56 protein-coding genes (1 of these 56 running past the window's edge) are annotated in these 57,671 nt (G+C 47.5%); 47 read left to right on the top strand and 9 right to left on the bottom strand.

Annotated features, from left to right (window positions below):
• The 6 genes from ABMB67_RS03715 to ABMB67_RS03690 all read left to right on the top strand — a co-directional run.
• A protein-coding gene (locus ABMB67_RS03715) for a DNA polymerase IV (protein WP_354571162.1) crosses the window boundary here: on the top strand, positions 1–863 show its 3' portion. It extends 328 nt beyond the left edge of the window; the window shows 863 of its 1,191 coding nt (coding positions 329–1,191); its start codon lies beyond the left edge, outside the window; its stop codon occupies positions 861–863.
• Between the two features lie 66 nt (positions 864–929).
• Positions 930–3,764 carry a hypothetical protein gene (locus ABMB67_RS03710; RefSeq protein WP_354571161.1) on the top strand — a complete coding sequence of 945 codons (2,835 nt, stop codon included), beginning with the start codon at positions 930–932 and terminating at the stop codon, positions 3,762–3,764.
• Positions 3,761–4,057: an EscU/YscU/HrcU family type III secretion system export apparatus switch protein gene (locus ABMB67_RS03705; protein WP_354571160.1), complete on the top strand. Its 297-nt coding sequence runs from the start codon at positions 3,761–3,763 to the stop codon at positions 4,055–4,057. Before ABMB67_RS03710 ends, ABMB67_RS03705 begins: the two co-directional genes overlap by 4 nt.
• 118 nt (positions 4,058–4,175) lie before the next feature.
• On the top strand, positions 4,176–4,595 hold the full coding sequence (gene fliS, locus ABMB67_RS03700) for a flagellar export chaperone FliS (protein WP_354571159.1): 420 nt from the start codon (positions 4,176–4,178) through the stop codon (positions 4,593–4,595).
• 21 nt (positions 4,596–4,616) lie between these two features.
• A complete protein-coding gene (locus tag ABMB67_RS03695) occupies positions 4,617–6,350 on the top strand; it encodes a flagellin N-terminal helical domain-containing protein (protein ID WP_354571158.1) in 1,734 nt (577 codons plus the stop codon).
• Positions 6,351–6,550: 200 nt separating this feature from the next.
• Positions 6,551–6,988, top strand: coding sequence for a YaaR family protein (locus ABMB67_RS03690; RefSeq protein WP_251223690.1), 438 nt, complete (start codon positions 6,551–6,553; stop codon positions 6,986–6,988).
• Positions 6,989–7,112: 124 nt separating this feature from the next.
• Here ABMB67_RS03690 and ABMB67_RS03685 read toward each other — a convergent pair whose 3' ends face one another.
• Genes ABMB67_RS03685 through ABMB67_RS03675 form a run of 3 tightly spaced genes read right to left on the bottom strand, consistent with a single transcriptional unit; the run spans position 7,113 to position 9,056 of the window.
• Entirely contained in the window at positions 7,113–7,820 is a 708-nt protein-coding gene (locus ABMB67_RS03685; protein ID WP_354571157.1) for a hypothetical protein, read from the bottom strand.
• Complete coding sequence (locus tag ABMB67_RS03680; RefSeq protein WP_354571156.1) at positions 7,817–8,692, bottom strand: ABC transporter ATP-binding protein; 876 nt, start codon at positions 8,690–8,692, stop codon at positions 7,817–7,819. Before ABMB67_RS03680 ends, ABMB67_RS03685 begins: the two co-directional genes overlap by 4 nt.
• The gene (locus tag ABMB67_RS03675) at positions 8,685–9,056 is read right to left on the bottom strand and encodes a GntR family transcriptional regulator (RefSeq protein WP_354571155.1); all 372 of its coding nucleotides are present in this window, start codon (positions 9,054–9,056) and stop codon (positions 8,685–8,687) included. Before ABMB67_RS03675 ends, ABMB67_RS03680 begins: the two co-directional genes overlap by 8 nt.
• Before the next feature lie 374 nt (positions 9,057–9,430).
• Between ABMB67_RS03675 and ABMB67_RS03670 the strand changes: the two genes are divergently transcribed.
• The 19 genes from ABMB67_RS03670 (at position 9,431) to ABMB67_RS03580 (ending at position 25,122) form a co-directional block, all read left to right on the top strand.
• The gene (locus tag ABMB67_RS03670) at positions 9,431–10,099 is read left to right on the top strand and encodes a GntR family transcriptional regulator (protein ID WP_354571154.1); all 669 of its coding nucleotides are present in this window, start codon (positions 9,431–9,433) and stop codon (positions 10,097–10,099) included.
• 13 nt (positions 10,100–10,112) lie between these two features.
• Positions 10,113–10,802, top strand: a complete 690-nt coding sequence (locus tag ABMB67_RS03665) for a DUF2848 family protein (RefSeq protein WP_354571153.1) — start codon at positions 10,113–10,115, stop codon at positions 10,800–10,802.
• Positions 10,799–11,590, top strand: coding sequence for a carbon-nitrogen family hydrolase (locus tag ABMB67_RS03660; protein WP_354571152.1), 792 nt, complete (start codon positions 10,799–10,801; stop codon positions 11,588–11,590). The genes ABMB67_RS03665 and ABMB67_RS03660 overlap by 4 nt, the downstream gene beginning before the upstream one ends.
• A gap of 18 nt (positions 11,591–11,608) precedes the next feature.
• On the top strand, positions 11,609–12,670 hold the full coding sequence (locus ABMB67_RS03655; protein ID WP_354571151.1) for a DctP family TRAP transporter solute-binding subunit: 1,062 nt from the start codon (positions 11,609–11,611) through the stop codon (positions 12,668–12,670).
• Positions 12,671–12,808: 138 nt separating this feature from the next.
• Entirely contained in the window at positions 12,809–13,264 is a 456-nt protein-coding gene (locus ABMB67_RS03650; protein WP_354571150.1) for a TRAP transporter small permease, read from the top strand.
• Complete coding sequence (locus tag ABMB67_RS03645) at positions 13,261–14,547, top strand: TRAP transporter large permease (protein ID WP_354571149.1); 1,287 nt, start codon at positions 13,261–13,263, stop codon at positions 14,545–14,547. The genes ABMB67_RS03650 and ABMB67_RS03645 overlap by 4 nt, the downstream gene beginning before the upstream one ends.
• A gap of 12 nt (positions 14,548–14,559) precedes the next feature.
• Positions 14,560–15,660: an Ldh family oxidoreductase gene (locus tag ABMB67_RS03640; RefSeq protein WP_354571148.1), complete on the top strand. Its 1,101-nt coding sequence runs from the start codon at positions 14,560–14,562 to the stop codon at positions 15,658–15,660.
• Positions 15,661–15,725: 65 nt separating this feature from the next.
• Positions 15,726–16,508, top strand: coding sequence for a putative hydro-lyase (locus tag ABMB67_RS03635; protein ID WP_354571147.1), 783 nt, complete (start codon positions 15,726–15,728; stop codon positions 16,506–16,508).
• 195 nt (positions 16,509–16,703) lie between these two features.
• Entirely contained in the window at positions 16,704–17,336 is a 633-nt protein-coding gene (locus ABMB67_RS03630; protein WP_354571146.1) for a pentapeptide repeat-containing protein, read from the top strand.
• Positions 17,337–17,420: 84 nt separating this feature from the next.
• Complete coding sequence (locus ABMB67_RS03625; RefSeq protein ID WP_354571145.1) at positions 17,421–17,606, top strand: hypothetical protein; 186 nt, start codon at positions 17,421–17,423, stop codon at positions 17,604–17,606.
• A gap of 197 nt (positions 17,607–17,803) precedes the next feature.
• Positions 17,804–18,079, top strand: coding sequence for a hypothetical protein (locus ABMB67_RS03620; RefSeq protein ID WP_354571144.1), 276 nt, complete (start codon positions 17,804–17,806; stop codon positions 18,077–18,079).
• A 150-nt stretch (positions 18,080–18,229) separates the two neighbouring features.
• Entirely contained in the window at positions 18,230–19,012 is a 783-nt protein-coding gene (locus ABMB67_RS03615) for a DUF4097 family beta strand repeat-containing protein (protein WP_354571143.1), read from the top strand.
• 192 nt (positions 19,013–19,204) lie between these two features.
• Entirely contained in the window at positions 19,205–19,348 is a 144-nt protein-coding gene (locus ABMB67_RS03610; protein ID WP_251223684.1) for a YezD family protein, read from the top strand.
• A gap of 106 nt (positions 19,349–19,454) precedes the next feature.
• The gene (locus ABMB67_RS03605; RefSeq protein WP_251223683.1) at positions 19,455–20,165 is read left to right on the top strand and encodes a phosphoadenylyl-sulfate reductase; all 711 of its coding nucleotides are present in this window, start codon (positions 19,455–19,457) and stop codon (positions 20,163–20,165) included.
• Positions 20,166–20,363: 198 nt separating this feature from the next.
• The gene (sat, locus tag ABMB67_RS03600; RefSeq protein WP_251223682.1) at positions 20,364–21,503 is read left to right on the top strand and encodes a sulfate adenylyltransferase; all 1,140 of its coding nucleotides are present in this window, start codon (positions 20,364–20,366) and stop codon (positions 21,501–21,503) included.
• A 74-nt stretch (positions 21,504–21,577) separates the two neighbouring features.
• Complete coding sequence (cysP, locus tag ABMB67_RS03595) at positions 21,578–22,654, top strand: sulfate permease (protein WP_251223681.1); 1,077 nt, start codon at positions 21,578–21,580, stop codon at positions 22,652–22,654.
• A 29-nt stretch (positions 22,655–22,683) separates the two neighbouring features.
• Complete coding sequence (gene cysC / locus ABMB67_RS03590; RefSeq protein WP_251223680.1) at positions 22,684–23,289, top strand: adenylyl-sulfate kinase; 606 nt, start codon at positions 22,684–22,686, stop codon at positions 23,287–23,289.
• A gap of 13 nt (positions 23,290–23,302) precedes the next feature.
• The gene (locus ABMB67_RS03585; protein ID WP_251223679.1) at positions 23,303–24,925 is read left to right on the top strand and encodes a nitrite/sulfite reductase; all 1,623 of its coding nucleotides are present in this window, start codon (positions 23,303–23,305) and stop codon (positions 24,923–24,925) included.
• Complete coding sequence (locus tag ABMB67_RS03580) at positions 24,925–25,122, top strand: DUF3906 family protein (RefSeq protein WP_251223678.1); 198 nt, start codon at positions 24,925–24,927, stop codon at positions 25,120–25,122. The genes ABMB67_RS03585 and ABMB67_RS03580 overlap by 1 nt, the downstream gene beginning before the upstream one ends.
• Positions 25,123–25,631: 509 nt before the next feature.
• Here ABMB67_RS03580 and ABMB67_RS03575 read toward each other — a convergent pair.
• The 4 genes from ABMB67_RS03575 to ABMB67_RS03560 all read right to left on the bottom strand — a co-directional run bounded on the left by ABMB67_RS03575 (position 25,632) and on the right by ABMB67_RS03560 (position 29,352).
• Positions 25,632–27,461: a S8 family peptidase gene (locus tag ABMB67_RS03575; protein WP_354571142.1), complete on the bottom strand. Its 1,830-nt coding sequence runs from the start codon at positions 27,459–27,461 to the stop codon at positions 25,632–25,634.
• A 26-nt stretch (positions 27,462–27,487) separates the two neighbouring features.
• A complete protein-coding gene (locus tag ABMB67_RS03570; protein WP_251223676.1) occupies positions 27,488–28,060 on the bottom strand; it encodes a GNAT family N-acetyltransferase in 573 nt (190 codons plus the stop codon).
• A 4-nt stretch (positions 28,061–28,064) separates the two neighbouring features.
• A complete protein-coding gene (locus ABMB67_RS03565; RefSeq protein ID WP_251223675.1) occupies positions 28,065–28,877 on the bottom strand; it encodes a divergent polysaccharide deacetylase family protein in 813 nt (270 codons plus the stop codon).
• 172 nt (positions 28,878–29,049) lie between these two features.
• The gene (locus tag ABMB67_RS03560) at positions 29,050–29,352 is read right to left on the bottom strand and encodes a MerR family transcriptional regulator (RefSeq protein ID WP_251223674.1); all 303 of its coding nucleotides are present in this window, start codon (positions 29,350–29,352) and stop codon (positions 29,050–29,052) included.
• A 224-nt stretch (positions 29,353–29,576) separates the two neighbouring features.
• Between ABMB67_RS03560 and cobA the strand changes: the two genes are divergently transcribed.
• The 19 genes from cobA to ABMB67_RS03465 all read left to right on the top strand — a co-directional run bounded on the left by cobA (position 29,577) and on the right by ABMB67_RS03465 (position 52,143).
• A complete protein-coding gene (gene cobA / locus ABMB67_RS03555) occupies positions 29,577–31,049 on the top strand; it encodes a uroporphyrinogen-III C-methyltransferase (RefSeq protein ID WP_354571141.1) in 1,473 nt (490 codons plus the stop codon).
• A gap of 1 nt (position 31,050) precedes the next feature.
• Positions 31,051–31,863, top strand: a complete 813-nt coding sequence (locus tag ABMB67_RS03550; RefSeq protein ID WP_354571140.1) for a sirohydrochlorin chelatase — start codon at positions 31,051–31,053, stop codon at positions 31,861–31,863.
• Positions 31,860–32,486: a precorrin-2 dehydrogenase/sirohydrochlorin ferrochelatase family protein gene (locus ABMB67_RS03545; protein WP_354571139.1), complete on the top strand. Its 627-nt coding sequence runs from the start codon at positions 31,860–31,862 to the stop codon at positions 32,484–32,486. The genes ABMB67_RS03550 and ABMB67_RS03545 overlap by 4 nt, the downstream gene beginning before the upstream one ends.
• A gap of 15 nt (positions 32,487–32,501) precedes the next feature.
• Positions 32,502–33,521: a nicotinate-nucleotide--dimethylbenzimidazole phosphoribosyltransferase gene (cobT, locus tag ABMB67_RS03540; RefSeq protein WP_354571138.1), complete on the top strand. Its 1,020-nt coding sequence runs from the start codon at positions 32,502–32,504 to the stop codon at positions 33,519–33,521.
• Between the two features lie 314 nt (positions 33,522–33,835).
• Entirely contained in the window at positions 33,836–35,161 is a 1,326-nt protein-coding gene (locus tag ABMB67_RS03535; RefSeq protein WP_354571137.1) for an FAD-binding oxidoreductase, read from the top strand.
• A 1-nt stretch (position 35,162) separates the two neighbouring features.
• Positions 35,163–36,527, top strand: a complete 1,365-nt coding sequence (locus tag ABMB67_RS03530; protein ID WP_354571136.1) for a (Fe-S)-binding protein — start codon at positions 35,163–35,165, stop codon at positions 36,525–36,527.
• Positions 36,520–37,968, top strand: a complete 1,449-nt coding sequence (locus ABMB67_RS03525; protein WP_354571135.1) for an FAD-linked oxidase C-terminal domain-containing protein — start codon at positions 36,520–36,522, stop codon at positions 37,966–37,968. The genes ABMB67_RS03530 and ABMB67_RS03525 overlap by 8 nt, the downstream gene beginning before the upstream one ends.
• A gap of 118 nt (positions 37,969–38,086) precedes the next feature.
• Positions 38,087–38,839 carry an IclR family transcriptional regulator gene (locus tag ABMB67_RS03520; protein WP_354571134.1) on the top strand — a complete coding sequence of 251 codons (753 nt, stop codon included), beginning with the start codon at positions 38,087–38,089 and terminating at the stop codon, positions 38,837–38,839.
• A gap of 286 nt (positions 38,840–39,125) precedes the next feature.
• A complete protein-coding gene (locus ABMB67_RS03515; RefSeq protein ID WP_354571133.1) occupies positions 39,126–41,312 on the top strand; it encodes a malate synthase G in 2,187 nt (728 codons plus the stop codon).
• Positions 41,313–41,611: 299 nt separating this feature from the next.
• Positions 41,612–42,295, top strand: coding sequence for a GntR family transcriptional regulator (locus ABMB67_RS03510; protein ID WP_354571132.1), 684 nt, complete (start codon positions 41,612–41,614; stop codon positions 42,293–42,295).
• A 45-nt stretch (positions 42,296–42,340) separates the two neighbouring features.
• Positions 42,341–43,642 (top strand): nickel pincer cofactor-dependent isomerase, group 22, encoded by a 1,302-nt coding sequence (locus ABMB67_RS03505; protein ID WP_354571131.1) that lies wholly within the window; start codon positions 42,341–42,343, stop codon positions 43,640–43,642.
• 17 nt (positions 43,643–43,659) lie between these two features.
• On the top strand, positions 43,660–44,607 hold the full coding sequence (locus tag ABMB67_RS03500) for a D-2-hydroxyacid dehydrogenase (protein WP_354571130.1): 948 nt from the start codon (positions 43,660–43,662) through the stop codon (positions 44,605–44,607).
• Positions 44,608–44,631: 24 nt separating this feature from the next.
• Positions 44,632–45,858, top strand: coding sequence for a mandelate racemase/muconate lactonizing enzyme family protein (locus tag ABMB67_RS03495; protein WP_251223661.1), 1,227 nt, complete (start codon positions 44,632–44,634; stop codon positions 45,856–45,858).
• 236 nt (positions 45,859–46,094) lie between these two features.
• Positions 46,095–46,589, top strand: coding sequence for a TRAP transporter small permease (locus ABMB67_RS03490; protein ID WP_251223660.1), 495 nt, complete (start codon positions 46,095–46,097; stop codon positions 46,587–46,589).
• 1 nt (position 46,590) lies between these two features.
• Positions 46,591–47,862: a TRAP transporter large permease gene (locus ABMB67_RS03485; RefSeq protein ID WP_354571129.1), complete on the top strand. Its 1,272-nt coding sequence runs from the start codon at positions 46,591–46,593 to the stop codon at positions 47,860–47,862.
• 96 nt (positions 47,863–47,958) lie between these two features.
• Positions 47,959–49,020 (top strand): TRAP transporter substrate-binding protein, encoded by a 1,062-nt coding sequence (locus ABMB67_RS03480; protein WP_354571128.1) that lies wholly within the window; start codon positions 47,959–47,961, stop codon positions 49,018–49,020.
• Positions 49,021–49,109: 89 nt separating this feature from the next.
• On the top strand, positions 49,110–49,997 hold the full coding sequence (locus ABMB67_RS03475; RefSeq protein ID WP_354571127.1) for an NAD(P)-dependent oxidoreductase: 888 nt from the start codon (positions 49,110–49,112) through the stop codon (positions 49,995–49,997).
• 30 nt (positions 49,998–50,027) lie between these two features.
• Positions 50,028–51,008, top strand: coding sequence for an NAD-dependent epimerase/dehydratase family protein (locus ABMB67_RS03470; RefSeq protein WP_251223656.1), 981 nt, complete (start codon positions 50,028–50,030; stop codon positions 51,006–51,008).
• Entirely contained in the window at positions 50,992–52,143 is a 1,152-nt protein-coding gene (locus ABMB67_RS03465) for an amidohydrolase family protein (protein ID WP_354571126.1), read from the top strand. The genes ABMB67_RS03470 and ABMB67_RS03465 overlap by 17 nt, the downstream gene beginning before the upstream one ends.
• A gap of 215 nt (positions 52,144–52,358) precedes the next feature.
• Here ABMB67_RS03465 and folE2 read toward each other — a convergent pair whose 3' ends face one another.
• Positions 52,359–53,243 (bottom strand): GTP cyclohydrolase FolE2, encoded by an 885-nt coding sequence (gene folE2 / locus ABMB67_RS03460; protein ID WP_251223654.1) that lies wholly within the window; start codon positions 53,241–53,243, stop codon positions 52,359–52,361.
• A gap of 179 nt (positions 53,244–53,422) precedes the next feature.
• On the opposite strand from folE2, the gene ABMB67_RS03455 reads away from it, so the two are divergent.
• Together ABMB67_RS03455 and ABMB67_RS03450 are read left to right on the top strand one after the other, a co-directional pair.
• Positions 53,423–53,710 carry a hypothetical protein gene (locus tag ABMB67_RS03455; protein ID WP_251223653.1) on the top strand — a complete coding sequence of 96 codons (288 nt, stop codon included), beginning with the start codon at positions 53,423–53,425 and terminating at the stop codon, positions 53,708–53,710.
• 201 nt (positions 53,711–53,911) lie between these two features.
• Positions 53,912–55,282, top strand: a complete 1,371-nt coding sequence (locus tag ABMB67_RS03450; protein WP_354571125.1) for an aspartate kinase — start codon at positions 53,912–53,914, stop codon at positions 55,280–55,282.
• A gap of 263 nt (positions 55,283–55,545) precedes the next feature.
• Here the strand turns inward: ABMB67_RS03450 and ABMB67_RS03445 are convergent, their stop codons facing one another.
• Positions 55,546–56,361 (bottom strand): ion transporter, encoded by an 816-nt coding sequence (locus ABMB67_RS03445; protein WP_251223651.1) that lies wholly within the window; start codon positions 56,359–56,361, stop codon positions 55,546–55,548.
• Positions 56,362–56,551: 190 nt separating this feature from the next.
• Here ABMB67_RS03445 and ABMB67_RS03440 point away from each other — a divergent pair, with 190 nt between their 5' ends.
• Complete coding sequence (locus ABMB67_RS03440) at positions 56,552–57,517, top strand: ABC transporter substrate-binding protein (protein WP_251223650.1); 966 nt, start codon at positions 56,552–56,554, stop codon at positions 57,515–57,517.
• The last annotated feature ends 154 nt before the right edge of the window (positions 57,518–57,671 follow it).

The following is a 57,671-nucleotide window of genomic DNA, read 5'->3' as shown; positions in this document are numbered from 1 at the left end:
ATTTGGATCTTACCCATTATTTAGGGCAGATTCACCCCGTGAAGCTCGCCGGGCAAATTCAGGCAAGAATTGCAGAAGAGCTTGATTTGCCATGCAGCATCGGAATCGCTCCAAACAAATTTCTGGCGAAAATGGCGAGTGATATGAAAAAGCCGAACGGCATTACCGTCCTGAGAAAACGAGACATTCCAAAGAAGCTCTGGCCGCTTTCTATTAGTGAGATGCACGGTATTGGCAAACGGACAATTGAGAAATGGCGGCGCCTGGGAATTTTAACAATCGGTGATTTGGCCAAGGCTGATCCATTGCTGGTAAAGCAGAAATTTGGCGAGCGCGGTCTCGTTTTGCTTGACCGGTCGAACGGACACGACGACAGACCGGTCGATCCCAATGCCTATGAGGAATTTAAATCGGTCGGACATTCAACTACGTTACGCGCTGATACACGAAACGAGCAAATCATTTTTCAAACACTTGCTGAGCTGGCGGCCAAGGTTCAAAAACGATTGAAGCAAAAAGGAGTGATGGCGCGGGGCGTTCAGCTGACGATCCGTTATCACGACTGGAAAATGGTGACCCGCAGCCAGAAAGTGCTCAATCCGATAAGAGAGCAAGCTGACATTCTTCAGCAGGCATCATCTTTGTTTAAAAAAGCATGGACGCAGGAGCCGGTCCGTTTGCTCGGAATAAGCACCTATGATTTAATCGAGCAGCAATACGCGTATAAGCAGCTGGATCTCTTTTCTTATGAAAAAGACCAGAAAGAGGAGCAGCTGCTCGAAACGATCAACGACATCAAAGCCAAGTTTGGCGATCATGCTGTGCAAAAAGGCTGGCATCAAAATAGAGGCACGCAAAAGTAAACAATCACCTGAAAAATACCGATAAGAAAGTAAGGACTTTTTTTACAAGCCAGGAGTGTGAACCGTATGCAAATTCAACAACACACCCAAGCCATCAGCCAGACACCGGACCGGCCGGTTCAGCTTAGAGAAGGCGATGTGTATCGGGCAACAATCAAGGAACGGAAAGGAAAGGACGAGGCTGTGCTCTCGATCAGAGGACGAGAGGTTGTCGCAAGATTTGAAGGAGGTGTTCCTGCCGGAGAACGGACGACGATTCAAGTAGTCGATCCTGCCAGTGAGGTCATTCAGGTGAAAGCGCTTGGTAACAGTGACAGGAAGCTTCCCGCAACTGAACAGGGAAGTTCAGCTCGCCAGCAAGAGTTGACTCAAACTTTGCGACAGCTCGGCGTCAGCCAGCCTACTTCCGAGCTGAGACAGGCTGCCGCGATGCTGATGGACAAGGGCGTCCCGCTTTCAAAGGAAGCCGTTGCCGATTTGCAGCGTTTTCTCCAGGAAGGAAAGCAGGAGCAGCGGCTGCAAACGGTCCAGGCGCTGGCCAATAAGCGGCTGGACGTGACGTCCTCTCATTTGAACGCGGTTCATGAAGCCCTTCACGGCCGCCCGCTCAATCATGTGCTGACCGACTTAGCAAGAGAGCTGGACCCGGACTTCAAGGCCCAGCCGGTTCAAAGGGAGCAGCTTGATCGCCAGCAGCCAACGGTTCGCGAGGTCAGACAAGAAGTGCAGCGGATGACGACGGTTGACCGGGCAGCGGCCCATATCGAACGCCAATTGATGCCCTCTGTAACAGGCGGGCAGGCAAGGGTTCTTTCAGATGCAATCGAAAATGCCCGTACCGACGCCGCCCGCGGCCAGGAAAGAGAAGGAATCGCGCGGCTGGTGCGAGCGCTGGAGCAGGTCGATCGTCCATCAGCACCGTCGCCATCCGAGCGCCCGGTGCAGGCAGAACGCCCACAGCCTTCCGCGCCAACTCCGGCGCGACCAGCGGAAGTAGAGCAGGTGCGCCAGGCGGTGGAGCGGGCGCCGAGTGTCGAGCGGGCTGCTGAACGATTGCAGGAGTTCGCCCAGAAAACGCCGTTGGATCGGGAAGGACAGCGAACTGTGGAGCGAGCAGTTGCCGAAGCGAAGCATCTCGACCGGATTGCGGCGGACCGGATTTTGCAAACATTACAACAGTCCGGTCAAGCGAATTCACAGCAAAATCAAATTAAGCTGATTCAGGAGATGCGCACAGCTCTTGCCAGAGAAGGTGTCACGGAATCATTCCGGGATCAGGCGCAGGCGTTGCTGAAGCAAGCTGGAATGCGCCCGGAAACGGCCGAACAGCTGCAACGCGCCGTGCTGCAATCAGAGCAGCTTCAAACAGTGGCAAAAGAGCGTCTTCTTGCTTCTTTGGCTAGAATCGAGCAAGCCCTGCCGGCGCTTAGCGGCACTCAGCCACAGCAACAGCCAATGGCGCTTCAGGAAGCTATTCGGCAGGCGGAAACGACGTTGCAACGGGAGCCTTCGTTAGCGCGGACGATTCAGCAAGTGCAAGTGCTGCTCAGTGAGCAGGCGCTGCCGGCGGAGCTGAACCGTCAAGTAAACAATAGCTTGGAGACGGCGCGCGCCTTTGAAGAGCAGGGACGGGAATTGAAGGCGAGACAGGAGCTTGCGTCGCTGATCGAGCAGGTGAAGGCGAGCAGCCCACGGTCGGAGGCTGCGCAGCAGAGAGCTGAAAGCAACACCTATGTGCAAAATGAACAGTTTCAAACGAGCGTCGAAATGGCGAGCAAATCCATTGCCGTGACGACGATTACCGAGAAGCTGGCGCAAATGACAGCGGAATTCAAAACACTCCAGCGCGATGTTAGCCGACAGCTTGACGTCGTTTCGCGGCAAATCGAGCAATTCCGCAGTCAGGCCCAGCAGCAGGCGAAGCCATTGCTGGAAACGACGATCAAAAAGCTCGATCATGCGATTTTGCGCAGTGAGATGATGCAGTTTGCTGATATGAAGACAGAGCGCCAGCTTATGCAGGCCAGCAGCCAGCTTCATGAGGCGAAAAAACTGCTTGCCAAAGGGCAGCACCAGGAAGCGAACCGGATCGTGAAAGAAGTGACGCAGCTTGTCGAACGGCTCAATTTCAAACCATCTGACACAAAGGTGAAGCATTATACAGCCGCCAGCGAGCAGGCATTACGTGACGCACAGCTTCCTGGAAAAAACATGCCGCAACAGCTTGGGGAAATCGCCCGCGGACCGATGCAGGAAGGCTCGCCGCGCGCGATGTTCGAGATGATTCGCAGCCTTGGCTTGAACCGTGACAGCGAGCTTGCCCAGCAGCTTGTCGCCGGCCGCGACCAACAGCTGCCGGATGAACAGCAGCGCAATTTAAAGACAACGTTGCTTCAGCTGGCGCGCGGGGAAGAAGAGGGTGCGCGCGTTCAGCAGCTCGCCAATCAGGCGTTGAACAATTTGACCGGCCAGCAGCTGTTAAGCCGCTCCGACCAGCAAGGCAATTTGCAGAGTATGTTTTTTCAGCTTCCGCTTTTGCTGGAGGAAAAGGTGCAGAACTTACAAGTGTTTGTCAACTCGCGCAATGAGGGCGAGCAGGTTGATTGGGAGAACTGCAGCCTTTACTTTCTGATGGAAACGCCGAAAATGGGTGAAATCGGCATTGTCGTGTCCGCTACAGAGCGCCAATTATCGGTCACATTAAAAAACGATCAATCCGACTTTCAGAGAAAGATGGAGCCGCTTGTCGCCGCGGCAGTCGAAAAGCTGTCAGAGATTGGCTATTCGATCAATGGAATAAAATATGCGCAGCTGTCAACGGCGGAACGGACGGAGAAAGAGAATACGGAAACACGCCAGCAGCCGGTATTTACCGAGAAAGGATTTGATTTTAAAATATGATCGTTTCAAGGCATTTTAACCAAAAACAACGCAGACAGCTCAATGGCCCAACTGCCGCGGTGATTCGGTATGATGAAGAAACCGACGCGCCGAAGGTCGTCGCTCACGGCAAAGGCCAGGTCGCCAATCACATTATCGAGCTGGCCAAACAAAATAACATTCACATGCAGGAAGATCCAGGGCTTGTCGAAAACCTGCTTGATATGGACTTGGGTGACAATATCCCACCCCAGCTCTATTCGGTGATGGCAGAGATTTTGCTGTTGATTGAGGAGATGGAGAAGAGTTATTAACTGATACGGTGTAACAAAACTGGCGGGCATAAACTTTTTTAAGGCAATCTATTAAACAATTGGTGCGAGATTCCGATAATAAAAGTAGAAGCAAACAGATGGAGGTGAAGCCTTAACGATGTTCCTTACAAATGAAGCACTTCATCAAAAAACACCGCAAGAAATTACAGCTCTTCTTTATGAAGCATTGCTGCTTAATCTAGAAGATGCAGTTACATATATCGAGGAGAAAAACTATATCGACGCCAATGAAAAACTGCAAAAAGCAAGCGACATCGTCCATCGCCTTGGAGCTGGGATAAACTATGAAGCCGGCATTATCGCCGATCAGCTTGAGCAGCTTTATAATTACATAGCAGATAAGCTTGTGGAAGCCAATTTTAAAAAAGATAAAGCACTTATTAACGATATCATCGCCGTACTTAAGCCAATTATGGAATCGTGGAATCAAGCGATGAAATCGAATCGCGATGTCCAGTCAAAAGATGTAAAACAAAAAGTGAATGTTTATGAAAATTATTCAATGTATGACAATTAAGAAGGAAAGGGCGTTATTTTCATGAAAATTAATAATAATATTCAAGCATTAAATGCATACCGGAACTTAAATAAAAACCAGTTCCAAACATCGAAAAATTTGGAGAAGCTTTCTTCAGGGATGCGAATCAACCGCGCCGCTGATGACGCGGCCGGACTGGCGATTTCTGAAAAAATGCGTTCGCAAATTCGTGGCTTGAAAATGGCTGAACGAAACTCAATGGACGGTATTTCGTTAATGCAAACCGCAGAAGGTGCGCTTCAGGAAGTCCATGCTATCCTGCAACGGATGCGTGAGCTCGCTGTCCAAGGTGCCAATGATACAAATACCGAATATGATCGCCAGCAAATTCAAAAAGAAGTCGAGCAGCTCAAGCTTGAAGTCGACAGCATCTCTGAAAAAACAGAATTTAACACTCGTAAATTGCTGAACGGCTCCAGTGCCGTGTTGGCTTCGATCAGTGATGATGCGGATAATTTGGCTAATGTCATTGGCTCTCCTAAAGTGATTGACCCTCGATTGGATACGGGAGTTTACCACGTTAAAGTGGAAGACACTGAAGAAATTGTAAAGCTGAACCAAGTAGGAGCTGGAATTGCTAATAGTGATGATATTGCGTTGTCTGATGATACAAGTAAGTTTTATCCGCAAGCGTTTGGTGAATACACGATTAATGTTAGAAGTTTTCTAGCAAATGACCCTGGTGATGGAAACACACAATACAGCGCGACGATCCAAGTTATTGGTCCGGATGGCTTACCAATAGAAGAGCGATCTGTCCCGGTTAAGGATGATGGTGAAGTTTTCTCAATCGGTGGATTAGACATTAATACGGAAAATATCCGCGAAGCAGGGACAATCAAAGTAGCGATTGAACAACAGGCCACATTCTCTGTTTACCGCGGTGACGCGCCATTAGACGAAAATAAAATTGCCGCAGAGAAAACATTAACGACGAGAAACGGCATTATTACCCACGGAGGTATTGAGTTTTCGTTTAATAACAGTATGAGTGAAGTTCCTGTAACGATCGTAACGCCGGGAACGGCAATTTCAGAAGCAGATGAGGATAATGAAGGTGTAGGCGATATTGCTGTTACAGGAGGGGCAACCTTTACTGGTACATCAGGAACTTGGACTGTTGAATATGATGGGGTTAATAATGTATATATGCTGGACAAAGATGATGGTAATGGAGCCGAGCCGCTTGAATTAAATGATAACAACATAGCAATTGTAGATGGTCTGGAGCTAGATTTCTCAGATATCGAGGATCCAGAAGATGAAGATAGCTGGACGATTGACGTAACAGCAGCAGTCACAGAGGAAGTTGACAGCGTGACCCAATTCTCCATTACCAACAACGCCCTCGCTTTCCAAATCGGGCCGAACACAAATCAAAATGTCATGATTGATGTTCCACGTCTTGACGTGGTGACGCTTGGAATTGAGGAGGTTGACGTGACATCGCAGCAAGGGGCGAATGAAGCGATCTTTATCCTTGATAATGCGATTAATGTTCTTTCCGATATCCGTGCCAAGCTCGGTGCGACGCAAAACCGGATGGAGCATACGATCAATAACTTACAGGTGACGCATGAGAACTTAACGGCTTCTGAGTCACGGATTCGCGATGCGGATATGGCGCTTGAGATGACGGAGTTTACGCGTAACAATATTTTGAACCAGTCGGCGACGGCGATGCTCGCTCAGGCGAACCAGTTGCCTCAAGGCGTTCTTCAGCTGCTGCAATAAGCTAAACAGCGGTTTTGAAAAAGGAATTTTATATGAAAGGAGCTGTTCCACTTCGATTTTGGGACAGCTCCTTTTTCAAAGGGAAGAGCGACGACCCGGCTCCTGCAAGTTTTTTAAAAGAACCAAGTTCCATAAGAAAAAGGGCGTTTGGTATGGTACACTGAAAAGACGAGATTATCGAGTAAAGAGGTGCGCGTAATATGGACGTACAACGAGTTGGCAAAACCGGCATACAACGGACAGGAACAAAAAATACCGGACCCGAAGCAAAGGTGTCCTTCAGTGAAGTGATCGGAAAGCAGCGCGATGAGAAAGCGTATGAACGCCTCTCGAAGCTGATGGAAAAAATCGATGATCAAGGAAGGGTGCTGGCAGAATCAAGAACGGTCGGCGAGCTGCGCAAATATAAACAGCTGGTGAAAGATTTTATGGAAGACGCTGTTTCGTTAGGGCTGAGTCTTGAAGAGCGGCGGGGCTTTAACAGACGGGGACGGACGAAGATTTATAAAATTGTGCAGGAAGTTGACCGGAAGCTTCTCGATTTGACAGATGCTGTGCTTGAAAAGCAGAAAAAAGGGCTTGATATTTTGAATATGGTCGGCGAAATCAAAGGCTTGCTTGTTAATATTTATGCCTAGCAGATCATTGCTTGTTGACCAAGCACAATAAAAGCTGTACCCGATTATTAGGGTGCAGCTTTTTATCGTATCGAGCTGATCATTTCTTTTCATTTTTTCGTTATTCCATCAAACAAAAGGTTCTTCAAATGTAGCTTTTGATAATCAATCGTTCACCTTTTTCAAGAGGTGCATTTTTCATGAATAAATAGGATGAAAGAAGAAAAACAATCGATAATCCAGACAAGATGGTTACAAACTGTAGGTGATTCATGAAAATGACTTCTGATAACCAGCTTATATCACCAAAAACAACGAGGACCATACTCATAATTAAAAGTAACGTTCCTAGGGCAAGTGATAATATAGTGCCATAATTAAACCAAATTGTTTTTGCGATCATTCCTACACTAAATAAAAAGAAAATCCAAGAAAAATCGACCCATAGATATACAAGCCAATTGGGGCTATTTACTAGCTCTGCCAAATGAAAAAGGTTTGCAGCACTACTGATACGCTCTATAATATTTGCGCTTATATAATAGAACAAATTAAGCAGTGCTACACTAGTTACACTATAGATGAAGACGGAAAAATATAGAGCCAAAACGAACTGCTTTCTAGTTCCGCCTAAAGAAAGAATAAAATGATACCCTTTAAAATGAACAAAAGGATATAATAGAGAGACAATAAAAAATGGACCGAATAAGACAAATGACTCAGATACTGCTGCATCTATAAACCCTAAAAAGGTAAAGAAAACAAAGAGCACAAAAGTAATGGCAGCATTTATATAAAATGTCATGCTCATTTCTCTCATCATTAATCGGAATGGTCCGGTAAAAGTATTCATATTTTCTCCACCTCTGTTTTTGTTGTATAATTCACAAGATAATCCTGTAATGGTGCCTTTTCTGCCGTAACACCAGCTTCTTTAGCTCTTGATTTCCACTCATCCGTAAACACGTCATCAATCATTACATTGATTTGTTTTCCAAGTTTTCTTTTTTCTAAAATAGTATGGCCTTCGATTAAAGGTTCTATCGCCTTTGCTAATCCGGATAAATGAACACCATACATTTTTAATTCTTCAGTATCTTCATAACGCACAATTGTCTGTTGATTGATGATCGCAATTTTTTCACATAATGCTTCAATTTCATCAATATGGTGTGAAGATAAAATAATTAAACGAGGATGTTCCTCATACGTATTTAGGAGCGCATCTTTAAACTGCTTTCTCATATAAGCATCAAGCCCATTCGTTGGCTCATCCATAATCGTTATCGGAGATTTGCTAGAAAGACCAATGACAATTTGTACCATTGTTTGCATTCCTTTAGAGAACGTCTTGATTTTCTTTTTTCTCGGGAGTTCAAATAAAGCAACTAGATGTTCTGCTAACTCTTCATCCCAGTTTTTGTTAAATAATACTCCGTATCGTAACGCACCCTCAACATTCCAAAGATCGGAGAAAGGGTGGTTTTCTTGCATATACGTTACACTGTTCATCGTTTCATGATTGTTATACGGTCTAATTCCGTTCACATTGATAGAACCAGCCTCTATATTTTCCATGCCGGATAAAAGCTTCATAAGCGTCGTCTTTCCAGATCCATTTCTCCCCCAAAGCCCTATGATGATTGGCTTCGTTTCTGAAAAATTTACATTCTTTAGGGCTGGGATATTTCCATATGAAAACGAGACATTTTCGAGCTTAATCATCTTGATAATCCTCCTCGATCACTTGAAGTAATTCTACTTTTTTGATTTCAATCCGTTTCGCTTCTTCCAACATCGGTTTTAAATACTCGCTGTAGAAATCTTCTTTACGCTTTTCAAGCAACTTTTGTTTGGCACCTTTTGAAACAAACATGCCCACACCACGTTGCTTATATACATATCCAGCTTCCACTAATGCAGCAAGTCCTTTTTGAACCGTCGCACGGTTAACTTGATAAAACTTTGAAATTTCAGTGGTAGAAGGGATTTGATCACCTTCTAACAACTCACCTTCCACAATTTCATTCGCAATCATCTCTGAAATTTGCTGGAAAATAGGTTTGGAATCATCAAAAACAGCCTTCACGAATTTCTCCTTTCTCCAGGTGCTGATTAGTTGATTAGTTGTGTGATCAACCTTACAATGATTTTTTCTCTTTGTCAAATGATCATCAATGTGTAGTTTAGAAACAAAGTTGGAGCAACTTATCATACACAGTTTGCCTCGATTCTTAATCCCCGTCTGATTTTCTTAGTCCTTTCAAAAGTAAGGTTAGGAAGCTGCCGCGTTAGGGGAAAGGATGGACAAAAAAACGTGTAATGAAATCTAACATGAATGAAGAATTTGCGATACTTTTTAGATAAGCTTGTAACTATCAAAGAAAGAGAGACATCTTATAAGCTTTAAACTGGTATACCACATACTGAATACTGTATATCTCTTTGGAAGGGGGAGCTTCTTTGAGAAAGATAAATAAATTTGTTTCCTATACGGACCAGGTATACAAGGAGCTGAAAAGCAACATCCTGCTCGGAAAAATTTCCACAGGAACGTTTCTTCAGGAACGTACGATTGCTGAAAAGCTGGGAGTCAGCCGGACGCCTGTTCGGGAAGCGTTGAAAAGACTGGAAGTGGAAGGATGGGTGGAAACCATTCCGTGGAAAGGAGTCATTGTTAAAGAAATTGAGGAGCAGGACGTGATCGAAGTTTTTCAATGCCGGCTCGCGAATGAGATTTTCATGATTAAGCTGATTACTCCTAATTTAACCGATGAACAGATAAAAGATTTACAGGACATATTTTTGAAAATGAAAGTAGCGCAGCAGGAAGGCAAGGGGGACGAGCTGATCGATGAAGACCGCGAGTTCCATATGTATTTAGCCAAATTGACAAACAATTCAAGGCTGATTCAGTTCCTTGATAATTTAAGCGATCAGATTCTGCGATTGGGCGTAAAGGCGATTACAAAGGAATTCCGCTCTGACGAAGCCTTAAGCGAACATGAAAAGCTGCTGGAAGCATTGGAGAGGCGCTCTGTAGAGGCAGCGGTTCAGGCGATGGAAGAGCATATTAATCAAACACATGAAGTGTTAATGAGAATGGTAAAAGATCATAAAAAAGAAAAGTAGAGGGCTAACGTAGATGCAGCAAACTATGAGAGATGTGTATCGTTTTCAGATTGATGGAGAAGAGAAGAAGCTAGCGGTGGAATCGGTCTACTGTATCGGTTATTCAGGGTCTGATGTCGGGAAGGTGCAGGAGCATATTGATGAGCTGGCGGAATTGGGAATTCCGAAACCGCCTGAAGTGCCGATGCTATATCCGGTCAGAGTGTCGAGCCTCAATCAAAATGGGACAATGGAAATACTTGGTGACGAAACATCAGGCGAGGCTGAAATTGTTTTAATTTTCGGAGAGCAAGAAGACGAGATTTATGTTTCTGTTGGGAGCGACCATACCGACAGGGAACTTGAGACCGTCGATATTAACAAATCAAAACAAATTTGCGATAAACCAATAGCGACAGAGGCGTGGCCGCTATCAGCGGTCATTGATCACTGGAATGAGCTTAAGTTAATCTCGAAGGTGCGTATAAACGGGGAATGGGTTCCTTATCAGGAACAATTCGTGAGCGCGATTTTACCGTTAAATCAAATTCTCGCTTATTTAAAACAGAAAAAACTCGGGTTGACACGTTCCGTTGTTTTTGCCGGCACAGTTCCATTGCTGGACGGGTTTAAATATGGGGATGGGTATGAAGTTTCATTAGTCGATAATGACAAATCGATAACCTGTACCTATGCTGTTAAAAATGTTGAGGTGAAAAGATGAAAATAGCGATTTATCAAATGGATGTGATCGCCGGTGAGCCTGAACAAAACCGTGCTAAAGTGCAGAAGTGGATTGAAGCCACGTGTCGAACCGACAAGCCGGATGTAGTCGTTTTACCGGAAATGTGGACGACCAATTATACGTTGCCGACATTGAAGGAAATAGCGGACCGGGATGGAGAGCCGACGACCAGCTTTCTGCAACAGCTGGCCAAACGGCATCAGGTAGCGATTATTGGCGGTTCGTTTGCGAACATAAAAGAGGGAGAAGTGTATAACAGCGCGGTTGCGATCAGCCGTGTCGGGGACGTGCTTTATCGTTACGACAAAGTCCATTTAGTGCCGATGCTGGATGAACATCTCTATTTGAAAGCCGGGACGAAGAATCATGTTTTTGAAATAGAGGGTGTCAAGGCTGGTCTGATTATCTGCTATGATTTAAGATTTCCCGAGCTGTCCAGACAGCTCGCCGTGGATGGAGCGGAAATCATTTTTATTGTCGCTGAATGGCCCGAAGCACGAAAAGCCCATTGGAAGCACCTGCAAATTGCCAGAGCGATTGAAAATCAGGTGTATATCGTTTCAAGCAATTGTGTTGGCCACTATAACGGAGTTTCCTATTGCGGCACTTCGATGATGATTGATCCATTAGGAGAAGTGCTTGACTGCGGAAGTGAGGAGAATGAAGAAACGCTTACTAAAGGGATAGATGTAACGGTGGTTCCTGACATTAGAGAAAAGGTGCCAGTGTTTAAAAGTCGAGTTCCTTCAGTATATAAAATTCATTAATGAAAAGGGGTTATCAAAATGAATAAGAGATTCATGACGTTAATTGGTTTGGTGCTTACACTAGCTATGCTTCTGGCGGCGTGTGGCGGAGGATCCGGTTCTGAACCGACTGAGGGAGCTGATCCAGGCGAAGACGCGGCTGAAACTGGAGACAGCGAAGCAGCGGGTGAAGCAGACGTGATTCTAAGGCTGGCGCACTCCGGATCGGAAACACATCAATATCATATTGCCGCTGTGAATTTTAAAGAGGAAATTGAAGAAAAGTCAAATGGCGCCATTGCGGTGGAGATTTTTAGCGGATCAGTTTTAGGGAGTGAAGGAGAAGCCGTTGAGCAAATTTTAGACGGTACCTTGGATATGACGACTGTTTCGGCTGACAGTTCTTTTGCGAATACTGTCCCTGAGATGAATGTGTTCGGTATCCCATACTTATTCGAGAATCTGGATCATGTTTACAGAACATTGGATGGAGAAGTTGGAACAGAACTGTTGGAGCTGTCAGATCAAAAAGGAATGAAGGCGCTCGGCTATTGGGAAGTGGGCGAACGTCATGTGACAAACGACAGCAAGGAAATCAAAACGCCTGAAGATATGAATGGCTTGAATATTCGCGTGCAGCCGGCCCCGGTGTGGGAAGCTCATATGAGAGCATTAGGCGCAAGTCCGACTCCTGTCGCGTTTAACGAGTTGTATTCTGCGCTTGATCAAGGCGTCGTTGATGGACAGGAAAATCCATTAAACACGATCTATTCCATGAAGTTTGATGAAGTCCAAAAGTATGTATCCCTTACGGCTCATACATATTCTCCGGCGATCGTCGTCATGAGTGAGCGCGCGTGGGAAGGGTTAACGCCTGAACAGCAGCAGCTTATTGAAGAGGCTGTGGAAGCGGCGAAGCTTTACCAAAGAGAAGAATTAGCCGCAATGAACGATGAAATTTTGGCGCACTTTGAAGAAAACGGAGTAACGGTGACAACGGATATTGACTTTGACGCATTCAGAGAAGCTACAAAAGAAGTTAGGGATGTGTTAAGCTCGCAAGTTCCAGCTGAACTGATCGAGAAAATCGAAAATAACTAAGGGGAACAGAAATAGTGAAAAAGGCGGAGCGCGGTCAGAACTGCGCACACTGCTTCGGAGATGTCTTAAAAGGGCTGTTTCACCCTTTTGAGACATCTCCTCCTATATTTCCATGAAGGCTGGAGAGGGGTGAAACGATTGTTTAAAAGAATTGGTCATTATTTAGGGTATACGCTGGAGTTTATTATTTTCATTTGTATGGTCGTTACCGTTGTAACGACGTTCTTACAAGTGTTTTACCGCTATGCATTACAAAACCCTCTGCCGTGGTCACAAGAAATTTTAATGATCAGTTTTGTTTACTTAGTTTTGTTTGGTGCCGCACTGGCGATTAAAAATAAAGAACATTTAAAAGTGGAGCTGTTTGATAAGGCGCCGGAATCGATTAAGAAAATCTTGAAGATTATCGAATTAGTCGTAATGTTCCTCTTTATTTTTGTTTTTGTGTATTACGGCAGCCTGCTCGTCATCGCCAATTTTGAATCAGGTACATTGGTCGGGTTTTTGCCAATTAAGGTAGCCTATGTGTACATGTCGCTCCCTATCAGTGGTTTGTTTATGGCCTACTACTTAATCAGGGGGGTATTTAAATGATTGTCTTAATTCCAATTCTTTTTCTGTTGTTTTTTCTCGGCATTCCAATAGCCTACTCACTTGGCTTTATCTCGATTGTCGGCGTTTATTTGACAGATCCGGAAATGCTGATGAACATTCCGCGAAGAATTTACCGGGGAATTGATAATTTCTCGCTTGTTGCTGTTCCGCTGTTTATTTTGGCCGGTGAATTAATGTCGAAAGGCGGTATTTCATCCCGCTTGATCCGTTTTGCGCAGACGCTGGTCGGTCACTTGCCTGCCGGGCTGGCGATGGTTGTCGTTGTTGCCAGTATGTTCTTTTCCGCCGTATCAGGTACGGCGATCGCTGCCGCGGCGGCGATTGGCGGAATGATGATCCCGGCGATGAAAAAGGAAGGCTATGATCCGCGGTTTTCCTCTACTTTGGTCGCGACCTCGGGAACAATTGGCCCGATTATTCCGCCAAGTATTACGCTCGTGCTGTTTGGCGTAATGACGAGTACGTCAATTGGCGCTCTTTTTGTCGCCGGCGTTGTTCCGGGCATTTTAATGGGAGTCGGGCTGATGATTTATTGTTATTATGTCGGCATTAAGTACAACTACAAAGGGCGGGAGAAAAGAGCGGGCTTTAAAGAACTGATGGTTGGCTTAAAGGATGCGGTGCTGGCGCTGCTCATGCCAATCATCATTGTCGGCGGGATTTTGTCAGGGGTGTTTACGCCGACAGAATCAGGTGTTATCGCTGTCGTCTATGCGCTTTTAATCGGCATGTTTGTCTATAAAGAGCTTAAAGTGAAGGATTTAGTGCAAGTGTTTTTAAGCTCTGCCAAAACAACCGCCGTCATTGTCTTCCTAATTGGAAACGCGGCGCTGTTTACCTGGTTTCTGTCGTTCCATCGGATTCCGGATCAATTGGCATCCCTGATAGGGCCGTTTGCCGAAAATAAATTTTTGCTGCTGCTCTTTATTAATGTGATTTTGTTAATCGCCGGCACATTCATTGATACGATCAGCGCGCTAACGATTTTCACTCCGTTGTTTCTGCCGCTTGTGGAGGCAGCTCATATTGATCTGATTCACTTCGGCATTATTTTAGCGGTCAATTTAACGATCGGGATGGTGACGCCGCCGCTCGGAGTCTGCTTATTTGTGACGGCCGCCATTGCGAAAATACGAGTACCGGAAATGTTTACGTTTTTGATCCCGCAAATTCTGATTTTATTGGCGGTGCTTATTGTCATCACCTATCTTCCTCAGCTGACCCTGTTTTTGCCGGATCTTTTGAGCAGTTTTTCAAACTAAAGGGGTGAGTATATGAAGGCGATTGATCATACATTGTATGATTTTCCAGGCCGCGAGCAGTTTTCAGTCGATGAATCGATGAGGATTCCAGCAACCCATCTGAAAACGTGGACGACGGAGGTGTTGTCCGCTGTTGGCTTATCTGATGACCATGCAGTGATTATGGCAAACGTCCTCGTCGAATCGGATTTGCTCGGTGTTGATACGCATGGGACATATAAGATTGGGCTCTGGGTAAAGCGTGCTCTCCACCACGGCAGTAACCCGAAAGCGAAGTTTAACGTTGTCCATGAAACGCCAACGACGGCTGTCATCGACGGACAGGCCGGATTTGGGCAGGTGATGGGTGATTTGGCGATGAATCTGGCGATGGAAAAGGCTGATGCCGTGGGGAACGGGTTTGTCGTTGTGCGGAATTCGACCTCCTTTACCGCGGCACGCTATTACACGCTTAAGGCGGCCAGAGCGGGAAAGATCGGTATTGCGCTGACAAATGCAGACCCCGTTGCCGCGCCTTATGGCGGGAGGACCCCGATGCTTGGAACAAACCCGTGGTGTATCGCTGTCCCTGGGGAGGAGTTCCCGATTGTGATGGATACGGCGACGACGGTGTCGAATTGGACAAAGCTTGTAGTCCATTTAAATGAAGGAAGCCGAATACCGGATGGCTGGGCACTTAATGCCGCGGGGGAGGAGACGACTGATCCGCAAGCAGCGATGAACGGCTCGGTCTTGCCGGCTGCCGGACATAAAGGCTATGCCTTTGGATTATTTGCTGATATTCTCACCGGCGTGTTAGGGGGAGGGGCCTTTCTTAATCAAGTGCTAAGTTACGGATATGTCGATCAACCGATGAATACAAGTCATTTCCTTGGGGCGATCAGCGTCGATGGTTTCATGCCGGTGCAGCAATTCAAACAAAGGATCTGGGAAATGGTAAAAGCGTTAAAGGAATCGGAAAAAGCGCCAGGTACCGAGGAAATACGAGTTCCCGGCGAACGGACACATCAGATATATAAGGAACGAAGCAAAGAAGGCATTCCGATAGAACCGCGAAGATTGCAAAATATGCTGGCGATTTCGCACGCACTTAGCATAAAAGCCCCGATTTGATGAGGCAACTGAAAAGCTGCTGAAAAAGTGACTTTTTCAGCAAACACTGCTTGAGGAGGAAAGCGATGAATCCAAAAGAGTTGCGAAACAAGATCAGAAAAGGTGACTTTACCGGGCATACCTCCGGTGTATGTGGTGATTATGTTCAGGCAAACCTGGCAATCGTTCCAAAGGAATACGCCTTTGAATTTCTGCTTTTTGCGAACCGGAATCGTAAATCATGTCCGATTATCGATGTACTGGAAGCAGGGGAGTTTGAATCCGAGCTGGCGCCAGGCTCCGACATTCGCACTGATCTTCCACAGTATTTTCTTTACAGGAATGGACAGCTTACCGAACAAGTAAAGGAATTGAGAGATATCTGGCAGGATGATTTTGTTTCTTTTCTTATTGGCTGCAGCTTCACATTTGAGAGTGAGCTGTTAAAAGAAAAAATCCCGCTAAAGCATATTGCGGCCAACAGGAATGTCGCGATGTACATCACGAATATCGCAACGAAGCCGGCAGGCCCGTTTCGCGGTCCAGTCGTCGTCTCGATGCGTCCGATTAAAAATGAGCTTGTGCAAAAAGCGATTGAGATAACGGCCCGATTTCCCGATATGCACGGCGCACCGCTGCACGTTGGAAATCCAGCCGCTATCGGGATTCATGATATATCGAAACCGAATTTTGGCGAGTATGTTGAGATTGAAGAAGAAGAAACCCCGGTTTTCTGGGCATGCGGCGTTACTCCGCAGTCCGTTGCGATTCATGCAGACATCCCTTACGTCATTACCCATGCGCCCGGTCATATGTTTGTGACCGATGTGACGAATAGCGAATTTTTAAGTCGGCAATTAAGGTCTTGAATAAGAGAAGAAGGTGAAAGAAAATAACAATTGGCTCCTTAGTCAGGCGGATGTTATTTTCTTTCTTTTTGTTATAGATAAAAGGCAATTCTCACGGTAAAGAGCTCTTGACACCTGATGATATAATCAATCAAGTAATGTTTTCTAGTAGAGAGTGATCTCTCCTGTTATCATCAAAAAGAGTAGGTGACCTGTATGAAGATTGATAAACCAAAATTGCCCCGTGAGCTGCCTTTAGGAAAGTTTCAAGATATTTATAGCGAGGAAGATCCTCATCTGCATGGATTGGAAGTGGAAAAGTCATTTTTTGATCATGAAACCATCGATCGGGTTCAATTGTATGGAATGGTGATCAAAAACTCTACTTTTCAGCATACGCAGTTTCGTCATATCGACATAACCGACGTTCATTTCGAAAATTGTGACCTCTCAAATGCGAACTTAAGCAATGCGAGCATTCATCGTGTAACCTTCAGCAACTGCAAGCTGTTAGGGGTTCAGCTTGCAGAAAGCCGATTCGGGAATGTTTTGTTTGATCATTGCTTTCTGTCGATGTGTAACTTTGGCGAGTCGAAAATGGAAAAGCTCCACTTTAAAGACTCCAATCTAACCCACGCCGATTTTTATCATTGCGCGATGAAAAAGACGCTTTATGAGCGATGCGACTTGGATGGCGTCAGTTTTGACCGGACTGCCTTAAAAGGAATCGATATTAGCAGCTCTGACTTTCAATCCTTGACTGTTTCACCGGATGAGTTGAGAGGGTGTATTGTTTCCGAAAGACAGGCCCTTACGTTTGCGGCGATGCTTGGACTGGACATCAAATAAACAGTGATTGAATCGCGCTTGCGTACCGTGTATGATGGAAGTGAATAGTTGGAATAATCAGGAAAAATTTTCAGGAGGTGGAACATGACTTGGTTCATCGGGATCGGGATTGCGATTGTGACCATCATCTGGCTCGCAATGGAGGTCGCCACGTCCCGGGACAGCGGGAAAGGACTTCGTTCCTATGTAACATCATTTAAGCGGAGCCTGCTTTTTGTGATTCCCTTGTTCGCCATCGGAGGCGTGATTTATTACATATTTTTTACATGAAATAGCGCTGTAAAAAGTCGGTTCCCTTGTGCAAAGGAACTGCTTTTATATGGGGCAAAACACATCTATTGATTTGTTTGAATGACAACGATTATATAGACTTGTCCCGACCTTTTGGGCAAGTCTTTTTTTATTTTAAACGGTGTGAGTGTAATCCGTCGATAAGATGGAGATACCTACTAACGAGGAGGTGCACGATGCATTCCAAGCAAACGGTAAAATACATTTGTCGAACGTACATATCCGGTAACCGCTATTATTATAAGATGGAACTGATTTCCCATGCTTCATGGGAGCAGCCTGAATCGTTGAATTGGTCGACACCGCGACCGATTTCGGAAAGAACCTTTAAAAAACGCGAAAAAGAAGGGTATAAGGTCGAGTATATTAATGAAACAAAGCAGCCTGCTCTGATTTTGCCTTTTAGAACGGGTGGAATGAAGGAGGCCACTGGAAAACGACCTTTTTCGTAAGTTGAAGAAGAAGCTGCTGAAAAAGTGTAAATCGTACTTTTTCAGCAGCTTCTATTTGAACAATAGGTGAACGTCGGAGTTAGGAGTTGGTTTCTTTCGTTCAATTAGGTACACTTAAGGAATGGTATGATAAGACGGGAGAGAAGAACGATGAAACAATTATTACTAAAAGCAGTGATCGGACTCGGGATTGTTGCCGGCTTGACGGGCTGCAATTTAGTGACATATGAGGAGGAACAGGTCTACACTTTGGATGCCGGCGAACTGGACTCATTCGTGATTGATCAGGATCAAGGAGATGTGTCGATTATCGGCGCGGCTGGAACGACTGAAATTACGGTAACCTCTCAAGTCGCGGTGACGAGTGAAGAGATGGAGGAAGCAGAGCAATTTGCCGAGCGCAATCTCTCGCTTGAACTGACGAGCGAGGGAGCAACAGGTTACTTAACGACGGCGGTCCATCAGGAGAATGCAACGGCGCAAGGGGGCCAGCATTTGACGATCGAGGTGCCGCAGGAGCTGATGATCGAGTACAAGCAAAATGAAGGCGAATTGAGTATAACCGATCTAGCGGGTGATGTGGAGATCCAGCACGGGCGCGGTTCGATGAAGCTCGAGCGTCTGCAGGGGAATGTGACGATAAGCGATGGGGCCGGCACGATTGATGTCGTTGAGATGGCTGGAGACTTGTCAATTAACGCCAATGCCGGCACGATAACAATCGCCGATTCGGTTGGCAATGTGAAATTGATTGCCGGATCGGGCCATGTGGATATTTCAAATCAAGAAGGATCTGTCTCCGTTCGCAGCGGCTCAGGAAATGTGACGATTGATTCAGTGAGCGGCGATGTGACGATTTTGGAAAACCGTGATGGAACGCTGACATTGGACAATATTGGTGGGACGATCACTGAACCAGAACAAGAAGGGTAGCCCGAGGGCGCTCTTCTTTTTTTTATCCCGGTTTACTGGAAGATGTAAATAAGGCCTAATTTGATTTTTTTCTAAATCAGTGATTGACAATTTGGGTAATGATGGATAGAATACTATTAAACTAATAATTCTTATAAAATTACAAGGGATTAACTTCCTCTTCCAACTACTGAAAATTTGAGGAGGTCCAAGATGCCGAATGATCAAGAATTTGAAAAAGTAACAGAAAGATTGAGGGAACTGTTAAGCGGATTAAAGTTTGGTTCTGTTACCCTGATTATTCAGGACGGGAAAATTATTCAGATGGAAAAAAATGAAAAAGTACGGTTGAAATAACCATGAAGCTGACTAGTCAACTAGAGGCGATCAAGGAACAAGGCAAGTTTGTTCTTTGATCGCCTTTTTTGCATCGTTTGCGATCATGGATCAAAGGAGGGATTGGATGACATTATCCTATCAGCAGTTAACAGAAGACGATTATGTGCGAGTTAATGAACAATTGAAAAAGAAGGATTCGATTGAGGTGCTGAAATGGGCTTACCAGACGTTTGGCGATGAGCTGGTCTATGCCTGTAGCTTCGGAGCAGAAGGAATGGTACTGATTGATCTAATTAGCAAGGTGAAGCAGGATGCGGCGATCGTCTTTTTAGATACCGACTTTCATTTTGCGGAAACCTATGATCTGATTGAACGGGTCAAGAAAAAGTATCCTCTGCTCCAAATCAAGCTTGTCCGGCCGGCAATCAGCCCGGAAGAACAGGCAGCATCCTACGGAGAACGCTTATGGGAGCGCGATCCCGACGCATGCTGCAAAATCCGCAAGCTGGTTCCGCTGGAAAACGAGCTGAGCCAGTATCGCGCCTGGATTTCCGGACTGCGTCGTGAACAGTCGCCTTCCCGGGCTCACACCCAGTTTGTCAATCGCGACGAGCGCTTTCAATCTATTAAAATATGCCCGCTAATTCATTGGACGGAAGAGGAAATCTGGATGTACATCAAGCTTCATCAGCTGCCTTACAACGAGCTTCATGATCGGAACTATCCGAGTATCGGCTGTGAGTACTGTACAAAGCCGGTTGCGGCGGGAGAGGATTCACGCAGCGGCCGCTGGTCCAATTTTAATAAAACCGAATGCGGCCTCCATCAAGGCTAGAAAATCGCTCCGCAGAAAATCGCTCCGCAATTTTTAAAAAGGAAGTGTGGGAGGATTCGAAGAAGGGCGCCGGCTCCGCGCGTTACGCCTGCCGAAAAGAAAGTCGTTTTTCGTCAGTCATAAGCCCGTGTAACGGCTCCGCACGCCGCTACAAAGAAAATTGCTCCGCAATTTTCTTATATAGAAAGGATGAGGAAGATGATAAATGCGCATGGTGGAACACTTGTACAACGCTTTGATCCGAGCTTGTCGGTTGAAGCAATTGAAAAAGAGATTGAACTGGATTCATTTGCTCTCTCAGACCTTGAATTAATTGCGATTGGCGGCTTCAGCCCGTTGACCGGTTTTTTAGGAAAGGCTGATTATGAGTCTGTCGTGACGTCGATGCGTCTCGATAATGGCACGGTTTGGAGCATTCCGATCACGTTGCCGGTTACAGAGGAAAAGGCAACGCAATTGGCCGAAGGAGAACGGGCGCGGCTGACGTTCAACGGAGAAACATATGGAGTCATTGAGATTACTGAGCTTTACAAGGCTGATAAGGAGCAGGAAGCTCTCCATGTTTATCGGACAACAGACGAAGCCCATCCAGGGGTGAAAAAGCTGTATGAGCGCCCGGATGTGTATGTCGCCGGTCCGGTGACGCTCGTCAAGCGTGTTGAGCGCGAGCGGTTTCAAAGCTATTATCTTGATCCTGTCGAAACGCGCCGCACGTTTGAAGAGCTGGGATGGAAGCGGATAGTCGGCTTTCAAACGCGCAACCCCGTTCACCGGGCCCATGAGTACATTCAAAAGTCGGCGCTGGAAATTGTCGATGGCTTGTTTTTAAATCCGCTTGTCGGCGAGACAAAATCAGATGATATTCCGGCCGACGTCCGGCTCGAAAGCTATGAAGTGCTGCTGGAAAAGTATTATCCAAAAGACCGCGTCTTTCTTGCTGTTTTTCCGGCGGCGATGCGCTATGCCGGCCCACGGGAAGCGATTTTCCATGCGATCGTCCGGCAAAATTATGGCTGCACGCATTTCATTGTTGGACGGGACCATGCCGGGGTGGGCGATTATTACGGAACGTACGATGCCCAGCTCATTTTTCAGGATTTGAAAGAAGGGGAGCTTGAGATTACCCCGCTCTTTTTTGAACACAGCTTCTTTTGCCAGGCATGCGGGAACATGGCTTCGACGAAAACGTGCCCTCACCCGAAAGATCAGCATGTGATTTTATCGGGAACGAAGGTGCGAAAGATGCTTAGTGAAGGAATAACACCTCCCCCTGAATTTAGCCGGGCGGAAGTGGTAGAAGTGCTGATTCGCGGACTCCAAAAACAGGTGCATGCCTAAAAGAATCGAAAAAAACTGCCATTAGGCTGGTCCGTCAGAAATGATTGATTTACAAGAAAGAGGGGATGAGCCTGATGCTTTCCATCATAGCCATCGTGATTGCTTGTTTCTTTGCAATGAATATTGGGGCAAGTGGCACGGCAGCGGCTATGGGGCCCGCCTATGGCAGTGGAGCGCTGCCAAGAAAACGAGTAGCCATGCTGTTGGTCGGAATATTTGCCTTTTGCGGGGCGTTGGCAGGAGGAGAGGTTGTGCGAACGATCGGCAGTGGGATCATTTCCCCGGAGATTGTCGATGTTGAACTTGTCGTCATTATTCTCACCGCCGCCTGTCTTTCGCTCTTTATCGCTAATTTAATCGGAATTCCACTGTCAACAAGCGAGGTCGTTGTCGGGGCGATTGTCGGCGCTGGCATTGCCTATCAGTCCCTTTATTTTGAAACACTGCTCGTGATCGTGATGTTCTGGGTGATCGTTCCCGTCGTCGCGTTTACGCTGGCACTGGCCGTCGGGACATTGATCCGTTCCGGAGAACGGAAGTATACGTTTTTGAAAGGGAAAGGAAGATGGCGCAAGCCGCTTGTCATTTTGCTGATTATTAGCGGCTGTATGGAGGCGTTCGCGGCGGGTATGAATAATGTCGCCAACGCGATTGGCCCGTTAGTCGGAGCGGGCGTGATTGGGATACAGGAGGGAATTTTGCTGGGAGGCGCTTTTGTCGCGCTTGGAGCGATCGTACTCGGGGGGAAAGTGCTTGAAACGAACGGCAAACGAATCACAAGCCTCAGCCTCCTTCAGGGAAGCGCGGTTTCCGGGATTGGCGGCACGCTTGTCATCATCGCCTCGATCTTCGGCTTGCCCGTCCCGCTGACGCAGGTTACGACTTCAGCGATTATCGGAATGGGGACGGTAGAAAGAGGCTTCCGTCTCTGGCAGAAAAATATTCTCAAACAAATTATCAAGGTGTGGGTCGTTTCCCCGGTTTTTTCACTCGTTTTGTCATACTTACTTGTTTTACTGTTCAGGAAGAGTGATTACTATTCGCTGTTTATGCTGCTCAGCGTTTTCATCGCGACAGTGGGAACCTACAGCCTTTACAAATCGGTTCAGCAGGAACGAAGAACGACATATGATGATGGGGCAGGAATCTAAAAGATAGAGAACGAGCTGGAGGGAAAAAGATGACTCAATCAAAAGAGGTACAACTTGTCTGGCACGAGGCAGCGGTAAGCAAGGAAGAGCGCTGGGAGCAGACCGGTCATAAAAGCGCGATCCTGTGGTTTACCGGCTTATCAGGCGCGGGAAAGTCGACGCTCGCCAACGCTTTGGAGAAGAAGCTGTTTGAGCAAGGAACACGCAGCTATGTGTTAGACGGCGATAATATTCGTCACGGGCTGAATAAGGGACTTGGCTTTAGTGAGGAGGACCGAAAGGAAAACATCCGCAGAATTGGCGAGGTTGCCAAGCTGTTTGTCGATGCGGGAACGATTGTTTGTACGGCCTTCATTTCGCCGTTCAGGGACGATCGCCGACAGGTTCGCGCGCTCGTTGAAGAAGGCGAGTTTATTGAAATTTATGTGCGCTGCTCGCTTGAAGAGTGTGAAGCACGTGATCCGAAAGGACTTTACGAGAAGGCGCGCGCAGGGGAGATCCCGTTTTTCACTGGAATCAGCTCACCTTATGAGGAGCCGGAAGCACCGGAGCTGATTATTGATTCCGATAAAAAAACGGTTGAGCAGTCCGTCGACGAAATAGTGGATTATTTGAAAAAGAGAGCGATCATCTAAGGAGGCGATAGCGATGGCATACGAAAAGATTTGGGCAAACGAGCCTGATAAGTTGAATAAGGATGAGCTGCGCAAGCTGGAAAAGGACGGACTTGAAATTTTACAGGATATCGAGCGCTATGCGAAAGAGGGATTTGAATCGATTCCGAAAGAAGACTGGAGTCTGTTTAAATGGGCAGGTCTTTATTTACAGAAGCCGAAGGAAGACGGTTATTTCATGATGCGCGTCAACATTCCGAGCGGCGTCATCACAAATGAGCAGGCCGAGGTGATTGCCGGAATCGGGAGAGATTACGGGCGCGATGTGATTGATATTACGACACGCCAGGCGATTCAATATCACTGGCTTCAGATTGAGCAAATGCCGGATATTTTCAAGCGTCTCGAATCGGTCGGTTTATCATCGGTCGGGGCTTGCGGCGATATCCCGCGGACGATTGTCGGCAATCCGCTCGCTGGGATCGACCCGAATGAGCTGCTTGACACGCGCCAGATTGTCGAGGATGTTTACTGGTATTTCCAGCGCAATCCGGAGTTTTCCAACTTACCACGTAAATTTAAAATGTCGATTTCAGCTAATATTCATAACGCCGGGCACGACCGGATTAACTGCGTCGCCTTTACACCGGCTGTGAAGGAAGTGGATGGCGAGGAAGTCGTCGGCTTCCATGTCAAGGTCGGCGGCGGCCTGTCAGCAAAGCCTTATTTGGCTGAAGAGCTTGATGTGTTTGTCCGGCCGGAGCGGGTGAAGGAAGTGGCGATCGCGATTACGACGATTTACCGCGATTACGGCTACCGGGAAAAGCGTCATCGGGCGCGTCTGAAGTTTCTCGTGGCCGACTGGGGCGTCGACCGCTTTAAAGAGAAGCTGCTCGAATATACAGGAGAGCTGCCGTCAAAGGGGACGTGCAAGCTTGAGAAATGGAATGGCGGCTATTTCTATGGCGTTCATCCGCAAAAGCAGGCTGGTTTAAGCTATGTCGGCTTTAATGTTCCGGTCGGAAGAATGAACTCGGCGGAGTGGTTTGAGCTGGCCCGGATTGCGAAAACATATGGAAATGGTGAAATTCGCACATGCAATTCGCAAAATATCATCATTCCAAATGTTGCAAACGAGAAAGTGGAAGAGCTGTTGGCGGAGCCGTTGTTTGAGCGGATTAAGCTTGAGCCAAAGCATTTTATCGGCTATTCCGTCTCCTGTACCGGAATTGAATATTGCAACCTGGCGCTTGTTGAGACGAAAGAGCGGATGCGGCGCGTAGCGGAATATTTGGATGAGCATATTTCGGTCGATGTTCCTGTCCGGATTCATATGATCGGCTGTCCGAATGCGTGCGGGCAACGGCAAATTGCCGATATCGGTCTCCAAGGGGTAAAGATGAAAACGAAGGATAAACAGATGGTGGAGGCGTTTGAGTTTTACGTCGGCGGAACTTTGGATACAGAGCATGCGCAATTCAACAATAAGCTGAAGGGAAAGGTCGAGGCAGAAGAGTTGGCGCCCGCGTTAACCTCACTTTTGCGCTATTTCGAAGAAAATAAGGAACCGAATGAGGTGTTCTTTGATTTTTATCAACGGGTCGGTCACGAAGCGCTGCAAAACGCGCTCGATGAAATTCTCGGTGTGGCTTCCTGATGCGGTATCTTTATAAATTCGAAGTCGACCTCGCAGAAAAAAGCGTGACAGTGATCGTCGCCGCTGACTCCGAAGAAGCGGCCTTTACCGCCGCTGAACAGGAAGTCGAAAAAAGCTTCCTCAAACTCCCGGAGATCGGTGAAATAACCTTACTTGAAAAAAAACCACTACGCAAAACAGCCGCGTTTATGGTATAAGGTTGTGCCCGAACGGGCACAACCTTATAAGCAATTAGCGGAGTCGCTGCAAGAGTTTGAAGTCTGTTAGGGGCGGTTTTTCTCCTAACAGACGGGCAGCGCGCGGAGCGATTGCCAATGTTGTCAAAGGTAGTTTCTTAAGCTCGAAGCAGGGTGCGAAGTCTGTGCCTCTTTTAAAATCCCCAACCGAAGCGGGTTTCTTCGGTTGGGGATTTTAGCGGAGCCGCTGCTAATGTTAGATAGTAGAAAGGTAAGTTTTTACTCAAGCAAAGGGATAACGCTTCAACACAGCAGCGATTTGCAAAAACGCCTGTGGCGCTTTTCCTTATAACATGCCGGCTGCCTCCATAGCCAGCCGGCTATTTCAAGGAAGTTGGAAAGCTTATTCAAGGAGGGCAATGGCTACGCTCGCTACGCGTCCGTCACCAAGAACACCACTTGGAGATGGACTTGAAACAATGTAGCGGCTTCGCACATTGCTTGTAAGAAAAACGCCTGTGGCGCTTTTCTTATGAAATCGACTCCAGCGCTGCGACGATATTGATTTCCCCGAAGCCGTAATAAGGGTCATGGCCTGCGGTGCCGAGATCTTCCGCGGTGGAGGTGATGACGTCATACACTTCCTGGTTCGTCAGGTCCGGACGTAAGGCGCGGATGAGACCGGCCAGTCCGGCGACGTGCGGCGCTGCCATCGACGTTCCTGACATGACCGTATAGTTGTTGTCCGGAAACAGGCTTGGAATATGCTCCCCGGGGGCAGCGACATCGACGTGCTGACCGTAATTTGAGAAGAAGGCTCTGTTTCGCGTATCATCAACCGCCGCTACAGTCAGCACTTCGTCGTAGCGCGATGGATACATCGGGTCTTCCACATTGTCATTTCCTGAAGCCGTGATTAAGACAACGTCATGTTCATAAGCGTAGCGAATCGCGTCATGCAGCGCATCGGAGTCATAATAGTCACCGAGGCTCATATTGATCACATCGGCCCCGTGATCAACCGCCCAATAAATGCCTTTCGCGACCTCGAACGAGGAACCCTCTCCTTTTTCATTCAGCACTTTCACAGGGAGGACCTGGCTTTTCCACGAAACGCCGGCAATTCCGGTTACGTTGTTCGTGAGAGCCGCGGCAATTCCGGCGACATGTGTCCCATGGCCGTGGCTGTCGGACACATCGTCACTTTCATCAAAGGCATTGAAGCCAGGTAAAAGTTTATCTTTCAAATCAAGATGGTTCGGGTCAACGCCAGTATCGAGAACGGCAATCGTGACATCCTCGCCGCCCGACAGATTCCACCCTTGGCCGGCATAAATTTGATTTAGATTCCATTGATAAGGCTGGAAAAATTCATCATTCGGCACGGCGCCCTCGGCTGTGACCCGCTGTCTCGGCTTTGTCGGTTCCTCCTCCTTCGGCACAGTCGAAAGCAGAAGGTTTTGCTTTGAGAAAATATAATTCGGTTCAGCGATTTCTAAGTCATATTCCCGCCGAAGCCGGCCGATTAATTCCTCGGTCGATTCAGTTGGGGATTCGACGACATAGAAAGGATCATGGTTTTCTTTGACGATTAAATTTTCCTGGGCGGCGAACCAGTCTGCCGCTGCCAGAGGCCGTTTGAATTTAATGACGGCTTGATTTTCATGATAAGTATGCTGCAAATGTTCAGGCTTTTGATTATCGGACTGGACAACGATTTGCCAGCCCAGTTCGGGGACGATTTCTGCCTGCAGGTTCTCCGGCATGTCGTCTGTCGTTTTCCAGCCGATATCAGGGTCGGCTCCGGAAACGAAAAAGCTGCCATTCGCATCGGCGACGAAGGCCAAATCCTTAACGAACTGCTGGACGAAGGTGAGATCAATTTCACCAAGCACCGTCCGTCCATCCTCTAGCTTTTCCCCCATTAGCATATACTGTTTGCCGTCAACGGAATAAGGATCAGAAAATTGGCTGTGCATATGAGTATGCGTCAGCTTCGAGGTGTCAAAACGCTCCACCTCGCCAACCTCGACCTCTACTTCTTTCTCATCTAAAATCGCAAAGCCATGGAAGTGGGGATGCTCGTTAATTTCCTCTGTAAATTTTTCCGGTAGTTCATCCTTTTGACTGGAATCCGCCCAGCGCTGCATTTGTGCGGACAGCTGCTTTAAAAAGAGCGAGGTGGTCATCGCCAAATCTTCCGCCATCAGCTTGTCCATCGCTGAGTTTTCTAGCGTTTGCGGGATATCCTTTGTTTGAATCGAGTATTGATTATCGGTAATCAGCGTTCTGCCGATAATCGCCAGACCAAGTCCAATCACTCCAACGATAAGTACAGTTTTTGCCATTCGCCACATCATTCTTGTTGTCATCCTTTCTTGGTGATTTATTTAAAAGTAGTGGAGCTTTCGTCAAAAAAATAGGCCATAAACATTTCATCAGCAAAATGGTCTTCAAGCCATACTTGGTCCTTCTGCACGCCTTCCGTAACAAAGCCGCTTTTTTCATATAACCGCCTGGCAACTTCATTGGTGGAAAACACAGTCAGGCAAAGCTTATGAAGCCGGTGCTGGCGGCACCAGGCAAGTGTATAGTCCAACACTTTTTTGCCAATCCCTTTCCCTTGAGCGCTGTCGTCGAGCCACATCCGATAGAGACCTGTATGGCGCTTCATCGCCAGTTCCCCCCGCAAAACGCGGGCGACTCCCTGCACCGCTCCGCCAATCTCAACGACGATGTACATATTGTCTTTTCGATCAATTTGTTCAATAAAGGCTTCCTCTTCGGCAAGGGTGTGGACACGTTCCTTTTGAAGATAGGTGCCTTGGGACACAATTCCGGCGGCTGAAGCGATAATCGCACTGGCGTCGCCTTTCACAACGGGGCGCAGCGTCACCTTCGTCTGGTCGTTAGCGGCAAAGGACCAGATCAAAGGCTTGTCTTGAACTTGATTTGCCATCTGCTTATTCCTCCTTCCATTTCGCTTGCCAAAAAAATTGATAATCTTTATCAATCGGTGAATCAAGCAGGTGGGAGGCCGGGACAATGTCGACTCTTTTTTCTTTAAAGATCGGAAGGGCATGGCTGATGCCGGCAAATGTTTCGTTTCCTTTTATGCCAACATGGCCGATGCCGATCGCCTTATGCTGCTTTTCCACCACCTTCAAAAGCGAGGTCATCTGCTTGTGAACATGAGCGCGTGAAGACAATGTATCATCGAGAAAAATATGCCGCGTCGCATACGGGATTCCCAGTTCCTCGGCTACTTTTGGAATCATTGAACGAGGGCTTGTCCCACTGTCAATCACATACAAATTGTGGGCTTTCACTTCTTCCAGAATGACTTTGACAATGTGTTCATTTTCGACAACTTTAGAACCCATATGATTGTTGATTCCTTTTGCATGGGGAACATCGGCGATCGACTCGCGGACACGGGCGCGAATTTCATCATCAGATAATTGACTGGTGATCGCTTTTGGACCGAGCCAGGAAGCTTTTCCTCTTTTCGGCTCCATCGGCATATGAATAATCACCTCGAGGCCGGCTTGATGAGCCCGCTCCGCCTGCTCTGTGGAAAAGGGCTGAAACGGCATAATCGCCGCTGTGATCGGAATGTCTCCTGTCAGAAAATCGTCAACTCCCTTCACATCCCCGCCAAAATCATCAATAATGATTGCAACCTGGTTCTGTTCTGCGGCGGAAAGCGGCAAAGGTGCACAGTAGATGGTCAATACAGCAAACAAGAGCAAGGTAACCTGTATCAAACGTGGCATTTCATAAGTCCCTCATTTCTTGATCTTTTGTCTAGTTTGCCATAGGAGACTTTTTTCTATGAGCGAAAAAGTAAGGGCGCGCCAAATGGATTGTATTTCCTTTTGACGCGCCGGCAAAAAGAGAGGGTGCCGTAAAAGTCGACACTTTTACGGCACCCTCTCTAAGCGTATGTTATTTTCGCATGTTGAACGCGGCATTCAACTGACCACGCAACATTCTTTCCCGTACTTCCTGCTTCTGCAACTGTTTTTGTTCCATTCGTCTAATTTCAAATGTCTGCATGCCATCTTCCATCTTATTCGCAATATCAACGAGTCTTTCAACATCAAGGAAAGAGTATTTTCTCGTTCCACCTTTGGAACGCTCGGGATAAATTAATTTTCGCTCCTCGTAGTATCGGATCTTACGCTCAGACAGTCCGGTTAACTCACTTACCATCCCAATCGTAATTACTTTTTTATCTTTGTAGGACATTGTCACCACCCCCGCCATATGCTGTTTTTCTCGTTGGAATGTTCGGACCTTTTGCAATATCATATCACATTGAGTGTAAAGAAGTGTCCGTTCATGTTAGATAATCTTACATTTTTTTTTAGGAGGTGATTTTTGTTGAATTCCTGTATTGTGATTATCCAGATGTTGTATTATACTTGATAAAACTTATAAAAAAAGTCGGGATACAGAAAAGAGGAATCGGGATGGGAGAGCAAAAAGGCTATGTGTTTTTAGTCGGAGCAGGACCGGGAGATGTAAGGCTTCTGACGCTAAAAGGGGAACAGGTCATTAAAGAAGCGGACGTCATTCTGTATGACCGTTTAGTCAATCCGCTCTTGCTTGAACTGGCTAAGCCAGAAGCTGAGCTTGTCTATTGCGGCAAGCTGCCTGATCGCCACCTTCTTCGCCAGGAGTCGATTAATGAGCTGCTTGTCGCATACAGTCAGGCTGGAAAACGGGTCGTTCGCTTAAAGGGAGGAGATCCAAGTGTATTCGGCCGGGTCGGAGAGGAAGCGCAGGCGTTGGAGCAGGCCGGTATCCGTTATGAAATTGTTCCCGGTATTACGGCGGGAATTGGCGCAGCAACATATGTCGGGGTTCCGGTTACCCACCGCGATCATGGCGCATCGTTCGCGATGGTCACCGGCCATGATAAATCGGACAACGGTCGGCCGTTGCTCGATTGGCGCGGGCTGGCGACGATTGATACCATCGCCTTTTATATGGGAGTGAAAAACCTGCCTTATATTTGCGAGCAGCTGCTGGCGCATGGGAAACCCGGACAAACGCCGGTGCTGCTCATTCAATGGGGGACGCTTGGGAAGCAGAAGGTACTTGAAGGGACGATCGCGACGATTTCAGCGGAAGCAAGCCGCGTCGGTTTTTCCAATCCGGCGATCACCTTAATCGGCGATGTCGCCAAGCTGCGGACGAAGGAGAGCTGGTTTGAACGGCAGCCCCTCTTCGGTACGCATCTTCTGTTTGCGCGAACCGGCAGCGGGAAAAGCGAAATCGCCGCCGGGCTAACCGAGCTTGGGGCGACGGTGTTTGAATACCCTCGTTTTCAAACGATCTGGGAAACGGCTCCAGTTCCTTCATTCGCAGAGTTTCAGGAGATCATCTTTCATTCGCCGGCGAGTGTCAACTGGTTCTTTGCGAAGCTGAAGGAGCAGCGAATTGATATTCGTTCATTAACGGCTGACTTGTACGGGGCTTCAGGAAAGTCGGTGAAAGCAATTGAAAGTTACGCCTGTCTCGCTTATCCTGTAACTAAGCTTACTCGCCACCAGCAGGGAAAGCGGCTAGTCATTGGTGACGAGAGGGTTGAGAAGAGACAGCTCCCCGATTACGGAAGCTATCAATTTTGCCGCTCCCACCGTGAAACCGTCGTCGCTCAATCGCATATGACGTGCCGGCGCTTACTGGAGGAGGATCGGCTCGATACGATTGTTTTTCCAAGCGCGGAGGCGGTTCGCGTCGTGACGGAAGAAATCAAAGTTTGCTCAGAAACGCCGGCAAGCCTCTCTTCGCGGGCGGCGGTGATCTGCTTCGGGCCGGCTTCGGCAAACGAAGCGCGCCGGTTAGGATATGAGATCAGGGAAACGTTACAGGAGCCGACGAGGGAAGCTTTGCGCGAGGCAGTAATGAAGGCTCACTTTGCAAAAGGAAGGGTGTAAGATGCAGGCGATTCTTTATATCGGACATGGAAGCCGTGTGCAGGCAGGGAATGAAGAGTTACGTAATTTTGTCGAAAAAGCAAAAGCCGCTCATCCGGAAGTCGCCATTCAGGAATGCTGTTTTTTGGAGCTGGCTGAGCCGGATATCACGGAGGGAGTGCGGGCCTGTATAAAGCAGGGAGCGACGAGGATTGCCGTCGTTCCTGTTCTTTTATTAACCGCGATGCACGCCAAAGTTGATATTCCACAGGAAATCGAACGCCAGCGGGCGCGTTATCCGGATGTGGGCTTTACATATGGCCGGCCGATGGGAATTGAGGCGACGATGATTGAAATTATGAAAGCACGCCTAAAAAAAGCCGGAATGAGTTTGACAGAAGCGCGGCCGCACTATGAAGAACGGCAGCCGGTCTCGCTCTTGCTTGTCGGCAGGGGCAGCAGTGATCCGGATGCGACGAGCGATTTGATGAAGATTGCGAGGCTCGTGTGGGAGTATACGCCGGTAACAGACGTGGAAGTGTGCTTTATGGCGGCGACGCACCCGAATGTCGAAGAAGGGCTTGCTCGTGTTACCCGCCTGCCGAATGAAACGGTCTACGTCATCCCTTATCTGCTATTTACCGGCGTGTTGATGGAAACGCTGGAAAAGCAGCTTGCGCAGTGGTCGAAAAAGACGGAAAAGTCCTTTATTCTTTGTGACTATCTTGGCTTTGACGACCGACTGGTTGATGTGCTGGCCGAGCGTGTTCAAGAAGCGCTGGAGGCCGAGCCGTTTTCGGCTGATAATCTGAACAGGCGGTGGCTGCAACAATGAACGAGCTGCCGGTGATGATCAATCTAGCAGGAAAAAGTGTGACCGTTGTCGGCGCGGGAAAAGTCGCAGCACGGCATCTGCCGAAATTACTGGCAGCCGGAGTGTCAAGCGCGGTCATGATATCGCCGTGTCTTAATCCGGAGCTGACTGGCTATCTCGAACAAAGCGAGGTTACATGGATGGAAAGAACGGTAACCGCTGAAGAAAGCTTTTCATCCGACCTGCTGCTGCTGACGAGCGATGACCATTCCCTTCATCAAGCGCTCTATCGAAACCGTCGGCCCTCTCAATGGGTGTATGTCGCCACAGACCCGGCTTTAAGTGATTTTACCTTTCCATTAACAGTGAAAAAAGGAAAGCTGCTGATTACCGTGTCGACAAGCGGAATCAGTCCAACCTATGCAAGGCGGATCAAACAGAGGCTGGTTGCGACTCTCCCCGAGGATAGTGAACAGGATTTAGCTTTTTTGGAGGATGTCCGCCAGCGGGTGCTCTCCAGCCAGCTTCCGGCGGCAATGCGAAAACAGCTCTTACAACAGGTGGCAGCTGAAGAATTCCTCCGCCAGCCTGAACGGGAGCGTTCTTTCACATTGCTGCTGGAAGAAGCGATAAGAAACAATTGAAAAGAGGAAGATACGATGACGATTCAACCATTTGATCTAGCAATAATCGAGCAGGCAAAAGCACATCTCGACCAGCTGACAAAGCCGCTTGGCAGCCTTGGCCGGGTAGAAGAGCTGGCCGTGCAGCTGGCCGGGATTACCGGCGAGGTGCAACCTGTGATCGAAAAACCGGCGATTATCGTCGCAGCGGCCGACCACGGTATCGTAAACGAAGGAGTGTCGGCGTATCCGCAGGAAGTAACGGCGCTGATGATTGATAATTTTGTGAAAGGGGGAGCGGCGATCAATGTGTTCGCCCGTCAAATCGGCGCAGCTGTTACCGTAGCCGATGTCGGCGTCAATTATGAGCTCGACAGCCAGCCGATTGCCCATCATAAAATCCGTTATGGCACGGGGAATTTCCTGCATGAGGATGCGATGACGGAGGAGGAAGCAGCCTCGGCAGTGGAAATCGGACGCCAGTTGGCTGTTGCACAAATTGAAAAAGGGCATCGCCTTTTAATTACCGGTGAGATGGGGATCGGCAATACATCGGCTTCGAGCGCGCTGACCGCGGCGATTACGGGTGCGAAGGTCGCCGATGTCGTCGGATTTGGCACCGGCATTAATCAGGAGACGAAGCAGCAGAAAATCGCGATTATCGAAAGAGCGCTCACGAACCGTGGCATTACGTCGCAAACCCCGCCGCTCTCCATTTTGGCGAAAGTCGGCGGACTGGAAATCGCGACGCTTGCCGGTGTGATACTTGAAGGAGCGGCCCGGCGGGTGCCCGTTCTGATCGACGGCTTTATTTCCTCGGCCGCGGCGCTTGCCGCCGCCAAGCTGGAGCCGGAAGTCCATCCTTATTTAATGATCGCTCACCAATCTGTTGAAGATGGCCACCGCATTGTTACCGATTATTTACAGATCAAGCCGTTGCTTCAGCTTGATCTGCGCCTCGGAGAAGGCACCGGAGCGGCGCTCGCCTATCCGATCGTCGAAGCTGCATCCCGCATGATGCGAGAAATGGCAACGTTTAAGGATTTAGGCATGTAGAAAAGCTATAGCAAGACTAATAAAGACAACAAGAGGATTTTCGTATCGGAATTAGGTATGAAAATCCTTTTTTAAAAGATAGAATTAATAAAATTTCAGCGAGGTTTTTGAGCGGTTTCAAAGGCAAAGGCTCCGCGCCAGTCTTTATACGCCCGCCATTTTCAAAGTAAAAAAAACCTCATGAAAAAAAGTATTATAAAGAAGGACATTCGCATAAAATGAGGAATATTACTAAAAGTGAAAATTTTTACAGACTTCTTTTGAGTGATTTCAGAAACTGTGTTTCCTAATACGAAACAAAAAGAGGTGATAGCATGATTGTTTCAGAAGAATTCAAGGAGTTAAAAACACTAGTGCCGGAACAGCAGATTGAAGAAAAAGGGGAAGAACAAACTCTATTTGGGAACGAAGGGCGGGTGGCCGTCTATCCCAAAACAGAGCAGGAAATTGTAAGCGTCCTCACCTATGCCAATGACAATGGTAAGAGCGTAACGGTGGCCGGTAGAGGGACAAAAAAAGCCTTTGGTGGCGTGATCGCACAATCTGATCTTCTGCTTTCATTAGAAAACTATACCGGGATCATCGAGCATACTGTCGGCAATATGACACTGACGGTAAGGGCGGGCACTCGGTTTCAAGACATTCAGGATTACCTCGCTGCCCATAAGCAAATGATCCCACTTGATCCGTTCTGGCCTGATTCAGCGACGATCGGTGGAATTGTAGCGGCAAATGACAGCGGACCAAAGCGCCTTGGCTATGGGTCTGCAAGGGATGCTGTTATCGGAATGAAATTGATTTATCCAGATGGGAGGGTGATCCGCGCAGGTGGAAAAGTCGTCAAAAACGTTGCAGGCTATGATATGAATAAATTATTTATCGGTTCAATGGGAACGCTTGCTGTGATTTCGGAAATCACATTTAAGCTCAGCCCAATTCCGAAGGAACAAAGTCTCATTTTGCTTGCTTTTGCCCAAGAACAGCTAGAGGAAGTTCGCAAATTTGCCGTTCGTTTTTTGGATTCAGCATTGGAGCCGGTCGCGCTTGAGCTTTTCAATCCAACGCTTGCGAAAGCAATGACTGGAAATGAGCGGTATACATTGGCGATTAGCTTTGAAGATGTGAAGAGCTCTGTCCGCTATCAGGAGGAGTTTACAAAACAGCTTAAGCCTGCCGGCGCAGAGCCGCGGGTTTTGGCAGGCGAAGATGCAAGGAACTTTTGGAAGCGCTTTTATGAGCTTCCTCCTAATGGCTTAGGACAACCAGAGGAGCATGAGACAGAAGCCATCTTAAAAATAGGCGTCAAAAACCTCGATGTTCTGCAAGTCATCCGCAGCTGCCATATGCTGGAGGAGTCACATCATATCGAAGTTGCGGCGCATGGAGGCTTAGGGCATGGTTTAAGTCAAGTGGTGCTAAAAGGGGCGGCAAAGAATGTGATCACGGCAATCGATGCTATTCAGCAGGCAGTAACCGCATTATCCGGCTATGTGATTGTCAAACATATCCCACTGTCGATTCGAAAAAACATCTCAGTATGGGGCGAGGAGCCATCGTATTTCTTTCTGCTGGAAGGAATGAAAGCGAAGATTGATCCGAATAAGATTCTCAATCCTAAGCGCTTTGTGGGAGGGATGTAAGATGAGTACAGTTGAAGGAAAGCAAAAGCAAGAGCCTCCGTGCACGAGCAGCATGAACAATTATTTATGGAAAGATCAACCGGATGAAAACAAATGGGCTGATTGTGTTCACTGCGGGATGTGTTTAGAATCATGTCCGACCTATGAACTAACAGGTCAGGAGCAGCATTCGCCGCGCGGACGCGTTCATTTAATTAAGTCGGTTGCCGAAGGAAAGCTGGTCGTAAATGAGCAATTTTCCGATCCGGTGTTTGCTTGTTTGGATTGTCGAGCCTGTACGACTGCTTGTCCAGCTGATGTTGACGTAGGTGGTCTAATTGAGGAGGCGCGTGGGCAGATTCGCCAGGCGATGCCATTAACAGGGTGGAAGGGCCAAGTAAGCAAATTGTTTTTGCAAGGGATTTTTCCCCATCAAAGTCGGCTTCACTCGCTTGGTCAGCTGCTGAAGCTCTATCAGAAAACAGGCGTTCAAAAAGTGGTTCGAAAAACAGGTTTGACAAAAATAATGCCTAAGCATTTGGCTCAAATGGAAGCGGTTATGCCGACCATTGCCAGACCTGTGATGAAACGTTATAAAAATCAGGAAACCATTCCTGCCAAAGGCGAAAAAAAGCAAGAGGTCGCTTTTTTAACAGGCTGTGTCATGGATGTGATGTTCAGCGATATTAATCAGGCAACGATTAATGTGCTAACGAGAAATGGCAACGAAGTCACGATTCCTAAAAATCAAACGTGCTGTGGTGCTTTGCATGTCCATGCCGGGGATCGTGATATGGGGCGAAAGCTGGCGAAGCAAAATATTGAAGCATTTGAGCAAGCTGATAAGGTCATTGTCAATGCGGCTGGTTGTGGCTGCATGCTTCAAGAATATGGAGAGCTTTTTAAAGAGGTGGACACAGAATGGTATGAAAGAGCGGAACGCTTTGCTGAAAAGGTAGAAGATATATCAAAGCATTTACATGACACAGGCTACCAAAAACCAAAAGCAAAGCTGAATGCTCGAATTACGTATCACGATGCCTGCCATCTCGCTCATGGTCAAGGTGTTCGGCAAGAGCCGCGTGACTTATTAATCGATATTCCAGGTGTCGAGATGGTTCACATGGCAAACGCGGATCGTTGTTGTGGGAGTGCGGGTGTCTACAATATAACAAACCCTGAGATGGCAAGCGCTGTGCTTGATTCAAAGATGTCCAATGTTCCTGAGGATGTTGAAATGATTTCGATGGGAAATCCAGGCTGTATGCTGCAAATGGCGATCGGCGTTGAAAAATATGGACGAAATCAAAAGGTTGTTCATACCGTTCAATTATTGGATTGGGCGTATCAAAAAGAAGATGAGCAGGAGGGGCAAAAGAATGAGTAAACTGAAAACAAAAGATCCCCATATTCGTGAACTGGCAGCGCTCGTGCCAGGTCCTTACTCCATTCTTTACGAACGTGAAGATTTATTAGCGTATGATTGCGACGGGTTCACGATCCATAAGCATTTGCCGAAAGCTGTCGTCTTTCCCAATACGACAGAGGAGGTCGCTGCGATTGTGCGTTACTGCGCACGCCATCGGCTGCCGTTTTTAGCGCGCGGAGCCGGTACAGGACTAAGTGGGGGCGCGATTCCGGTAAATGGCGAAGTAATTATCAGTCTCGTGAAAATGAAGCGGCTTTTGGAAGTCGATTTAGAAAATCGGCGCGCTGTTGTTGAACCGGGCTATATTAATCTTAAACTAACCAATTCCATCTCCGATAAAGGGTATTATTATGCGCCGGATCCTTCCAGTCAATCCTGCTGTACGATTGGCGGCAATGTCGCTGAAAATGCCGGCGGTGCTCATTGTCTGAAATACGGGGTCACAACGAATCATATTCTTGGACTTGAGATTGTCCTGCCGAATGGAGACATTATTGAAATTGGAGCGGGAGGCATTCCGGATGCACCCGGCTATGATTTACTAGGCTTATTCACTGGTTCGGAAGGGACGCTTGGGATTGTGACGAAGATTACGGTGCGGATTCTTAAAAATCCTGAAGCAAAGCAGACCGTGCTGGCGTATTTTGATAAGGTTGAGGATGGGAGCCAGGCTGTCTCCGATATTATTTCTGCCGGGATTGTGCCGGCTGCACTAGAAATGATGGATAAAACGGCGATTGAAGGTGTTGAGTCAGCTGCCTTTCCGGTCGGGCACCCGCTTGATATAGAAGCGCTTCTTTTGATCGAAGTAGACGGGATTTCTGCCGGGATCCAGGAGCAAATTGACCATATTCTCACCGTTTGTCAACGGCATCATGTTCGAGAAGTGAAGGTGGCGCAGGATGAGGGCGAACGAGCCAGATGGTGGGCTAATCGTAAAACGGGTTTTGGCGCGATGGGGGCGATTTCCGCTGATTATCTCGTCCAGGACGGAGTCATTCCCCGAAGCAAGCTGCCTGAGGTGCTAACGCGCATCAATCAAATTAGCAAAGAGAGTGGTTTGCGAATTGCGAATATTTTTCATGCTGGAGACGGTAATCTCCACCCGCTCATTTTGTTTGACGCGCGGATTCCCGGTCAAGCTGAAAAAGCATTAGAAGTAGGAAGCGCTTGCCTGAAGGTATGTGCAGATGTCGGCGGCTCGATCACCGGTGAACATGGTGTCGGGATTGAGAAGATGAATGAGATGCGCTATATTTTCTCAGAAGACGAAATTTCTGCCCAGACGGATATTCGAGAGGTTTTCAACCCGGATCGCCTGCTCAACGACGGGAAGCTGTTTCCTTCACCGGGAAGATGTGTGGAAGTGAAGCTGGCTAGACAGGCAGAAAAGGTCTAAGGTTGATGTCAACGAGATGACGAAGGAAAATGACCATATCAACCTCCGTACTCTAATCGGAGATGCTATCTTATGGTATAATGTCCCTACTAATGAAGCAGCGTAATGGAGGTTAAGTATGGTTAAGTCGGTAGACCGAGCACTAAGAATTATCAGCTTAGTGAGTCAAAATAAAGACGGACTAGGTGTAACGGAATTAGCATCTCAGATCGAATTAAATAAAAGCTCGATCTACAAAATTTTGAGCACACTTGTTAGTCATGGATTTATTGAACAAGATCAAACGACGAAAAAGTATCGCTTAGGCTATAAATATTTGGAGCTCGGCTCATTATTGCTTGATTCCATTGATCTGCGCAGTCAGGCACGTGTCTATTTAGAGGAATTAGAGCGTCAGACAAATGAGGTCATCCATCTGGTCGTCTTTGATCAAGGTGAAGTGTATTACATTGAGAAATTGGAAGGGAATGAAACGCTTCGGACGCACTCGAAGATTGGACGCAGAGCTCCAATTCATTGCACGAGTGTCGGGAAAGTGATCCTTGCCCATTTGACTGAACAGGAGGTAGAGGCAATAATCCAAAAGCAGGGCTTACCGAAACATACGGAAAACACAATTACAGACAAAGCAGCGTTTCTTGTAGAATTGCAGAAAATTTACAAACAAGGCTATGCCGTTGAAATAGAGGAAAATGAAGCCGGGATTAGCTGTATCGCCGCGCCGATTTTTGATCATCTCGGAAGGGTGACAGCAGCTGTAAGTATTTCAGGTCCCACCCTTCGAATGACGACGGAACGTTTACATGATTTGCAGCAATTGATTATCGAAATTGGCAAGAAAATATCAGCGAGATTAGGCTATACGGAGTAAGCCAATCTTTGATTTTAGAAAAGCCAATCCTAAAGGGGCTGGGAGCTTACTCAAGAGGGAGCGGGCTTGCCCGTTACACGTCTTGCACTTTCAGCCTCCCTCCTATAAATGATAACGGCTTCACGTACGCTGCTTTGTGCCATTGTCTAAAAATTTAAATTAATGAAAAAGTAATTGGAAATTCTTTGGGTGGTGTGCTATGATTGTAGTAAAGAGAAACATCGTTTCCTATTAAGAAACAAAAAGATTAATTAAGGGTACACTCAAAAATAAGGAGGATGAACCGATGCAACAGTACGAAAAAGTAGGTCAATTAAAAGTCGCGACGGAGTTATTTGAGTTTATTAATCAAGAGGCTTTGCCAGAGAGCGGGGTTGATCAACAGCAGTTTTGGGATGGCTTTTCGAGACTTATTGAAGAGCTCGCACCAGAAAATAAAGCTTTGTTGGCAGAGCGTGATCGAATTCAGCAGCAAATTGATCAATGGCATAAGCAGCATCGAGACTCTTTTGATCCTGCTGTTTACAAAGAATTTTTAAAAGACATCAACTATCTGGAGGCTGAGAAAGAAGATTATCAAGTTAGAACGGATCATGTCGATTTAGAATTTAAACAGCAAGCTGGCCCGCAGTTAGTGGTTCCAGTGAATAATGCGCGGTATGCCATCAATGCCGCGAACGCGCGCTGGGGAAGTCTGTATGATGCTTTATATGGTACGGACGTGATACCTGAAGAGGGTGGTGCGGAACGCTTGGCTACCTACAATGAAGCGCGCGGGAATAAAGTCATCGCCTTTGCAAAAGACTTTCTTGATAAAACATTCCCGCTTCAAACGGGATCGCATCACGATGTGACAGAATACAAGGCTGGTGCAGCATTTACGGCTACACTGGCAAATGGTGAAGAAACGACATTGCAAGCCGCCGAAAAATACAGAGGTTTTCAAGAAAAAGAGGGTGAGCTTACAGCGATTTTATTAAACAATCATGGTCTTCATGTTGACATTCAGATTGATCGCCGTCACCCGATCGGTAAAACGGATAAAGCCGGTGTGAAAGATATTCTTGTCGAAGCGGCGATCACCACCATCATGGATTGTGAAGATTCGGTAACAGCGGTTGATGCAGAGGATAAAGTGGTCGTCTATCGCAACTGGCTTGGCTTGATGAGAGGTGATTTATCAGCATCATTTGAAAAGGCTGGAAAAACAGTGACGCGAACATTAAATCCGGATCGGGTTTATTCAACAGCGAATGGCGGAACAGTAACGCTTCGCGGCCGCTCGCTGATGCTTGTCCGTAATGTCGGGCATTTGATGACGATCAACGCTGTACTTGATAAGGATGGAAATGAAGTTCCTGAAGGAATTTTGGATGCGGTTGTAACGAGTTTAATCGCTAAACATACGCTGCTCGGAAATGGAAAGTATCAGAATTCAACAACCGGCTCGATTTACATCGTGAAACCAAAAATGCACGGCTCTAAAGAAGTGGCATTTGCCAATACATTATTCGCGCGCGTGGAAGATTTGTTAGGGCTGGAGCGCTTTACTTTGAAAATTGGTGTCATGGATGAAGAACGGCGAACGTCCCTTAACTTAAAGAATTGTATTTATGAAGTGAAAGAACGGGTTGTTTTTATTAATACAGGCTTCTTGGATCGCACCGGTGATGAAATTCATACATCGATGGAAGCTGGAACGATGGTCCGTAAAAATGATATGAAAGCTTCAGCGTGGCTGCAAGCATATGAGAAATCAAATGTCCAAATTGGTTTGGAGGCGGGTTTACAAGGAAAGGCGCAAATTGGAAAAGGAATGTGGGCAATGCCTGATTTAATGAAGGCCATGCTTGAACAAAAAGGCGGGCAAATCAAAGCAGGTGCCAATACAGCCTGGGTCCCTTCTCCTACAGCAGCAACGCTTCATGCGCTTCATTATCACGAAATAAATGTTGTTGAGATTCAAAATGAATTAAAAATACAAAACGGAAATTATATAGATGAGATTCTGACAATTCCGCTCGCGGAAGATACAAATTGGAGCCCGGAACAGATTCAGGCAGAGCTTGATAACAACGCACAGGGTATTCTGGGCTATGTTGTTCGTTGGGTTGAACAAGGCGTCGGTTGCTCGAAGGTACCGGATATTAATAATATTGGATTAATGGAGGATCGTGCGACATTACGTATCTCGAGCCAGCATGTTGCCAATTGGCTTCACCACGGGATTTGCACGGAGGCGCAAGTAATTGAAACGTTGGAGCGGATGGCAAAGGTTGTTGACGAGCAAAATGCCGGTGACCCGGCGTATCGTCCGATGTCTGCTAATTTTGAGCAGTCGATTGCCTTTCAAGCAGCAAAAGATTTGATTTTCCTTGGGAAAGAACAGCCAAGCGGTTACACAGAACCAATTTTGCATCGTCGTCGGATTGAGTTTAAGGAAAAAGCTGCGCAACGCCTATATAGTAAATGATTTTAACGGGAGGCCCACTTGGTGCCGGAGCAGTAATGGAATGTTAATTAAAAGAAATAGGTGGGCTGAGAAATCGACTTGTGTCAGGGAAAAAGTAATTCAGAAAAAATAAACTAGAACGAAGTGAGAGATGGAAGCCGTGAAAAGGCTTCCTCCTGCGTCTTGCTGTTAGCCTGGGAAAAGGTGAACCTACCTTTGTTCCAGGCTTTTTTTGCATGAATCGGAAAATTCATTTAAAGCGGAAACTTTCTTGGCATAAAAAATAACATACTACCATATTAGTATGAAAGGTGATCCTAATGAAACTAACCATTGATAAAACGAAATCGATCCATTCCCAAGTATACGAAGGAATCAAAGAAGCGATTATTTCGCTGGAATTTTTGCCGGGGCAACGCTTATCGGAGAAAGAGCTGTCGGCGATGCTCGATGTGAGTAGAACGCCGATTAGAGAAGCGTTCATTAGACTTTCCGAAAAAGGGCTGCTGGAAATTTATCCGCAAAGAGGGACGTTCGTTTCCTATATCGACATTGATAAAGTGAAAGAATCACTCTTCGTCAGGGAATCGTTAGAATGCGCCGCTCTTCGCCAAAGCATTGCCCGGCTGAATCAGGATGATATCACCGCATTAAGGGCGCTGATTGCCAAACAAAAAGAATTCCAGGATGAAAAAGGGCGCGAAACTTTCTATTACTTTGATGAAAATTATCATGAGAAGCTGATTGAAATGAGCGGCTATCAAAATGTCTGGTCCGTTATTCAGGCAGAAAAGCTGCATCTTGATCGCGTCCGTTATCTCAGTTTGCTGGCGACGAGAAAGACGAGCAAACTGATTGAAGAGCATGAAGAAATTTTGAATGCAGTCATCGCAAAGGATGTCGAGCTGGCCCAGTTTCAATTGAGCAAGCATATTAAAGAGAGCACAGTAGAAATCATTGAACTGTACAAGGAGACATATACTGAATTTTTTTCGAAATCATAGGTACTGATGAAGCTGGTCGACTACGTCATAGAAAGGAGTTAACAGATGGAGCTGAAAATTGAAGAGTTTCAACTGGAAGGCGGATTTGAGCTGGAATTACCTGCGATGTATCCGGCAAGGCAAAAGTTTGCCAGGACGAAAATAGAGGCGCAGGCGATTCCGGCACTGATGCACACGGAGTCTCAGCGAAAGCAGCTGGCGACAAAGATCAAGCCGGGGATGAAAATTGCGGTCGGAGTCGGCAGCAGGGGCATTACAAACTTGCAGGCGATTGTCAAAGCGACCATTACCGAATTAAAAGCATTGGGGGCTGAGCCGTTTATTGTGCCGGCCATGGGAAGTCATGGCGCGGGAAAAGCCGAGGGTCAGGCGAAAATTTTAGCAGGCTACGGCATTACGGAAGCGGAAGTCGGCGCCCCGGTCAGGGCGAGCATGGAGACGGTCTACCTCGGCAAAGCCTTTGGCGACGTTGAGGTTTACTTTGATCGGTTGGCGTATGAAGAAGCGGAGGGAATCATCGTCATTGCGAGAATTAAGCCGCATACTGATTTTAAAGGTGGAATTGAAAGCGGTATCATGAAGATGCTTGGCATTGGCCTCGGCAAGCATAAAGGAGCGAGCTATCTTCATAAAGGAGGGATGGGAGACTTCGCTGAGCTGATACCGGCAGTAGGCCGTCATATTATTGAGCATACGCCGTTTCTGTATGGTGTTGGCATTATTGAAAATTCATTTCACGAAACGGCCCATATCGAAATCGTGTTAAAAGACCAGCTGCCCGGCAGGGAAAAAGAGCTGCTAGCGGAAGCGAAGCGGCTGATGCCGAAGCTGCTGTGTAAGGAAATCGATGTGCTGATCGTGGATGAAATCGGGAAGAACATAAGCGGCAGCGGGATGGACTCGAATATTATCGGGCGTTCCTCCTGTAATCAGTCATTAGTGTTTGATGCCCCGCCGATCAATAAAATTGTCGTGCTGAATTTGACGAAAGAAACAAAAGGCAACGCCTCCGGAATTGGTTTGGCGGACTATACGACCGTCAGGACGGTCGAAAACATCGATTTTGCCGCGCTGTATGCTAATTCAACGACGGCGGTCGAAATTAACGGCGCCAAGCTGCCGGTTATGCTCGCCACTGATCAGAAAGCGATTGTAACAGCGATCCGGACGGCCGGGCGAAGAAAGATAAACGATGTAAAAGTGGTCCGCATTAAAAATACACTCGAGCTTGACCAAATTTTAATTTCTGAAAATTTAGTCAACGAGGCGGCAGGGCATGCCCAAATGGAGGTGGGAGAGACAGCTGTCTCCTGGACGTTTGACGAGAACGGAAATCTAATCAAGTAGCGTTGAGGGAGGGACTTATGAAACTCGTAACAACGATCAACATTCCGGAAAAACAATTGAATGAATTAAGAGAGAGCTATCCTGAGATCACAATTTGTCACTGTCACTCAGAAAGGGAGGCGCAGCCTTATTTAGAAGAGGCTGACATTGTGTTGTCTGATCATTTGAACTTCAACCCGGAGTCGATCGAAAAGGCACCGAGGCTGAAATGGCTTCAGCTCACGACCGCCGGCGTCGAAAATATTCCGTTTGCGAAAATTGCGGAACGAGGAATTACCGTGACAAACGCAAAAGGAATTCACGGCTCACAAATGGGAGAATACGCGCTCGGAATGATGCTCGCCCATACCCGCAAGCTATTACACTATCGGGGGCTGCAGAAAAAGCATCAATGGGAAGGCGGGTTTATCGGTGGAGAGTTAGCCGGAAAAACGGTAACGATTGTCGGTGCCGGCGCGATCGGCTCGGCGATTGCCGAGATGTGCCAGGTGTTCGGGATGAACGTCAATGGGGTTAGCCGCGGAGGCGCAAGCAAGCCGCACTTTGATCGCATCGTTAAAGAGGAACAATGGGAGACGCTCTTACCGGAAAGCTCATTTGTCATTGTCCTGCTGCCATTGACCCCTCGGACGAAGCATTTTATCCGTCAGGAGCATTTTACTGCGATGCCGCGGGATTGCTTTTTCATCAATTTGGCGCGGGGCCATGTTGTGAAGGAAGCGGATTTAATCACCGCGCTGGAAAGCGGCCAAATCGGCGGCGCGGCGCTGGACGTATTTGAAAAGGAGCCACTTGGGCCCGAAAGTCCATTGTGGGAGATGGAGCATGTCTTTCTCACGCCCCACATTGCCGGAAATTCCGATCATTATATGGAGAAAGTGTTTCGGATTGTGCTTGACAATGTCGCGAACTTCCTTGCAAATAAACCGTTAAAAAATCAGGTTGATTTGCAAGCAAACTATTAAATAAAAAAGAAAGTGGTGGAAAAGATGAAAATTACTCAGATCGAAACGATCCGTTTAGAAGAGTTTCCGAATATTTGTTTTGTCCAGGTTCACACCGATCAAGGTCATATTGGACTTGGGGAAACGTATTTTGCCGCAGAAGCGGTGGAAGCCTGGATTCATGAATCAGGCGCTCCTGTATTGCTTGGAGAAGACCCGCTGGCGATTGAACGGCATTGGCAGGCAATGGTGGGATTTATCGGCTCCCGCAGCACGGGGGTGGAAAACCGCGGGCGGTCTGCGTTGGATATCGCGCTGTGGGATATTTTCGGGCAAGTAACAAAGCAGCCAATCTACCAGCTGCTTGGCGGAAAATGCCGCGAGAAAATCAAAGCCTACAATACGTGTGCCGGCTATCATTACACGCGTAAGCGCCCAAAGCATGCCAGCCTGCCTGTTGATAATTGGGGAGTAGGTGATGCGCAAGGGCCATATGAGGATCTGGACGGCTTTCTCTATCATGCCGGTGACTTAGCCGAAAGCCTAGTTGAGGAAGGGTTTATGGGAATGAAAATCTGGCCGTTCGATTTATATGCGGAAGCAACGAAAGGGCGTTATATTTCGCCGGCCGATTTGAACAAAGCGCTTGAACCTTTTAGACAAATACGGGAACGGGTCGGCAACAAAATCGAAATTATGGTCGAGCTGCACTCGTTATGGGATTTGCCGACAGCGAAGCAGATCGCGCAAGCGTTGGAGGAATTTGAGCCATTTTGGTATGAAGACCCGATTAATATGGATAATCTTGATGCGTTGCAGGAGTTTGCCCGTTCGACACGCGTGCGGACGGCAGCGAGCGAAACGCTCGGAACGCGCTGGGCCTTCCGTGATATTTTAGAACGGAACGCAGCAGGGGTGATCATTTATGATCCAACCTTTACCGGAGGGATTTCAGAAGGAAAACGGATCGCGACGCTCGCTGAGACATATGAAGTTCCCGTTACACCGCACGACTGCGTTGGTCCGGTCTCCTTTGCCGTCGATGTTCATTTGACGATTAATGCACCGAATGCCTTTGTCCAGGAATGCGTGCGCGCTTTCTATTCAGGCTGGTACAAGGAGCTCGTCACAGAAGTTCCTCTCGTCAAGGACGGCTATGTCTACCCGTTGGAGGGCCCTGGTCTTGGGACCGCCTTACGCCCGGAAGTGTTTGATCGTGAAGATATGTCGAAGCGGGTATCGCGCTACCAAAAGCCGATCGTCAGCGCATAACCTGGATGAAAGACCAGTCAGATGAATGATGCCAGAATGGAAATGGTAGAAGCACCATAGTCTTCTTACTCCTAAAGGTCTTTTATCAGGCGAATAGATTTATTGAAAGATTTTGTCCAGAGGCGCATATAGATACAAGTAGTATGGTAGTGTATAGCATTTTAATAAAAGTAAGCGCTTTCTTTTTGGCGGTAAATTGAACCTTTAGGAGAATTCAGAGAAGGGGAGTGGTGAAGATGCAGTTGTTCAAACCGTATGTCAGTTTTATGGAGCGACTGAATAAATGGATGCTGATCTTTGTCGGGATTTTACTTGGTGTGATGACGATTTTTATTTGTACGCAAGTCTTTTACCGTTATGCGCTCAATCAATCATTGAGCTGGACAGAAGAGGCGACGAAATATATTAGCATCTGGTCTGTTTTTCTCGGGGCGAGCATCGCGGCAGGCAGACGGGAGCTGATCTCTGTTGAGGCGATTATGCAGCTCATTCCGGAAAAAATCGAAAAGGCCTTCAGAGTTGTCGTTCTCTTTTTCTCGATTGTTTTTTGTCTCTATTTAATCATTTACGGCTTCAGCATGGTACAGGAAGTCGCCGTTCAGCGATCAACAGCATTGCGGCTCCCGATGTGGATCCCGTATGCAGCCATTCCGGTCGGTGGACTCCTCATCTTACTGAACGTATTCAGCGTGTTAATTCGAACGTTTCAAGTAGAAGAAAGGGGGGAGTAAGATGGCGCTCTTTATGTTTATCACTTTGCTTGTGCTGATGCTGCTGAGTGTGCCGATCGCCTTTTCCCTTGGTCTTTCTTCCATTGTGGCGATTCTCATTGACGGGAATTTACCGTATGAATTGTTGATACAGCGGATGTTTACCTCGATTGATTCCTTTGCGCTGTTGGCGGTGCCCTTTTTCGTATTAGCCGGAAAAATCATGGGGACCGGGGGAATTTCACGCCGCCTCGTCAACCTGGCATCAGCGTTTATTGGGCATATGTCTGGTGGATTGGCTGTCGTGACAATCGTCGCCTCGATGCTTTTTGGCGCGATTTCCGGCTCCAGTGCGGCGACGGTTGCCGCTTTAGGGGCGATCCTTATTCCGGCGATGATCAAAAAAGGCTACAGCAAGCGCTTTGCCGCCGCTTCCCAGGCCGTTTCCGGTGAACTGGGCGTCATTATTCCACCGAGTATTCCGATGATTCTCTACGGGGTGTCAACCGGAACATCGATTGGCGCGATGTTTCTCGCCGGGATTGTCCCCGGGCTGATTATCGGACTGCTGCTTGTGATTACCGTTACGATCCTTGCCAAAATGAAAGGCTATCCGAATGATGTGAAAACGACATGGAAGGATAAATGGATCGCTCTGAAGGAGTCGACACTGGCCTTGCTGATGCCCGTCATTATTTTAGGCGGGATTTACGGAGGAATCTTCACACCGACAGAAGCTGCGGCCGTTTCAGTCGCTTACGCTCTGATCGTCGGCTTATGGATTTACAAAGAAATTAAAATAAAGGATCTCCTGCCAATCCTCGGGGAATCGGCCGTCTTATCAGCCATTATTATGATCATTGTTTCAGCGGCCGGACTGTTTGGCTGGATTATGACGAAGGGGATGATTCCACAGCAAGCGGCTTCGCTCATTACCGATTTCACGACAAGTAAAGTCATCTTCCTGCTTCTTGTCAATCTGTTTCTCTTTTTTATCGGCATGTTCTTTGAGACGAGCGCAGCGATTATTATATTAGCGCCGATTCTCTTGCCGGTTGCGCTAACGTTTGACGTCGACCCGGTCCACTTCGGGATTATTATGATCGTCAATTTAGCGATGGGGATGGTGACACCGCCAGTTGGGGTCAACTTGTTCATCTCAAGCCGGATCGCCGGGATTACGCTCGAAGAAATTACGAAAGGGATTCTGCCTTTCTTACTCGTCTTGATTATTAACCTGCTCATTTTAACGTTCTTACCGGTGATTAGTCTTTGGCTGCCAAGCCTTCTATAAAAAATAGACGCTACTGAAAGGAGGGGTGCCAGATTTTGTGAAGTCATCTCACGGCTCTTATTCCTTGTTGATCGTACATTTTAAGGAGGGTTAATGATGAAAGCGAAATTTTTCTTTACTGTAATGGCCTTGCTCTTTGCATTCTTGCTCACTGCATGCGGGGGAAGCTCCGACACTCAGACGGAAGCAGACCCGGGTGCAGATGCCGGGGATCAGGGAGAGGAAGCACCGGCGGAAGGCGGCGGCAGTTACTCGATCGATATCGGCTATATTAACGCGACTGACAGTGAGACGGATTTAGGAGCACAGAAGTTCAAGGAACTGATTGAGGAAAGAACAGGTGGAGAGCTGACGGTCAACATTTTCGCCAATGCCCAGCTCGGCGGGGAACGCGACTTGCTTGAGGGAATGTCGCTGCAAACCGTTGATATGGTTATCACCGGCGATGCGATATTTGGAATGTTCGCCCCGGAATACAGCGGGTTGTCATTGCCGTTTTTAATTAAAGATACCGACCATTTAGATCGCGTGCTTGATGGAGAAGTCGGCGATGAAATTAATGCGGCAATCAATGAGTCCCTTAATTCGCGCATTTTGGATTACTGGCACCGCGGACCGCGAAACTTGACGGCCAATACGGAAATCCGGACACCGGACGATTTAAATGGAATGAAGCTGCGGGTTCCTGAAATTCCATTAGTCGTGGAAGCATGGAAAATCCTTGGCGCCAATCCGACGCCGATGGCATTTGATCAATTGTACGTCGCGCTGGAGCAAAAAACTGTTGACGGGCAGGAAAATCCGCTCGATATGATTTATACGTCAAAGCTGCATGAGGTGCAAAATTATGTGATGACGACCCAGCATTTAATCGCCCCGATGGTCGTTGTCATCAACAATGATACGTTTGAAAGCTTCCCGGAAGAGATGCAGGCACAAGTCGTTGAAGCGATTGAAGAAGCGGGGACCTATCAGAAGCAGCTCGTCAAAGAAAACGAGGAAATTTACAGACAGCTGATTATCGACGATGGAACGACGATAATTGATGACGTGGACCGTGATGCGTTTGCCAAGAAATTGGAGGAAAGCAATATTGTCGAGCAGTTTCAAGGGGAGTGGGCTCCGGACCTCGTCGAACGGATTCGGGCGGCGGAGTAACGAATTGCGATAAGAAGAAAAAGGCTGGAAGTGAGCAGTTTGTGACTTCTGGCCTTCTTCTGTAAAACGAAGAGACAAGGAGAGACGGCATGAAGAAAATCGCGTTTATCGGGTTGGGAATTATGGGAAAACCAATGGCAGGTAATTTAGTTCGAGCCGGTTATGATGTTACCGTTTTTGACTTGGTGGAACAGCCGGTTGAGGAGTTGATCAGACAAGGTGCGAAAAGAGCAAAAACGGTTGAACAGCTGATCGAAGGAAATGAGATTGTGATTACAATGCTTCCGAATTCCCCTCATGTCAAAACGGCTTTAACAGACGGTGCTGAGGCGGTGATTCACTATGTGGCACCGGGTACGATCGTGATTGATATGAGCAGTATCTCACCCAATGTCACAAAAGAAATCCATCATGCTTTTCAGGAAAAAGGAGTCGGCTTTATCGATGCCCCGGTGAGCGGCGGCCGCGTCGGGGCGGAAGCAGGCACTTTATCAATTATGGTTGGGGGAGAGCGTCATTATTTTTCTGAAGTAAAGGATATCCTTGATGTATTAGGTGGAAGGGTCATGTATATGGGAGGAAGCGGCGCCGGGCAAACAACGAAAATATGCAATCAAATCATGGTCGCTGGCACGGTGACAACAATGAGTGAAGCGCTGGCGGTTGCCAAAAAGGAGGGACTCGACCTTTACCATGTCCGCGATGTTTTACAGTCAGGAGGAGCGAACTGCTGGCATTTGGAGCATAAGGCAGCTGGAATGATCGCCGGAGATTACTCTCCAAGCTTTAAAGCGGAGCTGCTGCTGAAGGATGTCCGTCTTGCTGTCGATAAAGCGCGGGAGGAAGGGCTCGAATTGCCGCTTTTACGGAAAATAGAAGAAATGTTTGCCCGATTGGTGGATCACTACGGGGGAGGTATTGACTATACGGCTATTTTTCAACAAATCTGCGATGATTTTGAACAGGCGGCGAAATAAAAAACGTTTACAGAGAGAGGAGCTGGGCGAATGAAGATTTTGGTTACGGGAGGATTTGGTCTGATTGGAGCGAATGCGGTAAAAAGGCTGGCGCAGGAAGGGCATCACGTTGTTCTGTTTGATAAAACGATTGACCGGGATACGGATTTCTTTACCGGTAGTGATTCGATCGAATTTGAACAAGGCGATGTGACGAACCATTTTACCGTTACCGCTCTTTTTGCGAAGCATCGCTTTGATGCGATCATCCATGCGGCAGCCAATCTAAATGGAATGTATTGCAAAGCTAATCCTACAGATGCGGTGGAGACGAACACAATCGGCACATTAAGCTTATTGGAGCTGGCGAGAATCCACCAAGTTCAAAAGTTCATTTATATTGGCTCCGGTTCGGTCTTCGGGAAACAAACGTCAACGGATCCAATTGATGAAACGGTGCCGGCGACGCCGATGAATACGTACGCGACGACGAAGCGCTTAAGTGAGGAGCTGCTGCATTGCTACCGTGTGAATTATGGAATGGAAACGATCAACATTCGCGTCTCCTGGGTATTCGGCCCCTTACCGACAGTCAAAGAGCCGCGCTGGAGCAATGGCCCGATTGCCTATTATACGTATAAAGTTCTGACTGAAAATCAATTAGAGGAGCGCTCGGGCCGGGATTTCATCGCCAATTTCACGTATGTCGATGATGTGACGGAAGGGATCGTCCGCCTGCTCGAAACAGATGAGGCACCTCCATGCGTGCATTTAAGCAGTGAACAATTATACGCCAACCAGGAAATCATTGAGTTTCTTCAGCAAAAATGCCCCGCCAGCAACATCAATGTCGGCGAAGGGGCTGAGCCATTCGTGCTTCAGGCACCAATCAGGGGGCCGCTTGTCTCCAATTATAAGGAACAGATCGGCTACAAGCCCTCTGCTGACTTCAGAGAGTCGCTCGAAGCATATTTTACTTGGCTGAAAACGGAATTGAAAAAGAGGAATGAAGTCGATGCCCATGTACATTAAAGCGAGCTGGCTGTTTGATAGTATAGACGGAACGTTTACGCGGGACCCGGTGCTGACGGTTGAAGGTGATACGATTATTGAGCTTAAATTTGGCGAGATTGAAATTCCTGAGGGCAGGGAAGTCATCGATCTGGACGGCTGCACGCTTTTACCGGGCTTTATCGATGCCCACGATCATCTCTCGCTCTCACCACAGCTTGAAAACCACCCGCAATTGATGAACGATCCGGACCCGCTCTTACTACTACGCGGCATTGAAAATATGAAAATCGATCTTGCCAGCGGCATTACGACGTCCCGTTGTCTCGGCGATAAAAATTTCATTGATGTGTACCTGAAGGAGGCGGTTGAGCAGGGGATCGTCGAGGGGCCGCGAATTGTGACGTGTACACGCGGGATTAAAGCAAGCCATGCGCACGGCTCTGTAGGTACGGTTTTTAACGGCGTCGAGCAAATTAGAACGGCCGTCCGTGAAAACCTGCTTCATGGAGCTGATTTTATTAAAATTTTCACGACGGATACCATACGGAAAGGAGAGTTCCTTCCTTCTTATATGACAGCGGCCGAAATCCGCGTCGCCGTCGAGGAAGCTCATCAGGTCGGAAAGAAAGTCGCGGCGCATGCGATCGGTGGAAAAGGGCTGACCGACTGCATCACGGAAGGAGTCGATGTGATCGAACACGCCTATTTTGCTGACGATCGTCAAATTGAAGAGATGATAAAACAAAGTCGCTGGGTCGTGTTAACGCCGAGCATCTTCTTTCATCAGGACAGATGGAATACGGTCCCGCACAGCGTCGCTCTCAGCTTCCAGCGCAATAAAGAAGAGGTGCTCGACACCCATAAAAGGCTGCTTCAATCAGGGGTTCGCTATGCGGTTGGAACGGATGCGACACATGGGGAACTGGCAAAGGATGTCATCTTCCTGGAGAACATTGGCGAACCGCTTGAAAAAGCATTACAAGGAATTACATCGCGTGCTGCTGAGCTGTGCGAAATGGAAAATAGCATCGGATCATTACATGCAGGAAAGAAAGCGGATATTGTGGCAGTTCGGGGAAATGTTCAGGCGGACAGTGAAGCATTGCTGAATGTCGAATGGGTAATGAAGGATGGAAAGCAGAAACTGTCTTGAGCAAGGTAGCGGCAAACGTCATTCCACACATAGGTGAGACGAGTCAAGACTAGATAGTATGCATGGAGTCGACATGGCTTCACGCGCCGCAAGTCCGTTGTGAGATAAAAGATCGTGACGGTTCCGCTCATTAGTTTGGGGGTGGGAAAAGGTAAGAGAACAACCTTTTCCCACCCCTTCATTTCATTTACTCGCACCACTTCTATCGAGAAGTGTTATTTCGCAAACGATAAGCGGGCAATCGCGTCATGCTGATGGATTGATTCTTCATTGCGGCATTCGATTTCAAAAGCTTGTACCGCCTCATGCTCATAAAGGTCGGCAGCGACAAGGCGGGCCAAATCTTCGACAAAGCGCGGGTTTTCATAAGCGTGCTCGGTTACGGCCTTTTCATCAGGACGCTTCAGCACTGGATAGAGAATCGAGCTGGCATTTGTTTCCGCCGCTTCTAATAAAACCTTTTTCCAGTCAGCATCAAATGTCTCATCCACCGTCACTGTCATCGTCACAAAACCACGCTGATTATGTGCACTGTACTCGCTGATCTCCTTCGAGCACGGGCAGAGCGTCGTGACAGCGGCGGTTAAGGTGATCTTCGATTGATAGCCTTCTTTTTCGTCATAGGTGACATCGTATGTCACGTCGGCGTGAGCCATCCCTTCCTTTTGCAGGGCGGGACTTGATTTCGTAAAGAACCACGGAAACGTCACGCGAACGTTCGAACTCGTCTGTTTCATTTCCTTCGCCAAAATCGCTGTAAATTCACGCAGCGTTTCAACTGATAGCAGGTGAGTTTGGAAAAAGAGATGGAGCTGTTCGGTTAAACGGCTCATATTAATTCCTTTAAAGTCCTGCTCGAGGCTTGTTGTCATCGCGAACTCCGCTGTTGTGGTTTGCGTCGTCGGCGCAAGCTCCGCTTCAATCATCACTGGGTATTTAACGTTGGAAATGCCAACTTGTTGAATCGGAAAATAAAAATCATCTGGTTTATTTTGAAGGTCTGGCATCTTCTCTTTGTCCGTTGGTTTGCTGCCGACAATCGGATCGACAGAACCAAAGTGACGATGACGCTCAGCCTTTGGTGGTAACGAACGTTTCATCTACTCATCACTCCTGAAAATTCATGTTTTCTATCTAGACCTAGCTTATGGTTCCTCGCTTTTTTTCTACCCAATATTCAAATAGTAAGAAAGACGGCTAAGTAAGTCAATAGTATTGCATTGACGCTTCCTCCATATTACACTACAAAGGGAAAAAGAGACAAGAAAGTAGGTTTACTATGAAAAAAGGGACAATCATGTTAATAGGTGGAGCTGTTGTGTTGCTCATTCTCGGTTTTGTGATTCCAATATCTGTCGGTCCGCCAGAGGATGCAAGGGTTGTCATTGATCATACAAAAAAGGTATACAGCGCCCCTGCTTGTTTTGATCAAGCCGATTTGACCAATAATCTGGAAGAAACAACGCTCGCCCAAGCCCGGCACTTATCCTATCTTAGCGAATCAAGCTGTACGGATCAGGAGCTGGCAACTGAACGAAAGCCGTTTTTGATTGCAATCTTTCAGTAGAGATGGCTACGTATCCTCCACCCAGAAGAGCTAATCGTATGGAAGAAAGATGTCATCCCCACTCATGCCCAGTGAGCCTTGGATCTCTTGCAAAAATCGGTTATGTGGGTCTTTTCGGGATAATCTACATATGGTATAGTTGGAATGTTCTAATAACTGATAGTAGAGAGAAATGTTGAAATAAGGAGCTGGAGAGCAAACATGAAAGTAGCAAAATTTGGGGGTACCTCTGTTGCGAGCGCGGAGCAAATAAAGAAAGTAGCCGATATCGTTGCTGCTGATAAAGAGCGGAAAATTGTCGTCGTTTCAGCTCCAGGAAAGCGGAGCAGTGCTGATACAAAGGTAACGGATCTGCTTATTCGTCTTGCTGAGGAGGCTTTAAGCCAAGGGGATACGGAAAATGCGCTGGAGGCTGTCGTGGCTCGCTATGCGGACATTGCGACAGGACTAGGATTGGGCGATGATATTGTAGCGACAATCGAAGCTGATTTAAGAAAACGGCTAGAATTTGATCGGAATCAGCCGGAATCGTTTATCGATTTAATTAAGGCGAGCGGAGAAGACAATAATGCGAAATTGATCGCCAATTATTTTCAAAGTCTCGGTCTGAATGCGGTTTATTTAAATCCGCAGGATGCCGGCTTATATGTCAGTGACGAGCCGGGCAATGCCCAGGTGTTGCCGGAAGCATTCGACCATCTGTCGAAGCTGGCTGATACGAAAGAAATCATTGTATTTCCCGGCTTTTTCGGTTACTCGAAGGAAGGGAAGCTGGTCACATTTCCGCGCGGCGGTTCGGACATTACCGGCTCGATTCTTGCAGCGGGAGTGGAGGCTGAGCTTTATGAAAATTTCACCGATGTAGATTCGGTGTTCGCGGCCAATCCGAATGTTGTCGCCAATCCAGTCAAAATTAAGCGGATGACCTATCGTGAAATGCGCGAGCTGTCCTATGCCGGATTTTCCGTCTTTCATGATGAGGCGCTCATTCCAGCCTTCCGCAAACGGATTCCGGTATGTGTGAAAAATACGAATAATCCAGCTTCGTCCGGTACGATGATTATTTCAGAGCGGGAATACTTTTTGAATCCGGTGATCGGCATCGCGGCCGATGAAGGCTTCTCCACGATTTATGTCCGCAAGTATCTGATGAACCGGGAAGTCGGCTTTGGACGCAAGCTGCTGCAAATTTTGGAGGATGAATGTCTGTCCTATGAGCATATTCCTTCCGGGATTGATGATACGTCCGTTATCCTCCGTCAGAATCAGTTGACACCTGAAATGGAAGCGCGCATCATCAAGCGGATTCGCGAAGAGCTTTGTGTTGATGATGTGTATGTCGAAAAGGATTTTGCGATGGTGATGATCGTCGGGGAAGGAATGCATAATACCGTCGGTGTCTCCGCCCGGGCAACAGCAGCGTTGGCACGGGCAAACGTCAACATTGAGATGATCAACCAAGGCTCCTCCGAAGTCAGCCTCGTGCTGGGCGTCCATCAGGAGGATGCCGACCGTGCCGTACGCGCCCTCTACGAAGAATTCTTCGCCGGAGCAGGGGAGACGGTGCAATAAGAGGATGTCCTTCAGGACACCCTCTTAAAAGCAATGTGCGAAGCCGCTGCAAGGTTTTAAAGTCTGCCAGAAGTGGGTTTCTTCTGGCAGACGGGCAGGAGCGAAGCCATTGCCGCTTCTTCGAATGAGTCAAACTCAAGGATGGCAACGGTTCCGTACTGCGCGCAGCTAGAAGGAAAGAAACCCGCTTTCCTTCTAGCTTTAAAACCCTTGCGCAGACTCCACTCGTTGCTTGAAGGCTGTGTCGTTCGACACAGCCTCTTCTACTTTCTCTTCTCCTTCGTTAATGCTTGCAGCATTGTTTTTAATTCGGCGACTTCCTGGCGGAGGGCTGTCAGTTCGCTGCTTGTTTCTGCGTTTTTTTCTTCTTCGTTTGCTTTTTCGACATTGTTGACAATCACCCCGATAAAGAGGTTGAAGATGACAAACGTCCCGACAAGGATAAAGAGGACAAAGTAAATCCATGACCACCATGCTTCCGCAAAAATTGGCCGCATGACGCCGCTGGCCCACGATTCAAGCGTTACGACCTGAAAGAGCGTTAACAGCGACAGCTGAAGATTGCCGAAATACTCTGGAGCGATCGAAGCAAAGAGCATCGTTCCCATCACGGCAAAAATATAGAAAATAATTCCCATCAGAATCATAATGTTCCCGAGAGACGGAATCGTCAGCAGCAAAGCATCGACCAACCGGCGCAGTGACGGGATGACGGAAATCGCCCGAAGCACCCGGAGGACGCGGAGAATCCGCAGCACCGTAATGAAGTGGGCACCGATAAAAATGTGGCTGGAGGCGACGATGATCAGATCAAACCAATTCCAGCTGTTTTTGAAAAAAGAGGAAGTCGGTCTGGCCGCCAGCAAACGCATGAGGATTTCGATCGTAAAAATCCATAATAAAACATAATCAATGGCAAAAAACAGCTCTTTATATTGGCCGTATAAAGCCGGATATGTTTCCAACCCGACGATAATCGCATTAATCATAATTAACGTAATAATCGTTCCTGTAAAGAAGCGATGGTGAACGATTTGCTGAATCGTTCTAATGAAAGGTGATGACGATAATTCACTCATGGGATGATTAAACTCCTCCTCCGTTAAGCTAGTTCTTATTCTACAAGATATTGCGCGAAGGAAAAACCTTTTCTTCTCCGCGAGTGTTGCAATCCCGCGAATTTTTTTAGGATTGACGAATCCGTAGAGAGATTGCTACAATTATTGATAATGATAACCATTATCGTTTATTGGAGGAGGAGTTAGGAGAATGAAGCGTATCATACAGCTTGCTTTATTCCTGCTGCTGGCCATGCTCGTTGTGGCTTGCGGCAATGAAGAGATGGAACAGCCTCAGGCCGGGGCTGGGGAGGAAGTAGAAGGCCCGGCTGCTGACAGCGGGATGCGCAGCTTTGAAACGGTAAAAGGCCCGGTGGAGATCCCGAGCGCGCCGCAACGAATTGTCACAGATTATTACGGAGGGGAGCTTCTTGCCGTTGGTGGAAATGTTGTTGGGGTGGAGCCGTCGACATTTGATAACCCTTTTTTGACAGACTATTTAACGGAAGCTGTGGAAGTCGGCTATCCGGTAAATCCTGAAAAAACGTTGGAATTACAGCCTGATCTCATTGTCGTCATGTATGATGATAACTATGAGGAGTTAGCAAAAATCGCGCCGACGATTCATATCCCGTATGGCACGGCGACCAATATCGAAGAGACAGTCAAGCTGTTCGCCGATGTGGTCGGCGACCCGGAGCAGGGGGAGCAGTTCCTCGAAGAATTTGAACAAGCCGCGGCAGAAGGTCGTGAGCGTTTGGCGGGTGTCATTGAGGAAGATGCGACATTTGGCCTTTATGAGCTGACGGATAAAGGCGACTTGTGGATATTTGGCGAGAATGCGGGACGAGCGGGTCAAGCCGTCTATTATGCGTTAGGGCTGAAGATGCAGGAGAAAATCAAAGCGGAAGTCGAAGAGAGCGGGACGGGACAGATTTCGCTTGAAGTTTTACCGGAGTATGCAGCCGATTATATGTTTTTAACAACGTATGATCCGGAGAAAAAAGGCGAGGCGCTTGCTGAGCTGCAAAACTCGGCCGTCTGGAACAGTCTTGATGCCGTCCAAAATGAGACGTTATTTTATAACGATTTTGATACGTTTTACCGCTATGATCCGATTGCGGTCAAGGGTCAAATCGATCTGATTGTTGAGATGCTCCTTGATACAGCTCAGTAAAGAAAAGAGCTTGAGACAAAACTAGCTTTTGATATGCTCCTCTTTCGGTAGACAGATGAAAAAAATCTGTTGATCGAAAGGGGAGTATTTTTATGGGTCAGAAGAGGTTTCCCATTGAAGTAAAAGTAGAAGCGCTTCAGGTATTGGAGGAAGG

It is taken from the genome of Halalkalibacter oceani (assembly GCF_040544555.1).
Classification (GTDB): domain Bacteria; phylum Bacillota; class Bacilli; order Bacillales; family Bacillaceae_D; genus Halalkalibacter; species Halalkalibacter oceani.
The sequence above is the reverse complement of the archived record's forward strand: the minus strand, read 5'-3'. Positions and strand labels throughout refer to the sequence as shown.

Excerpts from the sequence above, each read along its gene's own strand:
- ABMB67_RS03625 (WP_354571145.1), top strand. The coding sequence starts at position 17,421 with ATGACTTGGTTCATCGGGATCGGGATTGCGATTGTGACCATCATCTGG.
- ABMB67_RS03520 (WP_354571134.1), top strand. The coding sequence starts at position 38,087 with ATGGTTAAGTCGGTAGACCGAGCACTAAGAATTATCAGCTTAGTGAGT.
- ABMB67_RS03640 (WP_354571148.1), top strand. The coding sequence starts at position 14,560 with ATGAAGGCGATTGATCATACATTGTATGATTTTCCAGGCCGCGAGCAG.
- fliS (WP_354571159.1), top strand. The coding sequence starts at position 4,176 with ATGTTCCTTACAAATGAAGCACTTCATCAAAAAACACCGCAAGAAATT.
- ABMB67_RS03605 (WP_251223683.1), top strand. The coding sequence starts at position 19,455 with ATGACATTATCCTATCAGCAGTTAACAGAAGACGATTATGTGCGAGTT.
- ABMB67_RS03450 (WP_354571125.1), top strand. The coding sequence starts at position 53,912 with ATGAAAGTAGCAAAATTTGGGGGTACCTCTGTTGCGAGCGCGGAGCAA.
- ABMB67_RS03585 (WP_251223679.1), top strand. The coding sequence starts at position 23,303 with ATGGCATACGAAAAGATTTGGGCAAACGAGCCTGATAAGTTGAATAAG.
- ABMB67_RS03470 (WP_251223656.1), top strand. The coding sequence starts at position 50,028 with ATGAAGATTTTGGTTACGGGAGGATTTGGTCTGATTGGAGCGAATGCG.
- ABMB67_RS03550 (WP_354571140.1), top strand. The coding sequence starts at position 31,051 with ATGCAGGCGATTCTTTATATCGGACATGGAAGCCGTGTGCAGGCAGGG.
- ABMB67_RS03615 (WP_354571143.1), top strand. The coding sequence starts at position 18,230 with ATGAAACAATTATTACTAAAAGCAGTGATCGGACTCGGGATTGTTGCC.
- cysP (WP_251223681.1), top strand. The coding sequence starts at position 21,578 with ATGCTTTCCATCATAGCCATCGTGATTGCTTGTTTCTTTGCAATGAAT.
- ABMB67_RS03685 (WP_354571157.1), bottom strand. The coding sequence starts at position 7,820 with ATGAATACTTTTACCGGACCATTCCGATTAATGATGAGAGAAATGAGC.
- ABMB67_RS03485 (WP_354571129.1), top strand. The coding sequence starts at position 46,591 with ATGGCGCTCTTTATGTTTATCACTTTGCTTGTGCTGATGCTGCTGAGT.
- folE2 (WP_251223654.1), bottom strand. The coding sequence starts at position 53,243 with ATGAAACGTTCGTTACCACCAAAGGCTGAGCGTCATCGTCACTTTGGT.
- ABMB67_RS03440 (WP_251223650.1), top strand. The coding sequence starts at position 56,552 with ATGAAGCGTATCATACAGCTTGCTTTATTCCTGCTGCTGGCCATGCTC.
- ABMB67_RS03510 (WP_354571132.1), top strand. The coding sequence starts at position 41,612 with ATGAAACTAACCATTGATAAAACGAAATCGATCCATTCCCAAGTATAC.
- ABMB67_RS03535 (WP_354571137.1), top strand. The coding sequence starts at position 33,836 with ATGATTGTTTCAGAAGAATTCAAGGAGTTAAAAACACTAGTGCCGGAA.
- cysC (WP_251223680.1), top strand. The coding sequence starts at position 22,684 with ATGACTCAATCAAAAGAGGTACAACTTGTCTGGCACGAGGCAGCGGTA.
- ABMB67_RS03620 (WP_354571144.1), top strand. The coding sequence starts at position 17,804 with ATGCATTCCAAGCAAACGGTAAAATACATTTGTCGAACGTACATATCC.
- ABMB67_RS03495 (WP_251223661.1), top strand. The coding sequence starts at position 44,632 with ATGAAAATTACTCAGATCGAAACGATCCGTTTAGAAGAGTTTCCGAAT.
- ABMB67_RS03515 (WP_354571133.1), top strand. The coding sequence starts at position 39,126 with ATGCAACAGTACGAAAAAGTAGGTCAATTAAAAGTCGCGACGGAGTTA.
- ABMB67_RS03530 (WP_354571136.1), top strand. The coding sequence starts at position 35,163 with ATGAGTACAGTTGAAGGAAAGCAAAAGCAAGAGCCTCCGTGCACGAGC.
- ABMB67_RS03575 (WP_354571142.1), bottom strand. The coding sequence starts at position 27,461 with ATGATGTGGCGAATGGCAAAAACTGTACTTATCGTTGGAGTGATTGGA.
- ABMB67_RS03705 (WP_354571160.1), top strand. The coding sequence starts at position 3,761 with ATGATCGTTTCAAGGCATTTTAACCAAAAACAACGCAGACAGCTCAAT.
- ABMB67_RS03695 (WP_354571158.1), top strand. The coding sequence starts at position 4,617 with ATGAAAATTAATAATAATATTCAAGCATTAAATGCATACCGGAACTTA.
- ABMB67_RS03545 (WP_354571139.1), top strand. The coding sequence starts at position 31,860 with ATGAACGAGCTGCCGGTGATGATCAATCTAGCAGGAAAAAGTGTGACC.
- ABMB67_RS03500 (WP_354571130.1), top strand. The coding sequence starts at position 43,660 with ATGAAACTCGTAACAACGATCAACATTCCGGAAAAACAATTGAATGAA.
- ABMB67_RS03505 (WP_354571131.1), top strand. The coding sequence starts at position 42,341 with ATGGAGCTGAAAATTGAAGAGTTTCAACTGGAAGGCGGATTTGAGCTG.
- ABMB67_RS03475 (WP_354571127.1), top strand. The coding sequence starts at position 49,110 with ATGAAGAAAATCGCGTTTATCGGGTTGGGAATTATGGGAAAACCAATG.
- ABMB67_RS03560 (WP_251223674.1), bottom strand. The coding sequence starts at position 29,352 with ATGTCCTACAAAGATAAAAAAGTAATTACGATTGGGATGGTAAGTGAG.
- ABMB67_RS03630 (WP_354571146.1), top strand. The coding sequence starts at position 16,704 with ATGAAGATTGATAAACCAAAATTGCCCCGTGAGCTGCCTTTAGGAAAG.
- ABMB67_RS03660 (WP_354571152.1), top strand. The coding sequence starts at position 10,799 with ATGAAAATAGCGATTTATCAAATGGATGTGATCGCCGGTGAGCCTGAA.
- ABMB67_RS03445 (WP_251223651.1), bottom strand. The coding sequence starts at position 56,361 with ATGAGTGAATTATCGTCATCACCTTTCATTAGAACGATTCAGCAAATC.
- sat (WP_251223682.1), top strand. The coding sequence starts at position 20,364 with ATGATAAATGCGCATGGTGGAACACTTGTACAACGCTTTGATCCGAGC.
- ABMB67_RS03455 (WP_251223653.1), top strand. The coding sequence starts at position 53,423 with ATGAAAAAAGGGACAATCATGTTAATAGGTGGAGCTGTTGTGTTGCTC.
- ABMB67_RS03610 (WP_251223684.1), top strand. The coding sequence starts at position 19,205 with ATGCCGAATGATCAAGAATTTGAAAAAGTAACAGAAAGATTGAGGGAA.
- cobA (WP_354571141.1), top strand. The coding sequence starts at position 29,577 with ATGGGAGAGCAAAAAGGCTATGTGTTTTTAGTCGGAGCAGGACCGGGA.
- cobT (WP_354571138.1), top strand. The coding sequence starts at position 32,502 with ATGACGATTCAACCATTTGATCTAGCAATAATCGAGCAGGCAAAAGCA.
- ABMB67_RS03665 (WP_354571153.1), top strand. The coding sequence starts at position 10,113 with ATGCAGCAAACTATGAGAGATGTGTATCGTTTTCAGATTGATGGAGAA.
- ABMB67_RS03635 (WP_354571147.1), top strand. The coding sequence starts at position 15,726 with ATGAATCCAAAAGAGTTGCGAAACAAGATCAGAAAAGGTGACTTTACC.
- ABMB67_RS03690 (WP_251223690.1), top strand. The coding sequence starts at position 6,551 with ATGGACGTACAACGAGTTGGCAAAACCGGCATACAACGGACAGGAACA.
- ABMB67_RS03490 (WP_251223660.1), top strand. The coding sequence starts at position 46,095 with ATGCAGTTGTTCAAACCGTATGTCAGTTTTATGGAGCGACTGAATAAA.
- ABMB67_RS03565 (WP_251223675.1), bottom strand. The coding sequence starts at position 28,877 with ATGCCACGTTTGATACAGGTTACCTTGCTCTTGTTTGCTGTATTGACC.
- ABMB67_RS03655 (WP_354571151.1), top strand. The coding sequence starts at position 11,609 with ATGAATAAGAGATTCATGACGTTAATTGGTTTGGTGCTTACACTAGCT.
- ABMB67_RS03710 (WP_354571161.1), top strand. The coding sequence starts at position 930 with ATGCAAATTCAACAACACACCCAAGCCATCAGCCAGACACCGGACCGG.
- ABMB67_RS03570 (WP_251223676.1), bottom strand. The coding sequence starts at position 28,060 with ATGGCAAATCAAGTTCAAGACAAGCCTTTGATCTGGTCCTTTGCCGCT.
- ABMB67_RS03645 (WP_354571149.1), top strand. The coding sequence starts at position 13,261 with ATGATTGTCTTAATTCCAATTCTTTTTCTGTTGTTTTTTCTCGGCATT.
- ABMB67_RS03580 (WP_251223678.1), top strand. The coding sequence starts at position 24,925 with ATGCGGTATCTTTATAAATTCGAAGTCGACCTCGCAGAAAAAAGCGTG.
- ABMB67_RS03680 (WP_354571156.1), bottom strand. The coding sequence starts at position 8,692 with ATGATTAAGCTCGAAAATGTCTCGTTTTCATATGGAAATATCCCAGCC.
- ABMB67_RS03480 (WP_354571128.1), top strand. The coding sequence starts at position 47,959 with ATGAAAGCGAAATTTTTCTTTACTGTAATGGCCTTGCTCTTTGCATTC.
- ABMB67_RS03525 (WP_354571135.1), top strand. The coding sequence starts at position 36,520 with ATGAGTAAACTGAAAACAAAAGATCCCCATATTCGTGAACTGGCAGCG.
- ABMB67_RS03465 (WP_354571126.1), top strand. The coding sequence starts at position 50,992 with ATGCCCATGTACATTAAAGCGAGCTGGCTGTTTGATAGTATAGACGGA.